The 55,832-nt window shown below is 65.1% G+C and carries 51 protein-coding genes (1 of these 51 running past the window's edge); 26 read left to right on the plus strand and 25 right to left on the minus strand.

The features are described 5' to 3' along the window. Window positions 1-165: 165 nt before the first annotated feature. From ACHWUQ_RS02395 to ACHWUQ_RS02420, 6 genes are all read right to left on the minus strand, one after another. Complete coding sequence (locus ACHWUQ_RS02395; protein ID WP_133855895.1) at window positions 166-969, minus strand: SDR family oxidoreductase; 804 nt, start codon at window positions 967-969, stop codon at window positions 166-168. Further along, window positions 966-2,690, minus strand: a complete 1,725-nt coding sequence (locus tag ACHWUQ_RS02400) for a long-chain-fatty-acid--CoA ligase (protein WP_394680253.1) — start codon at window positions 2,688-2,690, stop codon at window positions 966-968. The genes ACHWUQ_RS02395 and ACHWUQ_RS02400 overlap by 4 nt, the downstream gene beginning before the upstream one ends. Before the next feature lie 12 nt (window positions 2,691-2,702). Beyond that, entirely contained in the window at window positions 2,703-3,689 is a 987-nt protein-coding gene (locus tag ACHWUQ_RS02405; RefSeq protein ID WP_312836224.1) for a tripartite tricarboxylate transporter substrate binding protein, read from the minus strand. Window positions 3,690-3,760: 71 nt separating this feature from the next. Continuing rightward, entirely contained in the window at window positions 3,761-4,537 is a 777-nt protein-coding gene (locus ACHWUQ_RS02410; protein WP_312459685.1) for a crotonase/enoyl-CoA hydratase family protein, read from the minus strand. A gap of 36 nt (window positions 4,538-4,573) precedes the next feature. Next, entirely contained in the window at window positions 4,574-5,341 is a 768-nt protein-coding gene (locus ACHWUQ_RS02415) for an SDR family NAD(P)-dependent oxidoreductase (protein ID WP_230778498.1), read from the minus strand. A gap of 67 nt (window positions 5,342-5,408) precedes the next feature. Continuing rightward, entirely contained in the window at window positions 5,409-6,590 is a 1,182-nt protein-coding gene (locus ACHWUQ_RS02420) for a thiolase family protein (RefSeq protein WP_394680276.1), read from the minus strand. 210 nt (window positions 6,591-6,800) lie between these two features. Here ACHWUQ_RS02420 and ACHWUQ_RS02425 point away from each other — a divergent pair, with 210 nt between their 5' ends. From ACHWUQ_RS02425 to ACHWUQ_RS02440, 4 genes are all read left to right on the plus strand, one after another. After that, on the plus strand, window positions 6,801-8,378 hold the full coding sequence (locus ACHWUQ_RS02425) for an AMP-binding protein (protein ID WP_394680254.1): 1,578 nt from the start codon (window positions 6,801-6,803) through the stop codon (window positions 8,376-8,378). Between the two features lie 41 nt (window positions 8,379-8,419). Continuing rightward, window positions 8,420-9,562, plus strand: coding sequence for an acyl-CoA dehydrogenase family protein (locus ACHWUQ_RS02430; RefSeq protein ID WP_394680255.1), 1,143 nt, complete (start codon window positions 8,420-8,422; stop codon window positions 9,560-9,562). 67 nt (window positions 9,563-9,629) lie between these two features. Further along, on the plus strand, window positions 9,630-10,616 hold the full coding sequence (locus tag ACHWUQ_RS02435) for a Bug family tripartite tricarboxylate transporter substrate binding protein (protein ID WP_394680256.1): 987 nt from the start codon (window positions 9,630-9,632) through the stop codon (window positions 10,614-10,616). 77 nt (window positions 10,617-10,693) lie between these two features. Beyond that, entirely contained in the window at window positions 10,694-11,356 is a 663-nt protein-coding gene (locus tag ACHWUQ_RS02440; protein ID WP_312836220.1) for a response regulator transcription factor, read from the plus strand. On the opposite strand, the gene ACHWUQ_RS02445 is transcribed toward ACHWUQ_RS02440, so the two are convergent. Next, window positions 11,342-13,993: a PAS-domain containing protein gene (locus ACHWUQ_RS02445; RefSeq protein WP_394680257.1), complete on the minus strand. Its 2,652-nt coding sequence runs from the start codon at window positions 13,991-13,993 to the stop codon at window positions 11,342-11,344. The genes ACHWUQ_RS02440 and ACHWUQ_RS02445 overlap by 15 nt on opposite strands. Before the next feature lie 166 nt (window positions 13,994-14,159). Here ACHWUQ_RS02445 and ACHWUQ_RS02450 point away from each other — a divergent pair, with 166 nt between their 5' ends. Further along, window positions 14,160-15,503 carry a dicarboxylate/amino acid:cation symporter gene (locus tag ACHWUQ_RS02450; protein WP_312459663.1) on the plus strand — a complete coding sequence of 448 codons (1,344 nt, stop codon included), beginning with the start codon at window positions 14,160-14,162 and terminating at the stop codon, window positions 15,501-15,503. 74 nt (window positions 15,504-15,577) lie between these two features. Here ACHWUQ_RS02450 and ACHWUQ_RS02455 read toward each other — a convergent pair whose 3' ends face one another. Next, entirely contained in the window at window positions 15,578-16,444 is an 867-nt protein-coding gene (locus ACHWUQ_RS02455) for a hypothetical protein (RefSeq protein WP_394680258.1), read from the minus strand. Between the two features lie 69 nt (window positions 16,445-16,513). After that, window positions 16,514-18,235, minus strand: a complete 1,722-nt coding sequence (locus ACHWUQ_RS02460; RefSeq protein ID WP_394680259.1) for an FMN-binding glutamate synthase family protein — start codon at window positions 18,233-18,235, stop codon at window positions 16,514-16,516. A gap of 215 nt (window positions 18,236-18,450) precedes the next feature. Here ACHWUQ_RS02460 and ACHWUQ_RS02465 point away from each other — a divergent pair, with 215 nt between their 5' ends. From ACHWUQ_RS02465 to ACHWUQ_RS02475, 3 genes are all read left to right on the plus strand, one after another. Further along, window positions 18,451-19,260 (plus strand): UPF0149 family protein, encoded by an 810-nt coding sequence (locus ACHWUQ_RS02465; RefSeq protein WP_312528727.1) that lies wholly within the window; start codon window positions 18,451-18,453, stop codon window positions 19,258-19,260. Between the two features lie 138 nt (window positions 19,261-19,398). Further along, complete coding sequence (locus ACHWUQ_RS02470) at window positions 19,399-20,496, plus strand: SPFH and helix-turn-helix domain-containing protein (protein ID WP_230778516.1); 1,098 nt, start codon at window positions 19,399-19,401, stop codon at window positions 20,494-20,496. A 163-nt stretch (window positions 20,497-20,659) separates the two neighbouring features. Continuing rightward, a complete protein-coding gene (locus ACHWUQ_RS02475) occupies window positions 20,660-21,748 on the plus strand; it encodes a zinc ribbon domain-containing protein (RefSeq protein ID WP_394680277.1) in 1,089 nt (362 codons plus the stop codon). Window positions 21,749-21,800: 52 nt separating this feature from the next. On the opposite strand, the gene ACHWUQ_RS02480 is transcribed toward ACHWUQ_RS02475, so the two are convergent. The 6 genes from ACHWUQ_RS02480 to apaG form a co-directional block, all read right to left on the minus strand. Beyond that, the gene (locus ACHWUQ_RS02480) at window positions 21,801-22,037 is read right to left on the minus strand and encodes a glycine zipper domain-containing protein (RefSeq protein WP_027010612.1); all 237 of its coding nucleotides are present in this window, start codon (window positions 22,035-22,037) and stop codon (window positions 21,801-21,803) included. A 132-nt stretch (window positions 22,038-22,169) separates the two neighbouring features. After that, window positions 22,170-22,697 carry a CinA family protein gene (locus ACHWUQ_RS02485; RefSeq protein ID WP_312459643.1) on the minus strand — a complete coding sequence of 176 codons (528 nt, stop codon included), beginning with the start codon at window positions 22,695-22,697 and terminating at the stop codon, window positions 22,170-22,172. Beyond that, window positions 22,694-23,167, minus strand: coding sequence for a phosphatidylglycerophosphatase A (locus ACHWUQ_RS02490; protein WP_230778748.1), 474 nt, complete (start codon window positions 23,165-23,167; stop codon window positions 22,694-22,696). Before ACHWUQ_RS02490 ends, ACHWUQ_RS02485 begins: the two co-directional genes overlap by 4 nt. 138 nt (window positions 23,168-23,305) lie before the next feature. Then, the gene (thiL, locus tag ACHWUQ_RS02495; RefSeq protein ID WP_394680260.1) at window positions 23,306-24,289 is read right to left on the minus strand and encodes a thiamine-phosphate kinase; all 984 of its coding nucleotides are present in this window, start codon (window positions 24,287-24,289) and stop codon (window positions 23,306-23,308) included. A gap of 1 nt (window position 24,290) precedes the next feature. Further along, window positions 24,291-26,384: a site-specific recombinase gene (locus ACHWUQ_RS02500; RefSeq protein WP_394680261.1), complete on the minus strand. Its 2,094-nt coding sequence runs from the start codon at window positions 26,382-26,384 to the stop codon at window positions 24,291-24,293. Beyond that, entirely contained in the window at window positions 26,384-26,794 is a 411-nt protein-coding gene (gene apaG / locus ACHWUQ_RS02505; protein WP_239810481.1) for a Co2+/Mg2+ efflux protein ApaG, read from the minus strand. The genes ACHWUQ_RS02500 and apaG overlap by 1 nt, the downstream gene beginning before the upstream one ends. A 50-nt stretch (window positions 26,795-26,844) precedes the next feature. Between apaG and rpe the strand changes: the two genes are divergently transcribed. Further along, window positions 26,845-27,525 carry a ribulose-phosphate 3-epimerase gene (gene rpe / locus ACHWUQ_RS02510; RefSeq protein WP_312459629.1) on the plus strand — a complete coding sequence of 227 codons (681 nt, stop codon included), beginning with the start codon at window positions 26,845-26,847 and terminating at the stop codon, window positions 27,523-27,525. A gap of 93 nt (window positions 27,526-27,618) precedes the next feature. Here the strand turns inward: rpe and ACHWUQ_RS02515 are convergent, their stop codons facing one another. The 6 genes from ACHWUQ_RS02515 to ACHWUQ_RS02540 all read right to left on the minus strand — a co-directional run bounded on the left by ACHWUQ_RS02515 (window position 27,619) and on the right by ACHWUQ_RS02540 (window position 34,850). After that, a complete protein-coding gene (locus ACHWUQ_RS02515) occupies window positions 27,619-28,041 on the minus strand; it encodes a type IV pilin protein (protein WP_305852708.1) in 423 nt (140 codons plus the stop codon). Window positions 28,042-28,053: 12 nt separating this feature from the next. Next, entirely contained in the window at window positions 28,054-31,665 is a 3,612-nt protein-coding gene (locus ACHWUQ_RS02520) for a pilus assembly protein (RefSeq protein WP_394680262.1), read from the minus strand. Between the two features lie 98 nt (window positions 31,666-31,763). Next, window positions 31,764-32,561 carry a PilX N-terminal domain-containing pilus assembly protein gene (locus ACHWUQ_RS02525; RefSeq protein ID WP_239810484.1) on the minus strand — a complete coding sequence of 266 codons (798 nt, stop codon included), beginning with the start codon at window positions 32,559-32,561 and terminating at the stop codon, window positions 31,764-31,766. Between the two features lie 21 nt (window positions 32,562-32,582). Beyond that, the gene (locus ACHWUQ_RS02530; protein ID WP_394680263.1) at window positions 32,583-33,530 is read right to left on the minus strand and encodes a PilW family protein; all 948 of its coding nucleotides are present in this window, start codon (window positions 33,528-33,530) and stop codon (window positions 32,583-32,585) included. 31 nt (window positions 33,531-33,561) lie between these two features. After that, complete coding sequence (gene pilV / locus ACHWUQ_RS02535; RefSeq protein WP_312459605.1) at window positions 33,562-34,188, minus strand: type IV pilus modification protein PilV; 627 nt, start codon at window positions 34,186-34,188, stop codon at window positions 33,562-33,564. A 65-nt stretch (window positions 34,189-34,253) separates the two neighbouring features. Continuing rightward, a complete protein-coding gene (locus ACHWUQ_RS02540; RefSeq protein ID WP_369460920.1) occupies window positions 34,254-34,850 on the minus strand; it encodes a GspH/FimT family pseudopilin in 597 nt (198 codons plus the stop codon). A 137-nt stretch (window positions 34,851-34,987) separates the two neighbouring features. On the opposite strand from ACHWUQ_RS02540, the gene gph reads away from it, so the two are divergent. The 8 genes from gph to trpC all read left to right on the plus strand — a co-directional run bounded on the left by gph (window position 34,988) and on the right by trpC (window position 41,335). Further along, window positions 34,988-35,698, plus strand: a complete 711-nt coding sequence (gene gph, locus ACHWUQ_RS02545) for a phosphoglycolate phosphatase (protein WP_312528745.1) — start codon at window positions 34,988-34,990, stop codon at window positions 35,696-35,698. 11 nt (window positions 35,699-35,709) lie between these two features. After that, window positions 35,710-36,120 (plus strand): adenosylmethionine decarboxylase, encoded by a 411-nt coding sequence (gene speD / locus ACHWUQ_RS02550; RefSeq protein WP_239810488.1) that lies wholly within the window; start codon window positions 35,710-35,712, stop codon window positions 36,118-36,120. 273 nt (window positions 36,121-36,393) lie between these two features. Further along, window positions 36,394-37,893, plus strand: coding sequence for an anthranilate synthase component I (gene trpE, locus ACHWUQ_RS02555; RefSeq protein ID WP_239810489.1), 1,500 nt, complete (start codon window positions 36,394-36,396; stop codon window positions 37,891-37,893). Continuing rightward, window positions 37,890-38,219: a chorismate mutase gene (locus ACHWUQ_RS02560; protein WP_230778534.1), complete on the plus strand. Its 330-nt coding sequence runs from the start codon at window positions 37,890-37,892 to the stop codon at window positions 38,217-38,219. Before trpE ends, ACHWUQ_RS02560 begins: the two co-directional genes overlap by 4 nt. A 2-nt stretch (window positions 38,220-38,221) precedes the next feature. After that, the gene (locus tag ACHWUQ_RS02565; protein ID WP_312459581.1) at window positions 38,222-38,794 is read left to right on the plus strand and encodes an aminodeoxychorismate/anthranilate synthase component II; all 573 of its coding nucleotides are present in this window, start codon (window positions 38,222-38,224) and stop codon (window positions 38,792-38,794) included. Then, a complete protein-coding gene (locus tag ACHWUQ_RS02570) occupies window positions 38,794-39,453 on the plus strand; it encodes a LysE family translocator (RefSeq protein WP_394680264.1) in 660 nt (219 codons plus the stop codon). The genes ACHWUQ_RS02565 and ACHWUQ_RS02570 overlap by 1 nt, the downstream gene beginning before the upstream one ends. A gap of 23 nt (window positions 39,454-39,476) precedes the next feature. Next, entirely contained in the window at window positions 39,477-40,508 is a 1,032-nt protein-coding gene (trpD, locus tag ACHWUQ_RS02575; protein WP_239810493.1) for an anthranilate phosphoribosyltransferase, read from the plus strand. 26 nt (window positions 40,509-40,534) lie between these two features. Continuing rightward, on the plus strand, window positions 40,535-41,335 hold the full coding sequence (gene trpC / locus ACHWUQ_RS02580; protein WP_394680265.1) for an indole-3-glycerol phosphate synthase TrpC: 801 nt from the start codon (window positions 40,535-40,537) through the stop codon (window positions 41,333-41,335). Between the two features lie 40 nt (window positions 41,336-41,375). Here the strand turns inward: trpC and ACHWUQ_RS02585 are convergent, their stop codons facing one another. Beyond that, window positions 41,376-41,768 (minus strand): DUF5329 domain-containing protein, encoded by a 393-nt coding sequence (locus ACHWUQ_RS02585; protein ID WP_312835743.1) that lies wholly within the window; start codon window positions 41,766-41,768, stop codon window positions 41,376-41,378. Between the two features lie 176 nt (window positions 41,769-41,944). Between ACHWUQ_RS02585 and ACHWUQ_RS02590 the strand changes: the two genes are divergently transcribed. After that, window positions 41,945-43,726 (plus strand): enterochelin esterase domain-containing protein, encoded by a 1,782-nt coding sequence (locus ACHWUQ_RS02590; RefSeq protein WP_394680266.1) that lies wholly within the window; start codon window positions 41,945-41,947, stop codon window positions 43,724-43,726. 35 nt (window positions 43,727-43,761) lie between these two features. Beyond that, a complete protein-coding gene (locus ACHWUQ_RS02595; RefSeq protein ID WP_394680267.1) occupies window positions 43,762-44,454 on the plus strand; it encodes a uracil-DNA glycosylase in 693 nt (230 codons plus the stop codon). Window positions 44,455-44,462: 8 nt separating this feature from the next. Here the strand turns inward: ACHWUQ_RS02595 and ACHWUQ_RS02600 are convergent, their stop codons facing one another. Beyond that, window positions 44,463-45,392, minus strand: a complete 930-nt coding sequence (locus ACHWUQ_RS02600; RefSeq protein WP_394680268.1) for a LysR family transcriptional regulator — start codon at window positions 45,390-45,392, stop codon at window positions 44,463-44,465. Between the two features lie 238 nt (window positions 45,393-45,630). Between ACHWUQ_RS02600 and ACHWUQ_RS02605 the strand changes: the two genes are divergently transcribed. Both ACHWUQ_RS02605 and ACHWUQ_RS02610 read left to right on the plus strand, forming a co-directional pair. Continuing rightward, window positions 45,631-46,638 carry a Bug family tripartite tricarboxylate transporter substrate binding protein gene (locus ACHWUQ_RS02605; protein ID WP_394680269.1) on the plus strand — a complete coding sequence of 336 codons (1,008 nt, stop codon included), beginning with the start codon at window positions 45,631-45,633 and terminating at the stop codon, window positions 46,636-46,638. Between the two features lie 73 nt (window positions 46,639-46,711). After that, entirely contained in the window at window positions 46,712-48,313 is a 1,602-nt protein-coding gene (locus ACHWUQ_RS02610) for a gamma-glutamyltransferase family protein (protein ID WP_394680270.1), read from the plus strand. Between the two features lie 83 nt (window positions 48,314-48,396). On the opposite strand, the gene ACHWUQ_RS02615 is transcribed toward ACHWUQ_RS02610, so the two are convergent. Then, a complete protein-coding gene (locus ACHWUQ_RS02615) occupies window positions 48,397-49,302 on the minus strand; it encodes a DMT family transporter (protein ID WP_394680278.1) in 906 nt (301 codons plus the stop codon). A 508-nt stretch (window positions 49,303-49,810) separates the two neighbouring features. Between ACHWUQ_RS02615 and ACHWUQ_RS02620 the strand changes: the two genes are divergently transcribed. Genes ACHWUQ_RS02620 through ACHWUQ_RS02635 form a run of 4 tightly spaced genes read left to right on the plus strand, consistent with a single transcriptional unit; the run spans window position 49,811 to window position 53,609 of the window. Further along, window positions 49,811-50,761: a siderophore ABC transporter substrate-binding protein gene (locus ACHWUQ_RS02620; RefSeq protein WP_239810505.1), complete on the plus strand. Its 951-nt coding sequence runs from the start codon at window positions 49,811-49,813 to the stop codon at window positions 50,759-50,761. A gap of 45 nt (window positions 50,762-50,806) precedes the next feature. Further along, window positions 50,807-51,829, plus strand: a complete 1,023-nt coding sequence (locus ACHWUQ_RS02625) for an iron chelate uptake ABC transporter family permease subunit (protein WP_312459858.1) — start codon at window positions 50,807-50,809, stop codon at window positions 51,827-51,829. A 10-nt stretch (window positions 51,830-51,839) separates the two neighbouring features. After that, window positions 51,840-52,838: an iron chelate uptake ABC transporter family permease subunit gene (locus ACHWUQ_RS02630; protein WP_394680279.1), complete on the plus strand. Its 999-nt coding sequence runs from the start codon at window positions 51,840-51,842 to the stop codon at window positions 52,836-52,838. A 15-nt stretch (window positions 52,839-52,853) separates the two neighbouring features. Further along, a complete protein-coding gene (locus tag ACHWUQ_RS02635) occupies window positions 52,854-53,609 on the plus strand; it encodes an ABC transporter ATP-binding protein (protein WP_394680271.1) in 756 nt (251 codons plus the stop codon). Window positions 53,610-53,713: 104 nt separating this feature from the next. Here the strand turns inward: ACHWUQ_RS02635 and queA are convergent, their stop codons facing one another. Next, on the minus strand, window positions 53,714-54,859 hold the full coding sequence (queA, locus tag ACHWUQ_RS02640) for a tRNA preQ1(34) S-adenosylmethionine ribosyltransferase-isomerase QueA (RefSeq protein ID WP_312459519.1): 1,146 nt from the start codon (window positions 54,857-54,859) through the stop codon (window positions 53,714-53,716). Between the two features lie 158 nt (window positions 54,860-55,017). Between queA and ACHWUQ_RS02645 the strand changes: the two genes are divergently transcribed. Then, on the plus strand, window positions 55,018-55,832 hold the 5' portion of the coding sequence (locus tag ACHWUQ_RS02645) for a glycine betaine ABC transporter substrate-binding protein (RefSeq protein WP_312459514.1). Its footprint extends 742 nt past the window's final position; only the first 815 of its 1,557 coding nucleotides appear in the window; its start codon is at window positions 55,018-55,020; its stop codon lies off the right edge, out of view.

Consider the following 55,832-nt stretch of genomic DNA (forward strand, 5'->3'; position numbering starts at 1 on the left):
TGTCGCGCCCGCCGCGCAGTGCAGCGCCGCCATCGACCGGGATGATGGCCCCGGTCACATAGTTGGCCAGTTCGGACGACAGGAACAGGGCCATGTCGGGGCAGTGAAAGCGCAAGGTGGCCACGCCGTCCTGGCGCTCAAAAATAATGCGTTTGTAGCATTGGCTCATGCGGCGCTCCTGGGGACGTAGGACGCACGCATGTCGCGCCCGCCGCGCAGTGCAGCACCACCATCGACGGGGATGATGGCCCCGGTCACATAGCTGGCCAGTTCGGACGACAGGAACAGGGCCATGTGGGCGACATCGTCGGTGCTGCCCATGCGCAGCAGCGGCACGGTGGAGACGGCGCGCTCGAGCGCATCGGCCGTGGGCGCCAGGCGCCGCATGCCCTCGGTATCGCCGATGGGGCCGGGCGAGATGCTGTTGACGCGGATGCCGTCCTCGCCCCATTCCAGCGCCAGCACCTTGGTCATCATGTCGATGCCGGCCTTGGCCGCGCAGGCATGGACCTGGTACATCGTCGGGTTGACACCTTGCGGCGCCGAGATGTTGATGACGCTGGCGCCGGGCTTGCGCAGCATCGGGTAAGCCAGGCGCAGCACATGGAAGCTGCCATTGAGGTCGATGTCGACAACCGTCTTGAAGCCATTGGGCGACAGGTCCTTGGCCGGCGCAATGAAGTTGCCCGCAGCGCCCGAGACCAGCACATCGATGGGGCCAAAGCGGGCATGCGCCTGCTCCAGCGCGGCCTGCACGGCGGCGGGGTCGCGCACATCGGCGCTCAGGCCCAGGGCCTGGGCGCCCAGCGCCTCCAGCTCGGCGGCGGCCTGGGCCACCTTGTCGGCCGAGCGGCTCATGACCACGACATGGGCGCCGGCGCGGGCGAAGGCCTTGGCAATGCCCAGGTTGATGCCACTGCTGCCGCCTGCGACAAACACATGCTGGTGGCGAAAGGAAAAAGAGCTCATGGGTGTTCCGTATGCAGAGAAGGGGAGGAGGCAGCGGCTTGCTGCGCCGCCTCCTGCAATGCGCGCCACTGGATCTTGCCGGTGGCGGATTTGGGCAGTGCGGCGAGAAAGTCCACCGCGCGTGGCACCTTGTAGGCGGCCATCTGTTCACGGCTCCAGCCGATGATCTCGTCCTCCGACGCCTGCGCGCCAGGGCGCAGCACCACGAGGGCCTTGACCGATTCGCCGCGCTTGGCATCGGGCACGGCGATCACGCAGGCCTCCAGCACGGCCGGGTGGCTGTAGAGCATGTTTTCGACCTCGGCGGGCCAGACCTTGTAGCCGTTGGCATTGATCATGCGTTTCAAGCGGTCGCGCATGAAGTAGTAGCCGTCCTCGTCGACCGAGGCCAGGTCGCCGGTGCGAAAGTAGCGCCGGCCATGGCGTTCGAAAAAGGCCGCGCGGTTGGCCTCGTCATTGCGCCAGTAGCCCTGCATCACCTGTTCGCCGCTGGAGACCAGCTCGCCCACCTCGCCTGCGGGCAGCTCTTGCAGGGTCTCGGGGTCGACGATCATCGAATGCACGCCCTGGGTAGGCACGCCCAGGCACTGGCGCTTGGCGTGGCCCGGCGGGTTGGCATGCAAAAAGGCGGCGGTCTCGGTCAGGCCATAGCCTTCGCTGTAGTGCAGGCCATAGCGCTCGGCCAGCATCTGCGATACCGCCTCGGGCATGGCCGCGCCGCCACCGGCCAGCATGGCCAGGCTCGACAGGTCCAGCCCATGGGCAGTGGCCTGGCTGAACAGGTCGATCACCATGCTGGGCGGCGCCGTCCAGGCGGTGACCTGGTGGCGCTCGATCAGCCGCGCGGCCAGCAGCGCATCCCAGCGCGGCATCATCACCACGGTGCCGCCGACGGCAATGGGCATGTTCATGCCGTACTGCGTGCCCAGCATGTGGAACATCGGCGCGACCGACAGAAACACCAGGTCGTCATTGAAGCCGCGCCACAGCCTTGAGCCGGTGAGCGATGCCAGCACCGAGTGGTGGCTGTGCATGCAGCCCTTGGGATGGCCGGTGGTGCCCGAGGTATAGGGGATGGTGGCCAGCATGTCGGCCTGCGCCACACGCGGGCCGGGTGCCAGCTGCAGCGCCAATGCATCGGCAAAGCCATGGTAGGGGCCGGCGGGCAGCGGCTGGCGCGGCGTGGTCACCACCTCGGGCAGCGCATCGGGCGGCGGGGTGGTGGGCAGCGCATCGCTGTAGGCATGGACGAGCACCGCATCGAGCAGGCCCGCATCCACGCAGGGCCGGACGCTGGCCAGCAGCTCCTGGGCGGCGATGGCCAGGCGGGCGCCGCTGTTGTCGGCGTAGTAGCGCAGCTCGGTGGCGGTGGTCATTGCGCTCACCGGCACCACCACGCCACCGGCGCGGTAGATCGCATAGCAGGCGATGACGAACTGCGGGCAGTTCTGGCTTTGCAGCAGCACGCGCTGGCCCGGTGCCAGCTGCAGGCGCTGCTGCAAGAAGCCGGCCAGCGCCTCCACCTGGGCCAGCAGCTGGGCATAGCTGGTGCTGGCACCCGCGTAGATGATGGCGGGCTTGTCCGGGTAGCGCTGGGCCGAGGCGCTCAGGTTGTCATCCAGGCTGATGCGGGGCACGCGCAGATCGCGCGAGACCCCTTTGGGCCAGTAGAAAGGCAGCGCTGGGCGGGGAGAGGCGGTGGAGGTGGGCGTGTCAAACATCGGCAGGTCGCATCAGTCCAGCTGCAGCTGCTGGCTCTGGATCAGCGCGCCCCAGGTCTGCTGGTCATCGGCCACCAGCTTGGCAAAGTCTGCTTGGGGCATGCCGCCGGGGCGGCCGCCCAGCGCGCGGTAGCGGCGCATGATGTCGGGGTCATGCAGCACGGCCTGCAGGTTCTCGGCCAGTTTTTTCTGCACCTCGGGCGGGGTCTTGGCGGGCACGAAGAAGCCCATCCAACCGACCTGGTTGAAGTTGCGCATGCCCAGCTCGGTCATCGTCGGCACCTCGGGCAGATCGGGCTCGCGCTGGTCGCCAGTGACAGCCAGCGGGCGCAGCTTGCCGTCCTTGATATGGACCAGCGAGGCGGTCATGTTGTCGAACATGAACTGGGTCTCGCCGGTCACGATCGCCATCGTGCCGGGGGCCGAGCCCTTGTAGGGGATGTGGACCACATCGGTGCCGGTGCGCTCCTTGAACAGCTCGCCCATCAGGTGCGTGGTCTGGCCCACACCTGCGGACGAGAACGACAGCTTGCCCGGCTGCGCCTTGGCAGCGGCCACCAGCGCATCCAGGCTCTGGATGGGCGACTTGGCGGGCACGACCAGCACGTTGGCAAACGAGATCATGTCGGTCAGCGCGGCAAAGTCGCCGGGTTGGTAGCTGAGCTTTTTATAGGCCGTGTAGTTGATCGCATTGGAGCCGCTGTTGCCCACCAGCACCGTGTAGCCGTCGGGCTGGGCGCGGGCGACCAGGCTGGCCCCCAGGCTGCCGCCGGCGCCGGGTTTGTTGTCGACGATTACCGGCTGGCCCAGCCGCTGGCCCAGCTTTTGGGCCAGCAGGCGTGCGGGAATATCGGTCGACCCGCCGGCGGCGCCGGGCACCACCAAGGTGATGGTGCGCGTGGGCCAGCTGGCCTCGGCATGGGCGTGGAGCGCGCTGGCGAGCAGCGCCAGGGCCGCCAAGGCCCGCAGGGGCTGGCGAAGAGGCTGGGTACGTGGCATGGGTTTGTCTCCTGCTGCGCGCTTCTGTGGCGCGTCCAAGGGCTGTACAACGCAGAGTTGCGGGACGGGGTTCAGGCACCCTTCCAGACCGGTGCGCGTTTTTCCGCAAAGGCGGCCGCGCCTTCGCGCGCATCCTGCGAGCTGAACACCGGCGCGGTGATGGCGGACTGGCGCTCGAACATCTCCGCCAGCGGCCATTCGCCGGACTGGCTGGCCACCTGCTTGCTCGCGGCGACTGCCAGCGGGCCATTGGCGGCAATGGTCTGCGCCAGCGCCAGTGCGGCATCGAGTGCGCCGCCGGGCTCGGTCAGGCGGTTGACCAGGCCCAACTGGGCAAAGCGCTCGGCGCCAAACATGTCGCCGGTGAGGATGCATTCCAGCGCCACGTGGTAGGGCAGGCGTTTGGGCAGGCGCAGCAGGCCACCGGCCGATGCAGCCAGGCCCCGCTTGACTTCGGGCAGGCCAAATTGGGCATTGCGTGCGGCCACGATCAGGTCGCAGGCGAGGGCCACCTCAAAGCCGCCAGCCAGCGCATAGCCTTCCACCGCCGCGATCAGCGGCTTGGAAGGGGGCCGCATCGTCAACCCGCAAAAGCCGCGCCCCGGCAGGCTGGGGCGCTTGCCCTGCAAAAAGCCCTTGAGGTCCATGCCGGCGCAAAAGCTGCCGCCCGCGCCGGTGATGATGCCTACCCGGAGGTCCGGCCGGCTGTCCAGCGCGTCGAGCGCACTGGCCATCGCCTCTGCCATTTCCAAGGTGGCGGCATTGCGCGCCTGGGGGCGGTTGAGCTGCATGATGAGCACCGGGCCACGGGTTTCGACCAGGAGTTCGGTGGTGTCAGAGCCAGACATGGGAGCCTTTCAAAGGGTGCTGCAGGGCAGTGCGCCTCAGCGTGGTTGCATGCGGATGGCGCCGTCCAGGCGGATGGTTTCGCCGTTCAGCATCGGGTTCTCCAGAATGTGCAGCGCCGTCATCGCGTACTCGGGCGGGCGGCCCAGGCGTGCCGGGTTGGGGACCGACGCGGCGAGCGACTGGCGCACGTTCTCGGGCAGCTTGGCGAGGATGGGGGTGTCGAACAGGCCCGGTGCAATGGTGCAGACGCGGATCATCTTGGAGGCCAGATCGCGCGCGGCGACGATGGTCATGCCGATGACGGCGGCCTTCGACGAGGCATAGGGGATCTGGCCGATCTGGCCTTCATAGCCCGCGACCGAGGCGGTCAGCACGCAGGCGCCGCGCTCGCCTTCCAGCGGCTCGTTCTGCGCCATCGCGACGGCCGACAGGCGCAAGGTGTTGAAGGTACCGATCTGGTTGATACGGATGATGTTCGTGTATTTTTCCAGCGAGCCGGGGCTGCCGTCCTTCTCGATCAGGCGCACCGGGCCGCCGATGCCGGCGCAATGCACCAGCGCACGGAACTGGCCCCAGGCCTGCGCGGCAGACACGGCCTTTTGCATCTGCTCGGCATCGGCCACATCGGCCTTGATGAATTGAAGCTGGCCGGCGTACTGCTTTTCCATCGCGGCGCCGCGCTCTTCGTTCAGGTCCACCGCCACCACGTTCAGGCCGCGCTCCAGCAGCGCCACTGCGCTGGCTTCGCCCAGCCCCGATACGCCGCCGGTCACGAGGGCGGTCATTCCTTGGGTCAATTGCATCTCAAAAATCCTTGTCAGTTCAAACGTTCAATCCGATGGAGTCCTTGTGAAGGGCTCTCTGAGGCGCTTAGCGCAGCACCTCAATAATCGTGGCGTTGGCCATGCCACCGGCCTCGCACATCGACTGCAGGCCATAGCGCTTACCGCTGTCTTCCAGCGCATGCAGCATCGTGGTCATCAGCCGCAGGCCCGAGGCGCCCAGCGGGTGGCCCAGCGCAATGGCGCCGCCGCGCGGGTTCAGGCGCTCGCCATCGGCACCCAGCTCTTTCTGCCAGGCCAGTGGCACCGAGGCAAAGGCCTCGTTGATCTCGTAGTGCGCAATGTCGCCCAGCTGCATGCGCGCCTTGGCCAGCACGCGCTGGGTGGCGGGGATGGGGGCGGTCAGCATGTACAGCGGGTCGTCGCCCACGACATCAAAGGCCACAAAGCGGGCGCGTGGGCGCAGTCCCAATTGCAGCGCGCGCTCTTCGCTCATGATCAGCATGGCGCTGGCGCCATCGGTCATCTGCGAGGCATTGCCGGCCGTGGTGCTCCACTGGATCTGCGGAAAGCGGGCCGAGAGTTCTTCGCTCTCGAACACGGCCTTGAGGCCGGCGAGCTTCTCGGCCGTGGTGCTGGCGCGGATGGTCTCGTCAGCACTGACAAGGCCCAGCGGGCTGCGGATGGGCACGATCTCGCGCGCAAAGCCGCCGCTGCTTTGGGTGGCATGGGCGCGCTGGTGCGAGCGGGCGGCATAGGTATCCAGATCGCTGCGCGACAGGCCCCATTTGGCGGCCACCAGGTCAGCCGACACCCCCTGGCCCACGAGGCCCGGTGCATAGCGCTCGTCAAAGCGGGCGCCGGTCGTGTTCTTGCCCATGCGTGAGCTGCCCATCGGCACCCGGCTCATCGATTCGACACCGCAGGCGATGACGATGTCCTGCGTGCCGGACATGATGGCCTGGGCGGCAAAGTGCACCGCCTGCTGGCTGGAGCCGCATTTGCGGTCAATCGTGGTCGAGGGCACATGGGTGGGCAGGCCGGCGGCCAGCCAGGCCAGGCGCCCGGGCGTGCCTGCCTGCTCGCCCGCCTGGCTGACGCAGCCGCAGATCACGTCATCGACGGTCGCGGGGTCGAGCTGGTTGCGGGCCACCAGCTGCTCCAGCACCTGGGAGAGCAGGTCGACCGGGTGGACTTCGGCCAGCGCGCCATCGGGTTTGGCCCGGGCCATGGGGCTGCGGATGGCATCGACAATGACAGGTGTTTTCATCATTTAATGAGACTTGTGGATCATTAAATTAATGATAGGTTTCAAAAAACCGAATACCTACTGGTATTTACCCGCAGCAAATTTCGCAGCAAACGCCAGATACTGTCTGTGAAATCTCGAAATTCGAGACGATTGATTCAAAATTAAAGTAAAGATGTAACACAGGTGATTGCGTGCAGCGATCCCCTGTGCACCACGGAGACCGAGGAGATGCACAACTTCTTCAGCTGGGCCCAGGCCCAGCCCGAGCGGGTGGTTTTGACGCAGGCTGATACCGGCCGGTGCTACACCGCAGGCGAGATCGCGCAGGGCGCCGAGCAGATGGCGCAGTGGCTGGCGCAGCAGGGGCTGCAGGCCGAGGAGACGATTGCGGTGCTGCTGGAAAACCGCTATGAAATCATGCAGCTGGTACTGGCCGCGCGGCTGGCCGGCCTGTATGCCGCCGTCATCAGCACCCACCTGACCGCGGCCGAGGTGGCCTATATCGCCCAGGACAGCGGTGCCAAGGTGCTGCTGGTTTCCAGCAAGACCTGGCCCACCGCGCAGGAGGCGGTGCAGGGCCTGGCGCTGGCCTGCTATTCGGTCGATGGCGATACGCCGGGTGTGGCGCCCCTGGCCGATGCGCTGGCCGCCGTACCCCAGCGCGCGCCGATCGACCTGGCCATGCGCCCGCTGGGCCGCGATCTGCTCTATTCCAGCGGCACCACCGGCCGGCCCAAGGGCATCAAGAAGCCGCTGCTGGCCGCAGCCTACCGCACGCAGCGCGACCCCGAGGTAGCCGCATGGATGCGCAGCATGCGGTTTGATGAAGACGCCGTCTACCTCTCGCCCGCGCCGCTCTACCATGCGGCACCGCTGCGCTACAGCCTGCGCACCCTGGATGTCGGCGGCTCGGCCATCATCATGAGCCGCTTCGATCCGGAGCAGGCGCTGGCGCTGATCGAGCGCTACCACGTCACCCACAGCCAGTGGGTGCCGACGATGCTGGGGCGCCTGCTCAAGCTGCCCGACGAGGTCAAGCGCCGCTACCGGCTGGACAGCCACCGCGTGGCCATCCATGCGGCAGCGCCCTGCCCGGTGGCCGTCAAGCAGGGCATGCTGGACTGGTGGGGCGACATCCTGCTGGAGTACTACGCCGGCTCCGAAGGCTGCGGCACTACGTTGATCGATTCGGCCGAATGGCGTGCACGGCCAGGCTCGGTGGGCCGGGCCATCAGCGGCCAGCTGCATATCGTCGGCGACGAAGGGCAGGAGCTGGGCGTGGGCGAGGTCGGCCGGGTGTATTTCTCGGGCGGCGGTGCCTTCCAGTACCTCAATGACGAGCGCAAGACGCGCGAGGCCATCGATGCGCGCGGCTGGGCCACCTATGGCGACATCGGCCATGTCGATGCCGACGGCTTTCTGTTCCTGAGCGACCGCCGCGCCGACCTGATCCTGTCGGGCGGGGTCAATCTCTACCCGCAGGAGATCGAGAACGCGCTGGCCCAGCATGCCGCCGTGGAAGAGGTGGCCGTCGTCGGCGTGCCCGATGAGGACTTTGGCGAGCAGACCCTGGCCGTCGTGGTGCTCAAGCCCGGCTTTGCGCCCGACGAGGCCATGGCGCGCGCGATCGTTGACCACGCGGCCGCCAGCCTGTCCAAGGTCAAGCGGCCCCAGCGCCTGGTGTTCGAGCCCAGCCTGCCCCGGCTGGAGACCGGCAAGCTGCTGCGCCGTGTGCTCAAGGACCGGTTCAAGGCGTCGCCGCAGGCGGGCTTTGGCCTGCGCAGTACCAGCGGCGCCCAGGGCTGATGCCCCCCATTCATTCTTCCCTATCCCAGCCTTTGACCACCATGCAAGACCTGACCCAACGCAGCGTATACCGCGAAGACCATCTGCAGTTTCGTGATGCCGTCCGCCATTTCTTTGACAAGGAGATCGTGCCCTTCCACGCGCAGTGGGAGCGCGATGGCATCGTCCCCAAGGAGGTCTGGCGCAAGGCCGGCCGCGAGGGCCTGCTCAACACCATGCTGCCCGAGCCCTATGGCAGCGGGGGTGATTTTGGCCATGCCGCCGTGCTGATCGAAGAGATTGCCCGCACGGGCGCCAGCGGCCTGGGCTTTCCGCTGCATTCGGACATCGTCGCGCCCTATATCCATGCCTATGGCAGCACCGCGCAAAAAGACCGCTGGCTGCCCAAGATGGCGGCCGGCGAGATGATCGGCGCGATCGCGATGACCGAGCCCGGCGCGGGCAGCGACCTCAAATCGGTGCGCACCACCGCCAGGCGCGACGGCGACCACTATGTGATCAATGGCGCCAAGACCTTCATCACCAATGGCATCAATGCCGAGATCGTCGTGGTGGTCTGCAAGACGGCGCCCGAGCTGGGTGCCAAGGGCGTGTCGTTGATCGTGGTGGAAGACGGCACGCCCGGCTTTGCCAAGGGCCGCAAGCTCGAGAAGATCGGCCTGATGGCGCAGGACACCTCGGAGCTGTTTTTTGACAACGTGCGCGTGCCGGTGGACAACCTGCTGGGCGAAGAGAACCTGGGCTTCAAGTACCTGATGCACGAGCTGGCGCAAGAGCGCCTGGTGGTGGCGGTGCGTGCTGCCATGTCGATCGAGGCCTTTTTGCAGAAGACCGTGGACTACACCCGCGAGCGCAAGGCCTTTGGCCAGACGGTGTTCGAGTTCCAGAACACCCGCTTCAAGCTGGCCGAGGCCAAGGCCCAGGCGACGATGCTGCGCGTGTTCGTCGATGACTGCATGCGCCTGCACCTGACGCGCGATCTGACACCGGACCGTGCAGCCATGGTCAAGCTCAATGCAACGGCGCTGCAGAACAAGCTGCTCGACGAATTTTTGCAGCTGCACGGCGGCTACGGCTACATGACCGAGTACCAGGTCGGCCGGGCCTGGACCGATGCCCGCATTGGGCGCATCTACGGCGGCAGCGACGAGATCATGAAGGAAATCATTGCCCGAACGCTTTGACCATGACCAGCGCCCCGAGCACGCCACAGAGCGCGCCAGCGGCATAACCCGCAACAGGAGACAAACCATGCAAAACCGCCGCTCGGCCCTGGGCCGTGTACTCACCACTGCTGCCTGCGCTGCCCTGGTGCTTGCCACCGGCAGCGCCCTGGCCGCCGACCACTACCCCAGCAAGCCCATCCGCCTGGTGGTGCCCTACCCGGCAGGGGGCGGCACCGACATCATTGCCCGCTTGATGGGCACCCAGCTGTCGCAGCGCTGGGGCCAGCCGGTGATTGTGGACAACAAGCCCGGTGCCAGCGGCATGATGGGCAACGACCTGGTGGCCAAGGCGCCCGCCGATGGCTACACGGTGCTGCTGGGCATTACCGCGCTGGTGCAGATCCCCGCGCTGTACAAGAAGGTGCCTTACCAGTTGAGCGACCTGGCGCCGGTGTCGCAGGCGGTCAAGTCGGCCGACCTGGTGTTTGTGCCGCGCAGCTCGGGCATCACCAGCCTGCAGCAGTTTGTGGCCAAGGCCAAGGCCCAGCCGGGCAAGCTCAACTACGGCTCGTACGGTAATGCCACCTCGTCCCACCTGCATGGCGAGCAGCTCAAGCTCAAGGCCGGTATCGACATGGTCCACGTGCCTTACCAGGGCTCGGGCCCCGAGATGGCGGCTATGTTGGGTGGCCAGCTGGAGTCGGCCTTCATCGATGCGGCTGCCGCCTACCCGCATATCAAATCGGACAAGGTCAACATTTTGGCGGTGACCGGCGCGCAGCGCCACCCCGCGCTGCCCGATGTGCCGACGATGGCCGAGGCCGGCTACAGCGGCTTTGAGGCCAATGGCTGGTTTGGCTACTTTGTGCCGGCCAGCACCCCGCAGCCGATTGTGGACAAGCTGGGCAACGAACTGGCCGCCATCGTCAAGATGCCCGAGATCAGCAAGCGCCTGCTGGACATGGGCCTGATCCCCGTGGGCTCGACGCCGGCGGAGTTCAAGCCGCTGCTGGCCCGCGATGCGGCGCACTGGAAATCGATTGTCGATGCGGCGAAGATCTCGATGGATTGACGCGAAAACACAGCAGGTCAGCGGGACTTCAGGTGGGCGGCGCCGCACAGGTCCACGCAAATGGCAGACTATCGCCTATGTCCCCTCCCGCTCTGCTTGTTGCCGATGACCACCCCCTGTTTCGCGCTGCCGTGGTGCAGGTGATCCGGGGGCGTTTTGCTGCCTTCGAGGTGCTGGAAGCCTCCAGTGCCAGCTCGCTCAGCGCAGCCTTGGCGGCGCACCCCGGCATCGAGCTGGTGCTGCTTGACCTGACGATGCCCGGAACCCATGGTTTCTCGGCGCTGCTGCATGTGCGCGGCGCCTACCCGCAGCTGCCGGTGGTGGTCATCTCGTCCAACGACCACCCGCGCATCATCCGCCGCGCCCAGCAGTTCGGCGCCTCGGGCTTTATCTCCAAGGCGGCATCGGCCGATGCCATCACTGCAGCCATCGAGGCGGTGATGGAGGGGGACACCGTCTTCCCCTCGATGGCTGCCGAGCTGTCGCAGGAAGACGCCGAGCTGGCCGCCCGCCTGGCGCAGCTGACGCCCCACCAGTTCAAGACCCTGCTGTACCTGGCCGATGGCCTGCTCAACAAGCAGATTGCGCAGGAGATGGGCGTGACCGAGCACACCGTGAAGGTGCATGTGACGGCCATCCTGAAAAAGCTCGGCTGCCACAGCCGCACCCAGGTTGCTGTGCTGGTGCGCAACCTGGAGGCGGATGGCGGTATGCCCACCGACGACTCAGCGCTGGCGTAGCAGCAGCTGGCCGACCAGTGCGCGCAGAGCGGCAGGCCGCGCAGGCTGCGTCAGCACCCCCCAGCCCCACGCACGGGCCTGTTGGCTGGCGGCGTCCTGGTGGCCGGCATCGGTGCTGAGCCAGACGACGCCCGGCGTTTTGGGCCCGCAGGCCAGCAAGGCGCTTATGGTGGCCGGGCTGGCATGCGCCGCATCGACCACGACAAAGGCAGGCCACGGCGTTGGGCCGTTCCGGGCCTGCGCCAACGCCGCCTCGGCATCGGCATGCTGCGCCACCTGGCAGCCCCAGCGTTGCAGCAGCGGCGCGGTGCCTTGAATGGCGGCCTGTCCAATGCACCAGGCGCTGGCGCCTTGCAGCGGTGCGGCCTGGCCGCTCGCCGCGGTGGTTTCGGCGGCCTGGTGAGACAGCGCCTGCGGCAGTGCGGCCTGGCTCAGCGGCACTTCGACCCAGAAGACCGAGCCCCGGCCCAAGCTCGAGCGCAGGCCAATCGGGTGCTGCAGCAGGCGCCCCAGGCGGTCGACGATGGCCAGACCCAGGCCGGCACCGCGCTCATGCTGGCGGCCGGTCTCCAGCCGGCGGAATTCTTCAAAGATCTCGCGGTGCAGGCTCTCGGGGATGCCGGGGCCCTGGTCATGCACCTCGATGCGCAGATGCCGGCCGACGCGCCGGCAGCCCAGCACGATGCGGCCACGCCGCGTGTAGCGGATGGCGTTGGACAGAAAGTTCTGCACAATGCGGCGCAGCAGCGCCTCGTCGCTGTGCACCCTGGCGCGGCAGCGGATGACCTGCAGCTCCAGGCCATGGCCCTGGGCCAGCACGCCCAGGCTGCTGCTCAGCTGGGCCAGCATCGGCTGGATGTCAAAGTCACGGCGCTGGACCTCCAGCTGGCCCGATTCCATGCGTGCGATGTCGAGCAGGCTGTTGAGGATATCGTCCTGAGAGGCCAGCGCCCCTTCGACATCGCTGGCCAGCTGCAAGGCCTTGTCGCCCTGCACATGCTGGCGCAGCAGCGAGGCAAACACGCGCGCAGCGTTCAGCGGCTGCAGCAGGTCATGCACCGCGGCGGCCACGAACTTGGATTTGTAGCGGTTGGCTTGTTCGGCTTCGCGCTTGGCCTGGGCCAGGTCTTCGGTGCGGTCGGCAATGCGCTTTTCCAGCGCATCGGCCAGGGAGCGCAGCTCGCGCGCGGCGTTCTTGTAGCTGGTGATGTCGGCATAGCTGGTGACAAAGCCGCCATCGGGCAAGGGGTTGCCACGGATCTCCAGCACGGTGCCGTCGGCCTTTTCGCTCTCGCGCGCATGGGGCTTGCCGCTGCGCAGAAACTGCATGCGCCGCTCGATGGCCTCATCAATGTCGCCCGAGCCCAGCAGGCCCCGGCGCGCGTTGTAGCGGTACAGCTCCTCGACCGGCATGCCCACTTTCATTAGGCCGGCCGGCAGCCGGAACAGCTCCATGTAGCGGGAGTTCCAGGCCACCAGGTTCAGCGCGGCATCAATGACCACCACGCCCTGGGGCAGGTGCTCGAGGCTCTGGCTGTGGCCGGCATCGGCCTGGTGGGCGGCGGCCACGATGCCATCCTGCGCGGTGCGCAACTCTTGCGCATGCTGCTTGAGGAGTGCCTCGAGCTCTTCGCGGCTGCGCTGGCGCAGCGCAGACAGGCGCTGGCGCTGGCGTGCATACAGCAGCAGCAGCGACAGCGCCAGCCAGCCACCGCCGGCAGCCGCAGCAGCCCACCAGGCCGCTGCCTCGCTGATGTCCACATCGTGCAGGATGTGCAGCTGCCAGCCGGTTTCGGGCAAGGTCATGCTTTGCCAGAGCTTGCGGCCCACCGGGGGATCCTGCCACTGCACCAGCGCACCACCTTCGGCCAGCGGCGTGATCTGCGCGTGGCGCAGCGGCCGCAGCGGCTGGTTGCGGTACTGCTGGGTGCGGTCCATCTCCTGCTGCGCGCTGGCATCAATGGTCTTGAGCGTGCGGTAGCGCCAGTCGTCATTGCTGGCCAGAAACACGACCCCATTGGCATCGCTGGCCAGCACGATATCGGGGTTCTGGATCCACTCGCGCTCCAGCTCCAGCAGCACGATCTTGATCGCGATCAGCCCCAGCACCCGGTGCTGGCCGCCGGCATCGCTGGTGATGGCGCGCGAGAGGAAATAGCCGGCCTCGCCAGTGGTCATGCCGATGCCGTAGAAGCTGCCTTTGTCCTGGGCCAGCGCCAGCTGCACATAGGGGCGAAAGCTGTAGTCCTCCCCGACGTTGCTGGAGGGGCCGCGCCAGTTGCTGGCGGCCAGCGCCACGCCATGGGCATCGATCAAGGTGAGGGTGGAGGCCAGGCTGGCGCCATTGGCCTGCTCCAGCTTCTGGTTCAGACGCAGCACCTGCTCGGGGCTTTGCGGATGGGTCAGCGCCTCGCGCAGCTCGGCATCGAGCGCCAGCACATCGGGCAGCACCCGGTAGCGGTCCAGCCGCTGGCCCATCGCCTGGGCGTACAGGCCCAGCTGCCGGTGGGCCTGCATATTCTCTTCGGCCAGGCTGTGCTGCAGCATCCAGTGCCAGGCGCCCGCAGCAGCAGCAGCCGTGCTCAGCAGCACGGCGCAGAAGGTCCACAGGGATCGCAGGGAGCGGCGGGCAATCATAGAGGAGGTTGTAACAACTGGCTAGGTAGTTTCCCTTGGTTTGGGTTTTCCTTAGCTCTGGGAAGGCGGCGCCTAATACTAATGTCTAATGGGCAATCTGTAAGGGCTGGGATACAAACGCGCCTCAGTGCACCGACTTGGTGCTGCGTATCTTTGGAGCCCCACCATGCAGATCGATTCCAACGCCAGCCTGGCGCCCGTACAGGCACCGCCTTTTTACCGGACTTTGTACTTCCAGGTGATCGTGGCCATCATCATCGGCGTCTTGTTGGGGCATTTCGAGCCCCAGTATGGTGCGGCGATGAAGCCCTTTGGCGATGCCTTCATCAAGCTGATCAAGATGATCATCGCACCGGTGATTTTTCTGACCATCGTGACGGGCATTGCGAACATGACGCACCTGAGCGCGGTTGGCCGCGTGTTCGGCAAGGCGATGGTGTACTTTCTGACCTTCTCGACCCTGGCCCTGATCGTGGGCCTGATCGTGGCCAATGTGATGCAGCCGGGCGCCGGCATGCACATCAATGTGGCCGATCTGGACCAGAAGGAAGTCAGCACCTATGTGGCCAAGTCGCATGACATGACCCTGACCGGTTTTGTGATGGACATCATCCCCAAGACGCTGATCAGCCCCTTTGTCGGCGACAACATTCTGCAGGTGCTGCTGGTGGCGGTGCTGTTTGGCGTGTCGCTGGCGATGGTCGGCGACAGTGGCAAGCCGGTGCTCAACCTGCTCGAATCCCTGACCAAGCCCGTCTTCAAGCTGGTCAACATCGTGATGAAGCTCGCCCCCATCGGTGCCTTCGGTGCGATGGCCTTCACGATCGGCAAGTTCGGTCTGGGCTCGCTGCTGAACCTGGCCGAGCTGGTGCTGACCTTCTACATCACTTCGCTGCTGTTCGTGCTGGTGATTCTGGGTGCCGTGGCCCGTGCCTGCGGCTTCTCGGTGCTCAAGCTGATCCGTTACCTCAAGGATGAGCTGCTGCTGGTGCTGGGCACCTCGTCGTCCGAATCGGCGCTGCCTTCGCTGATGCACAAGATGGAAAAGGCCGGTTGCAGCAAGTCGGTGGTGGGCCTGGTGGTTCCTACCGGCTACTCGTTCAACCTCGACGGCACCAACATCTACATGACCCTGGCGGCGCTGTTCATCGCCCAGGCGACCGACACCCACCTGACCCTGGGTCACCAGATTGCGTTGCTGCTGGTGGCGATGCTGAGCTCCAAGGGCGCTGCCGGTGTGACCGGCGCGGGCTTCATCACCCTGGCTGCTACGCTGGCCGTGGTGCCGGAAGTGCCCGTGGCCGGCATGGCACTGATCCTCGGTGTGGACCGCTTCATGTCCGAATGCCGTTCGCTGACCAACTTCATCGGCAATGCCGTCGCCACCGTCGTGGTCTCGCGCTGGGAGAACGCGCTGGACTACACCAAGCTCAACGCCGTGCTCAACAATGAGCCGGTGCTGGAGAATGTGCCGGTACAGGTGCCCGTGGTGGAGACCGCCAAGGGCTGATCGCCACCCGCTCCAAAAACAATGGCCTGCAGATGCAGGCCATTTTTCGTATATGACATGCCTGGAGCAGGCTCTTAAGGCAGCGGGCGCAGCAGGCCGACCATCGCCCGCAGCCGCAAGGTATCGCGCCCCAGCTTGCGCTGGTTGGGCAGCTTGCCGACCCAGCGCATCTGCTGCACGGTGCGCTCGAGCGCTGTGCGCACGGCTGGCTCGGTCTGCGCGAGCCAGGCCTGCCAGTCAACACGGGCGGCCTCCAGGGTGCCGGCGTTGTCCAGGAACAGCGCGGTGGAATGCGCGTAGCACAGCGCATCCTTGACGATGCACAGCGCAGGAGGCAGGGTCGCCAGCGGGTCGTCCTCGAAATCGATATAGCCAATGACGCCATCGGGGCAGCGCACCATGTTGCGGGCAAAGGCCTGGCTCAGGCAGGTGCCGCTGGCATGCACGCGCTGCAAGGCCGCAAAGCCCTGCTGCCACAGCACCAGGGTGCTGGCGGGCGCTTGCCGGGCTGCTGCTTCGATCTCGTCGCTGAGCGATGGCGTATTGCCGCCAGGCAGGCCCAGGTGGCGCATCAGAAAGCCATCGGGTGCATCGGCCAGCACCATTGGCACGCGCAGGCCCCGCGCATGCAGGTCGCGCAGGCGCCGCACTTCGGTGGCAATGGCCGTGCGCCCGCCGGGGTTGACGACGGGCTGCAGCACCGGCACATCGAGAAGCCGCGAGAGCAGGCCCAAGGTCCGGTAGCGCCAGGCCGCAATCGCCGGCCCGGCCTTTTTGAGCCAGACGGATTCGCCGGGCAGCTCGTAGCGCACCACATTGAAGGTCTGGCTAGCCAGGTGCTGCTGCAAAAAGCCGGCATAGTCCGCGCGCCCGGCAGGCAGGGCGCCGGACGGGGCGCCAGCGGGGGCAGGAGGCTGTAAGGGGGGAGCGGTATCGGTCATGCGCAAGCGGGGCGCACGCCGCAGCGGCCACTCCAGCAACAGTGAAAACCTTGCATTATCGCTGCCCGTTCAGCGAGCACCTGCCGCCTGGGGCACCATGTCGTGGTGGTCGGCCGGTGCCGACGGTTTGACATGGGGCTGCGCCAGCGGCTGGAAGCTCTCGGCGCTGGCCAGCGGCCAGTAGGTGCGGAAGACGTCATGCTGGTGCGCCAGGTCGTCGAGCAGCGCGCCGGGCCGCACCTGCAAGAGCAGGTTGGACAGCAGGCGCACCTCGGTGTCGCTGATGCGGCGCACGATGTGGTGGGCATTGAGCTCGCAGGGGTGGCGCAGGCCGGCGGCCTGCACCAGCTCCTGCAGCGCATGCAAAGTGCTTTTGTGGAACTGTGCGACACGCGTGGCCTTGTCGGGCACGACGAGCGCCTGCTGGCGCACGGCATCCTGCGTGGTCACGCCGGTGGGGCAGTTGCCGGTGTGGCAGGTCTGGGCCTGGATGCAGCCCAGCGCCATCATGAAGCCCCGGCCGGCATTGCACCAGTCGGCGCCCAGCGCCATCATGCGGGTGATGTCAAAGGCGGTGATGACCTTGCCGGCAGCGCCCAGCTTGATACGGTCGCGCAGGTTCACACCGATCAAGGTGTTGTGCACCAGGAGCAGGCCTTCTTGCAGCGGCACGCCGACGTGGTCGGTGAACTCGACCGGCGCTGCGCCGGTGCCGCCTTCGGCACCGTCGACGACGATGAAGTCTGGCGTGATGCCGGTCTTGAGCATGGCCTTGACAATCGCAAACCATTCCCAGGGGTGGCCCAGGCAGAACTTGAAGCCGGTGGGCTTGCCGCCCGACAGCTGGCGCAGCCGGGCGATGAAATGCATCATCTCCTCGGGCGTGGAGAAGGCGCTGTGCCGGGCCGGCGAGATGCAGTCGATGCCGACCGGTATGCCGCGTGCCGCCGCGATCTCGGGGGTGACCTTGGCGCCGGGCAGCACACCGCCATGGCCGGGCTTGGCGCCCTGGCTGAGCTTGAGCTCGATCATCTTGACCTGGGGCTGGGTGGCGTTGGCGATGTAGCGCTCTTCGCTGAAGCTGCCGTCATCGTTGCGGCAGCCGAAATAGCCTGAGGCCACTTCCCAGATCAGATCGCCACCATGCACGCGGTGGTGCTGGCTGATCGAGCCTTCGCCGGTGTCATGGGCAAAGCCGCCAATCTGCGCGCCCTTGTTCAGCGCCAGGATGGCATTGGCCGACAGCGCGCCAAAGCTCATCGCCGAGATGTTGAACACGCTGGCATGGTAGGGCTGGGTGCAGGGCGCCACCGACTGCGAGGGCGCATCGGGCGAGCCGCCAATCCAGACGCGGAAATCATGGCCGTCCAGCCGTGTGGGTGCCATCGAGTGGTTGACCCATTCATAGCCGCGTGCGCCCACATCCATCAAGGTGCCGAAAGGGCGGTTGTCCGGGTCTCCCTTGGCACGCTGGTAGACCAGCGAGCGCTGGGCGCGCGAGAAGGGCAGCGCTTCGGTGTCGCTTTCGATGAAGTACTGGCGCATTTCCGGGCGGATGAATTCCAGGAAAAAGCGCATATGGCCGATGACCGGGTAGTTGCGCAGGATGGCGTGGCGCGTCTGGCGGCGGTCGCGCAGACCCAGCAAGGTGAGTGCGGCGCCGGCCAGCACGGCCAGCCACCACCAGGGGCTGCCCTGCAGTGCCAGCGCAATGATGCCGGCCAGCAGCAACAGCATGCACAGCACCATGACGGTGTAGCGGACGGGAAAAATCTTGTGGAGCTGGTTCATCGGGAGTCGGTGCAGGTCAGGCCGGCCGGGCTGGCGCGCAAATCCCGGGCTGCAGCACAGGCGCCGTGGTGGCGCTACACTGCAGGCCCTGCCTGGCGCAGCGGCCGTCTGCCATTGCAATGTTGTTACAAAACCAGCCCCATCATAGGGCGCACCGGTGGCATTGCAAGCACGCAGGGCTTTGAGCTGCGCGGCCCCCTATTGAGAGAGCTCCGATGACCCAGCCCCAGATCCCCGATGGATTGAATGACGACCAGTTGACCGAGATCGACCAGATCCTGGAAGACATGCGCACACGCGCCGAAGAGATTCCGCAGTGGGAGTTTGCGGATGGCGCACTCACCGCGCTGGTCTGCACGCGCCGCGCGGTGCCGGTCGAAGAGTACCTGCCGATGCTGGTGGGTGATGGCGAGCTGATCGAGCGCGATGCTGACGGCCAGCTGCCGCAGCTGCCGGCCTTCAAGGACCGGGCCCAGCAAGACCGCTTTCTGGAGCTGTGGCAGATCCGCTGGAACGAGGTGAGCGCCCAGCTCGACGCCGATGTGAAGAGCCTGGAGGATGACGACACCTTCCAGCCCGATGCGATGGACATGCGCGGCGCGATTGCCAGCCTGCCCGAGCAAGAGCGCCAGGAACTGGACGGCCAGGAGATTCCATCCTTTGGCCAGGTCTGGGCGCTGGGCTTCATGTTCGTCGTCGAAAACTGGGCCGACGAGTGGGCCGCACCACGCGACAAGGAAGCCGCCCGCTGGCTGAACGATGCGCTGGAATCGGTGGTGGCGCTGACCGAGGACGACACCGGCACGCCCACCGTCTGCATGTATGACGAAAACGGCCCCGCCAGCACCAGCCAGGAGCGCGTGGAGACCTTTGGGGAGGCGATCTGGGCGGTGTATGACCTGCGCCAGATCTGGAAGAGCATGGGCCCGCGCCAGGCCACCATCGTCAAGGGCGAAGTGCCCGGCCGCAACGACCCCTGCTCCTGCGGCAGCGGCAAGAAGTACAAGAAGTGCTGCGGTGCCTGACCGCCAGATGTAAAACAAGTCTCTGACAACAGCCGCTTTTGCGGCTGTTTTGCCATCCGGCCGCAGATCGTCATCGCTCCACGCGGGCAGTGGCTCTAGAATGGCCTGGTTTTCATCTCTTTTGGCCAAGGATCACCGATGAACCTCATGAACATCATCACCAAGCAACTGATCGAGATCATCGAGTGGACCGATGACTCGCGCGATACCTTGTCGTACCGCTGGCCCGATGAGGACAAGGAAATCAAGAACGGCGCCCAGCTGATCGTGCGCGAATCGCAGCAGGTGCAGTTTGTCTCGGAAGGCCAGTTCGCCGACCTGTTCGGCCCCGGCCGCCACCAGCTGACGACGCAGAACATCCCGATTCTGTCGACCCTGCGCGGCTGGAAATACGGCTTCAACTCGCCGTTCAAGTGTGATGTGTACTACATCAACACGCGCCTGTTTACCGGCAACAAGTGGGGCACCTCCAACCCGGTGATGATGCGTGACAAGGACTTTGGCGTCGTGCGCCTGCGCGCCTTCGGCACTTATGACTTCCGCATCGTGCAGCCGGCCAAGTTCCTCAAGGAAGTGGCGGGCACGGACCAGAACTTCCGCCTCGACGAGTTTGCCGACACCATGCGCTCGCGCATTGTCAGCATCTTCAGCGAAGCGCTGGCCAAGGCCCAGGTGCCCGTGCTCGATGTGGCCCAGCGCTACACCGAGATGGGCGATGCGCTGCTGCAGCTGATCAACCCGGCCGTGACTGAAAAGTACGGCCTGGAGATCACCAGCTTCCTGCTGGAAAACGTCTCGGTGCCGCCGGAGGTGGAGCAAGCGATCGACAAGCGCTCGTCGATGAGTGCGATCGGCAACCTCAACGACTATGTGAAGTACCAGATGGGCCAGGCGATGGCCAATGGCGGCGAAGGTGCGGCAGCGGCCACGATCCCGGCGACGATGGCGATGGGCTTTGGCATGGCGCAGGAGATGATGAAGGGCATGCAGCAGCCGTCGGGTGCAGCTGCAGCCGACCCGTTCTCGCCAGCGGCAGCACAGGCGGCGCAAGCCGCGCCGGCGGCCCCGGCTGCAGGCGGCGTGCAGGTGCTGACCCCCGAGCAGGCCGCGCAGGCGCTGGGCGTGACGGTGCAGGACGTCGTGGCTGAGCTGGAATCGGGCGCGCTCAAGGGCCGCAAGATCGGCAGCGCCTGGCGCATCTCGCAGGAATCGCTGAACGAATTCCTGCGCGGATAAATCTGCGCTGCTCGCGCATGCCCCGCCGCCTTGGCCGGTGCATGCGCGTATGTGTGTCCCCATTTTGAGAACCGTGGCGCAGACCTGCTGTGCGCCAACGCTGAGTTGGACCGTGAATTCACCGACGCCTGCCCCTGATCCCTTTGCGCCACCGCCGACCTCGATGGTGGCCAAGCATGTCTGCCCCGAATGCGGCGGTAATCTGGAATGGAATGCCAAGGCCCAGTCGCTCAAATGCCCGTACTGCGGCACGGTGGTGCCCTGGACGGACGACCAGCAAAAACAGCTGGATGGCGAAATCGTCGAGCAGGACCTGGCTGCAGCACTGGCCCATCCCGCCAGCGGGCGCGGCTGGGGCGAGGCGCGGCGCGAGTACCAGTGCCAGAACTGCCGGGCGATTTCGGTATTTGTCGATGGGCGGGTGGCATCACGCTGCGACTTTTGCGGCTCCCCTGCGATCCAGGCGCATGAAGAGCGCAATGATGCGATCACGCCGCAGAGCCTGCTGCCGTTCAAGATCAGCGACGGGCAGGTGCGCGACCTGATCCGCAAATGGTATGGCAGCCGCTGGTTTGCGCCCAACAAGTTCAAGAACGCGGCGCTGACCGATACGCTCAAAGGCATCTACCTGCCGTACTGGACCTTTGATGCCCATGTGCAGGCCCAGTGGCGGGCCGATGCCGGTTTTTACTACTACACGACCGAGCAGTACCGCGATGCCAATGGCAACATCAGCACGCGCCAGGTACGCCATGTGCGCTGGGAGCCGGCATCGGGCAGCCTGCAGCATTTCTTTGACGATGAGCTGGTGACAGGCACGGTCGGGGTGCACCAGGGGCTGCTGCAGAAGGTCGAACCTTTTCCGACCCGGACCGACCTGAAACCCTATTCGCCCGAGTTTGTGCGCGGCTGGACGGTGGAGCGCTACCAGGTCGATCTGAACCGGGCTGCGACGATCAACGAGGGGGATATGGACCAGCAGGTGCAGGCGCTGTGCGCGCGCCAGGTACCGGGTGACACCTACCGCAATCTGCAGGTGCAGCGCCAGTACCAGGGGCGCAGCTTCAAGCATGTGCTGGTGCCCGTCTGGCTGGTGGGCTATACCTATGGCAGCAAGAGCTACCAGATTCTGGCCAACGGCTACACCGGCCAGTTGGCCGGTGAGCAACCCTATAGCTGGGTAAAAATCATGCTGGCCGCAATAGCTGCCATCGTGGTGCTGGCCTTGTTGCTGTCGCTTTCGCAGTCATAAAGCCAGCGATGACTGCAGGGCGGGGCCGGGCTTGGCCCAGCCCGGTGCACGCTTAACGGCGGCGGCGGTTGCCGTCCATGTTGTCGCCCACCTGGTTACCAAAATAGGCACCGGCTGCTGCACCGCCGATGGTGCCCAACGTAGAGCCGAACACGGCATCACCCAACACACCACCGGCTACGGCGCCGACGCCGGTACCGATCTGGGCATTGGTAGGGTTGCTGGAGCAGGCGGTCAGGCCGCTCAGCGCCAGAACGATGGAAGCAGTGGTGATGGCAAGTCGTTTCATCTGAGTTCTCCTCTTGTTCGCATCGGCTGTCAGTCAGAAGAGTGCTGCAAACCGGATTGCTGTGCTTGCAGTGTCGCGCACAGCGGCCGTCCACCCCATCGGCGAAGTCAAAGTTTGGGTGTCGGACGGCGCTTACTGCGCCGGCGCGGCCTGCACCAGCGCCAGCAGGCGGCGCAGCGCATGCTGCACGGTGGCCTGGCGGATCGCGTGGCGGTCGCCATCAAAACGCTGCACTTCGCTGTGCAGCTGGCCAGCGACCTGCCAACCAAACCAGACGGTGCCCACGGGTTTGCTGGCGCTGCCGCCATCGGGGCCTGCCACGCCCGTAACGGCCACACTGACTTGCGCTTGTGACTGGGCAATCGCGCCCTGGGCCATGGCGCGGGCTACCGGTTCGCTGACCGCCCCGTGGGCGGCAATCAGCGCAGCGGGCACATCCAGCATCGCCGATTTGGCACGGTTGGAGTAGGTGACAAAGCCGCAGTCCAGCCATTGGCTGGAGCCGGGCCGCTCGGTGCAGGCACCGGCAATCAGGCCGCCGGTGCAGCTTTCGGCAGTGGCCATCATCCAGCTCCGTTGGACCAGGTGCTGGGCCAGCTGGGTGACGGCTTCGGGGATGGGCAGCCCATCCCTGGTCAGCAAGGCGGCGGTGGCGTTCATAGCAGATGTCTCCCTATCGCGATGACAAGCAAGGTGCAGAAGGCGGCGACCAGATCGTCCCAGATGATGCCCCATCCGCCGCCCCAGCCAAAGCCTTTGAAGCAGCGGTCCGCCCAGCGCACCGGCTGGGGTTTGACGGCATCGAAGAAACGGAACAGCACAAAGGCCGTCAACTGGCCCCAAAAGCCTGTGGGCATGACCAGCCACAGAATGAGCCAGAAGGCGATGATCTCGTCCCAGACGATGGCGCCCGGATCGGCCACGCCCAGGTTGCGCGCGGTGGCCGTGCAGGCCCACCAGCCCAGCACCAGGGAGGCCGCAATCACCCAGCCAATGGCCGCTGGTGTCAGCCACAGCTGCAGCACCAGGTAGGCGACCCAGGCCCAGAGGGTGCCCACCGTGCCCGGTGCAATGGGGCTCAGGCCGGAGCCAAAGCCCAGCGCCATCCAGTGCAGCGGGTTGCGCAGCATGAAAGCCCAGTGGGCGCGTCGCGGTGCCGCATTGCGGTCGGTGGCGCCGGGCGCGGAAGGGGAAAAGGGCGTATCGCTCATGCCCGCCATCATAAGCCTGCAGGCCGCTGCTGTGCAGGGGCGGCCGAGCTGGCTGGCTCAGGGGGCGAAGTGGTCAAACGAGGCCCAGCGCTGCGCCATGGCCTGGCCCTGCGCATCGTGCACGCGCAGGCCTGGTTCGGCGGTGATGCGGCCGATGCGCTGCACCGGTGTGTTCGCTGCCAGGCTGGCCTGCTGTACGGCGCTGCGCCGGTCTGCGGCGGCGGTAAAGCACAGCTCGTAGTCATCGCCACCCGCCAGGCAGCACTGCAGTTGAAGATCGGCGGGGAGCTTGAGGGCGCTGCCCTGCACGCCCGCAATCGCCGCCATGCGCGCCAGAACCCGGTCTGCCTGCAGCTCCGCACCCACACCACTGGCTTGCAGGATATGGCCCAGGTCGCCGACCAGGCCATCGCTCAGGTCCAGCGCGCTGCTGGCGATACCGCGCAGCGCGATGCCCAGGCCGACGCGCGGGCTGGGGCTCTCCAGCCGCTGGCGGGCAGCGGCCAAGGCGGCGGGCGGCAGTTGCACGTGGCCCAGCAAGGCTTCGAGCGCCAGGCGGGCATCGCCCAGGTGGCCGCTGACGTAGATGTCATCGCCGGGCTGGGCGCCGCTGCGCAGCAGCGCCTGGCCGGCCGGCACCTCGCCAAACACGGTGATGCAGATGTTCAGCGGGCCCTGGGTGGTGTCGCCGCCGACCAGCTCGCAGCCATGGGCATCGGCCAGGGCGAACATGCCTTCCGAGAAGTCTTGCAGCCAGGGCGCATCGACAGCGGGCAGGGCCAACGCCAACGTAAAAGCCAGTGGCTGCGCGCCACTGGCGGCCAGGTCGCTGAGGTTGACGGCCAGCGCCTTGTGGCCCAGCGTGCGCGGGTCCACATCGGCAAAGAAGTGGCGGCCCTGCACCAGCATGTCGCTGGAGATGGCCAGCTGCATGCCCGGCTGCGGCGCGAGCAGCGCGCAGTCGTCGCCGACGCCAAGCACGGCCCGCTGCACCGGGCGTTGGAAGTACTGCGCAATCAACGCGAACTCGCCCTGGGCCATGTCAGTGCTCTCCGGGTGGGGTGTGGCGGCTCAGGCGCAGCGGCAGCAAAAAGCTCAGCGGCCGCGTCAGCACCCGCTTGATCAGCGCCTTGTAGATGTGCGAGCGCTCGACATTGCTGACGTTTTGCGCGCGCAAGGCCAGGCGGAATGCGAGGTAGAAGCTGACCAGGATGTTGAAGCCGCCCAGCAGCGGCAGCGCCGCCACGCAAAGCCAGAAGCCGTGGAAATGCAGCACGCCCAGGCCCATGCTGGTGGCGGCTGCGGCGATCTGGCCGGCGGCCAGGGTCACATGGCGGATATCGAGCGGCAGGCCAAAGAACTGGGCCACCACGGGGATCAGGCCCAGCATGAACCCCAGCGAAATGTTCGAGGCAAAGCCGGAGATATTGCGCCGCATGAAAGCCGCCCAGCGCGCGGCCCGCGCCTTGCCCAGAAAGCGCGTGATGCGCGGGTTGTAGCGGATCGCCGAGTCCATGTGGTGCAGCACGAACCAGTTCTCGGTCCAGCCGGCGATGATGCTGGAGGAGAACAGCAGCACCCCGGTGAAGGCCGCATAGAACACCGAAGGCCCCCAGAGGCTGAGCGACTTCAAGGTCTGCTCGGCCTCATGCTGGTCGATAAAGGGCGCGCCGGTGGTGCGGGCCCAGCCCCAGGTCAGCAGCAGCACCATCGGGAAGACGGTGAACACATTGCCCAGCACGGCGGCCACCTGGGAGCGCACCAGGTAGCTGACCTCGTCGACAAACGACGCAATGCCTGCCTCGGTATCGCCCGATTCCTTGAGCTTGGCGGCCATCGCCGGCGCGGTCATCGCTGGCTGCTTGGTGGCGACGGTGAAGTGCAGCAGCTGGATCAGCACAAAGCTGATCGCGTAGTTGATGCCTGCCAGGAATCCCGCCCAGAACGCGGAAATGGCAATCGCGTGCAACGAGAACTTGATCAAGGTGGTGAAAGCCATCACCAGGCCGCCTCCGGCTGCCTTGCGTGCCATCTGCGCGTATTCGCGCTTGTCGCGGGTGATGTAGTGCTCGCCGGTCTCGGCGCTGCGCTCGGCCACCTTGGAGGCCAGCAAGGACGAGTTGGACGAGATCAGCGCGCGGATGCTCTGGCGCTCCAGGCCGACGGCCACCAGGTGGGCCAGCAGCTTGGCGGTGATGACCTTGGGGTTGGCCGACAGCAGGCAGTCGAGCAGCTCGCGCACGCGCAGGATGCGCATGCGCAGCTGGCGCAGCCGGAACACGACGCCCACGGACACGCCATTGTCCTCAAAATGCTCGTAGATCGAGGCGACGGCTGCGCGGCACTCATCCAGGCTGCGGCGCACGGTTTCTTCGGCTTCGAGCACCTGCGCCGCCTTGGGGCTGGGGTGCAGCATCGCGCGGCGCAGCTCTTCCACACCGCTGATGAGGCTGTAGAAGGGCTGCGTGTTCTTGGCACTGCCGCTCATGCGCAGGCGCAGCTCCGGCGCAAAGCCGGCCGCCAGAATCTGACCGGCGCAATAGGTGATCGCATTGAGCACCAGGTGCTGCCACGGCGAGAGCCGGTTGCCGTAATGCTCCAGGCCGGCAATGCTGCCGGCATCCACATCGCTTTGGGCGATCTGGGTGGGGACGACCATCACCTCCAGCGACACAAAGCCCGGCGAGAGCAGCTGGGCGATGCGCTCCAGCAAGGGCTTGTCCATGGCCTTGAGCCACTGCGCATCGAAAGGCGTGTGCAGCGCCATCGAAAACAGCACGGTCGCATCAATCGTCTCCGGCGTGGAGGGCAGCAGCTTCCAGCGCAGGCGCTCGGCCATCTCATTGAAGAACGCGGTGCGGGGTGCAAAACCAAAGTCGGCCAGCAGCGCGGTCAGGTCGATGGTCTGCAGCTGCACGGCCCACCAGCGCTGTACTTTCTCTCGCAGTGCGGCATTGCCATCGATCGCGTCCAGCAACTGGCTGACGCGGGCAAGGGCTGCATCGACCGAGTTCTGCTGGCCGCGGATCCAGGCGAAGATCTCGATGATCCAGAGGTTGCGCTCGGCCAGTGGCGCATCGGGGTTGAGACCCGTCAGCAGCTGTGGCAGCGGGTCTTGCTTTTTCTTGCGAAACATCAGTGCAGCACTCGTCCTTGCGCCAGGTCGTCATCTTGGGCGGGGTACTGGGTGGCATCGAGCGTGAAGCGCGGGATCGGGCAGTCAAAAGTGTGTGCCTCGTCGCTGATGCACAGATAGCTGCCTTCCATGCTGCCCTGGGGTGTGGCCAGGCGGCACTGGCTTTGGTACTCAAAGGATTCGCCGGGTGCGAGTAGCGGCTGGTGGCCCACCACGCCCAGGCCCTTGACCTCCTGGACCAGTCCAGTCGCATCCTTGATGATCCAGTGCCGTGCAATCAGCTGCGCAGGCACATCACCACTGTTTCTGATGATGATGCTATAGATAAAGTGAAACACGCCGGCCTCGGGCATGGACTGCTCAGGCAGGTACTGCGGTGTCACCGACACCTCAAACTGGAACTTTGGCATGTGAAACTGGATTGAAGTCAGGTAGAAATACTAACTGCGACAATAGAGGGATGAGCTCCACCTACCGAATTGCCCCCTCGATCCTGTCTGCAGACTTTGCCCGCCTGGGCGATGAAGTGCGCAACGTACTGGCCGCTGGCGCGGACTGGATACATTTTGACGTCATGGACAACCACTATGTCCCCAATCTGACCTTCGGCCCCATGGTCTGCGCCGCCTTGAAGCCCCACGCGATCCGGGCTGACGGCACGCCGGCGCCGATCGACGTGCACCTGATGGTGCAGCCGGTGGACGAGCTGGCCGCCGCCTTTGCGCAGGCAGGCGCCGACTATATCAGCTTCCACCCCGATGCTTCGGCCCACGTGCACCGCAGCATCCAGGCGATCAAGTCACAGGGCTGCAAGGCCGGTCTGGTCTTCAATCCCGCGATGCCGCTGGACGTGCTGGACTGGGTGATCGAGGACATCGACCTGGTCCTGCTGATGAGCGTCAACCCCGGTTTTGGCGGCCAGAGCTTCATCGACTCGACCCTGCGCAAGATCGAAGCCACCCGCAAGCGTATCGACGCCAGCGGCAAGGACATCCGCCTGGAAGTCGACGGCGGCATCAAGGAAACCAATATCCGCCGCGTGGCGGATGCAGGGGCCGATACCTTTGTGGCCGGCAGCGCGATTTTTGGCAAGCCCGACTACAAGGCAGTGATCGACCAGATGCGGGTGGCACTGGGGTGATGGTTTTGCCCTGAGGATGGGCGATAAAAAGGCTCCGGCAATGGGTTGCCGGAGCCTTTTCTGTTGCGGAGCTCGCCGAAGTCTCGCGCGCGCTTATTTGCTCCAGCAGCTGCTGTCGTAACCCGATGCACCTTCGGTTTTACCGTTGGCGCCCTGCAGACCGGTGTTCGTCAACGTGTAGTTGCCGCACTTGTCGTTCGCTTGCGCGTTTTGAGCGGTCGCCGTCAATGTGAAGGTTGAGCCATTGGAGTTCAGGCTGATTGCATAGCGTCCCGAAGGCATGGTGCTCATGCTGGTAGGCAAACTCGTTGGGTAGGTACCGTTGGCAGTTGCCGCACGCTCCATCCACTGCGCCGCCTGCAGCAGCGTGGCACGCGCGTCGGCGCGGTGACCACGCCGGATGTACTCGTTATAGCTGGGCAGCGCGATCGCCGTCAGGATGCCCACCACGGCGACCACGATCATCAACTCGATCAGTGTGAAGCCGCGTTGCTTCGTCACGGTTCTTGGATTCATTGCTGTTCCTTCTTACTGCAGCTGGCGCCAGGTGGGGCGCAAGGTTTGTTCAGGCATGCGCAGCAGTGCCTCCATATTGTTGATGCAGCGGTCACCGGTACAGGTACTGATATCGAGCATCTGCGTCTCCGATGCGGCGACCTGCGAGTGCGAGCCCTTGTCCACCTGCGCACGGGACGCATTGCCGTTGTCCGAGGCACTGAACGAGGTATTGCTGCCCAGGTTGATCAGCTGGATGCTGGGCTTTTTGCCATCCATGATGTTGACCATCGTACGGTACTGGCGCTCACTATCGACCGACGTGGAGTCACAGCTCTCCCGGTTGACATCGACATCCTGTCCCTTCGCAGGGACCTGGGTATAGGCAAGCAGGATATTGGTGTTGTCATAGAGCTCCAGGTTCTTCAGCGCGCGCTCGCCCACTGCCGGAAGGTCCATGTACCAGCCGTTGTAGGTGGTGCCCCAGGTGGTCTTGTCGAGCGTGTCCACTTCGTCCACGCGGCCGCCCACGCCTCCGGCGATGTTGAGCTCGGCGATTGACCGTTTGGCCAGCCCTGCAGTGGTCACGCCCGTACCCAAGGCAGCGGGTGCCGGCACTGCCAGACATTCCGCAGGCGCAGAGGACGTGCAGGGCTTGCCGGGATGCACTTCCAGCCATTGGCTGGATCCTTCCGTTTTTCTTACCCGGTAGCGCGTGTTGTCCAGCACCGAATAGATGCTTTGTACCAGCACATCGCTGGGGTCATTGCGGCTGACATTGCGGCCGGTGCCAAAGGCGACCATCATGCCGCCCACAGGTACGGTTTTCTTTGTGCCATCGGTCTGGGTCACCTCCTTGACCCGGTCATTGGCGCGCGCCGTGGGTGCCACCGTGATCGGCTGGACATTGGTGCGGGCGGAGGAACTGAGGGCCGAGGGACCACGCGCGGTGAACAGCGGAGAGCCGCTGAAGGCCACGTTCCATTCGCTGGCAACATCGCTGGTCAGGTCGAATTTCCAGATATTGCCAAGGTTGTCGCCCGCATAGGCGATGTCGATGCGTCCATCGCCGTTCAGGTCGATCAAGCGCGGGGCTGACAGGCCGTTGTCATTGGCATTGCCGGTGCCGGCGGTGGCGGTTGTCACTGGAATGCGAACCAGCTCCTGGCCCTTGTCCAGGTACTGGATCAGCAGCACCGGGCGCTGGTTGGTGCTGTTGTAGCCATTGCCCATTACCGCTGCCCAGCGGCCGTTGTTCATGCGGGTGATTTGTGTGGTGCGCAGGAAGTCCGTTTCATCCATCACTGGCTTGGCCGTGATGTGGCCAATGTCGCGGTCCTCTTCTGCGGTGGCAATGCAGGCAGTGCGTTGCGCTCCGGTCAGCGCGGTGCAATCCAGAGGGTCAGCCACGCCACGGGTACGGTCCAGGCGTACCAGGGTGTTGGCATTGGCTGCCGTAAAGCTGGGAGCGCTGGAGGTGCTGCCGGCTGCGGGATTGGTCACATCCAGCACAAAGTAGCCTTTGCCGCCGGCCCCCATCGTGCCCACCAGCAGGGTGCGCCAGTCTGCAATGTAAGCCTGGTTGCCGGGCGTGGTTTCCCTGACGCCTCCGAGCTCCACATCACCCGTCATCGGTGAGCCATCGACAAAATACTGGTGGGTATAGCCCGAGCTCGCCAGGTTCTTGAGCGATGTCAAAGCGCCATTGGGGATGTACGCCAGCTTCTCCGAGCCATCGGTCGCGGAGAAGCCATGCAGCATGCCATCATTGCCGCCGACATACACCATGGGGACGCGGTCTTTCTGCGCTTGCACAAAGCTGCTGTAGCCTTGCAGCGCATAGGTGCCTGAGGGGGCGCCGGTGTACCAGACGCCGGAGTTGATGATATCGCCTTGGCGGCTCTTGCGCTCGCGGAATGGCTTGGCGGTGGTGTAGCCGGTGGTGTCCGAGCCTTCCAAGGTGCGATCACCTCGGATGAAGTTCACAATGCTCTCACCGCTGGTGGCGATGGGCGTGGCACTGGCCAGCCCGATCTTGGCTTTCTGTGCGGTGCTCAGGTAGGTCTGGTCGCTGGCCCACTTGAACTGGACACCGCCCTTGTCACCCGATGTCGTGCTGGTCTTGGTGACCCACTGGTCACTCCACCCCAGAATCAAGCGGTTCGTCACGCCGGTCAACGCATCGAGCAGGTCGGCGGTCGTTTTGTTTTCCCAGGCTGGTGTGCTGGTGCCGCTCTTACTCACCGTTCGGGCCGCCACATAGCCCTTCCAGCTGGAATCGGGCTGGTAGCCTGCTGTGAAGGTGGCCACGTCGTAGCGCGCCGCGTTTGAGCCGCTGCTGACAGACGAGGTCAGATCGGCATCGGTCTGCGTGTTGATCTGGCCAAAGATTTCGCGGAAGGCCTTCTCCAGGTCTTCACCTTTTTGCACCGCGTAGAAGCGGCCCCGGCCGTTGATGGCCGAGTGCCACAGATCCAGTGCGCGGACTTCTTCCCCGCCGCTATTCATATCGGGCCAGGTCTTGGTGCCATTGACCAGGTCGGGGAAGCTGCCGTCATAGCCAAAAGGCACCATGCTGGACGAAGCGCTGATGTTGTACTTGGCCTCGTTGTAGGTCTGCTTCCAGGTGTAGGACAGCGCACTGAAGCCAATCGTGTAGGTCACCATGTGCGGCCAGGTGGCAGGGTTGTAGCGGGGGTTCCAATAACGGTCCAAGGTGGCGGTGGTGCTGCCATTGGTGAACGTCTCGGTGGCGGGCGCTTTGCGGTAGTCGGAAGTGGGCTGCATGGTGCCCGTCCAGCCCGTGGTATGCGGTGGCACTGCCCAGCTGTAGAAGGCCCAGTCCGCCAGCGTATAGTCAAATGCATCACGGTACAAAGCACTCTTGGCGCGGTCGGCGGCTGTGGTGCCGCCGTAGACCGTGCCGTCCGGCAAGGTCAGGTTGGTCGTGTTGTCCGTTTGGGCAGGTTTGGTGGCGGTACTGTTCCAGCGTCCGTCCGTCATGATGATGTGGTAGCTGCGGCGGCAGGCCAGGTAAGGCGATCCCGTCGTGCCAGGCACCGACGCCCAGGGGCTGTTGGTCGATAGAGGTCGCCGCATGTAGCCATCGGCCTGCGAGAACATCTTGTGCGATGGCGTGCCGTTGACGGCGCTCAGTCCATTGATAAAGCTGATCAGGTTGTCGCGGTGGCTGGTGTTCAGCACGCGCATCGAATTGGTCTTCATCGTGGTGCTGTCGACACTGTCGGCGCCAGATGCATTGCCGTTGTTCCACATGGCCTGCCAGGACATGCGCACCTTGCCGTCAGGCAGCAGGGACGTATCGCGCAACACGCCACCGCTGCCGCCGTTACCGATGAGTGCGTACTTCAGCACATTGATACGCCGTGCAGACACGGGCCAGGAGCCATCGGCATTGGGCACCTGCGTATTGCTGGCTCCCGTTTGGTTTTCCCGATCCAGCCGGTACTGCATACTGCCCGAATCATCGATAGAGATGATGATATTGGGAGCCACATAAGGCTCCTTGGTGCCAGGCGGCCCGCTGGCCAGCTCCAGGGCCCAGCTGCTGTGTGGTGCCAGTGCAGCGCATGCGGCCAAGGCCAGCAGATGTTTGCGGAATTGGGGGGTGTTGTTGTAAGCCACAGCGCCTCCTGTCGGTAGTGCGAATAGTTGGTTTCAGCCAGCATGGCCATCAGGCCAGCGTCCTGCTGTCAAAGCGTTGAAGATCCAGAGTGGTGAGCTCAGTCCTTGAGCCGCTGGCGTGCATAGGTCTGCTGCAGGACCACCTGCGTATTGGGCTTTCGCCCATAAGCCAGGCTGGTGATGCGATAGACGACATTCGGGATCATATTGAGCGCCAAAAAGTTATTGGCCACCATGCTGTTGCCGGCACTGTCTTCGGCGACGATCAAATTCGAGTTCTTGCTGCTCTCGTCATAAGGCAGCACCTCGATCCAGTACCAGCCACCGCGGTTGGCAGCACTGCGGTCTGCGAGGATGGGATTGGCCGGGTTGCTGGCATTGCCCAGCTTGGCGCCGGTGTATTGGCCATAGCGCGCACCAATGGGTGCGCCGCCCGTGGGGGTGCTGGTCATCTGTGCCAGGGTGACGCCACGGCTTGCATCCGTGTTGTTCCAAAAATCCTGGTTGCCTTGGCGTTTGGTGCACAGGCCATTGCGGCATTTGTAGGCTTGGCTGTCCAGCGTGGCCAGCAGCTTGCCCACCGACGGCGCCTCCAATGGAATCTGGTCTGCGGTGCTTTGGCGGCAGACATCACCCGTACCACTGCACACGGAGCCGTCGGCATTTTCATTGCGGATGTCCAGCTCCGCGTCCTGCAGCAGCGCTTGTCCGGCCTCGAAGGCGCGCTGGTAATCCGCATCATTGCTGACCATCATTTCTCCAAACAGGGAGGTGCGCGCCGACCACAGGGCCAGCAGCATCGACAGCATGACAAAGATGATGACGACGAACAGGGCCACGCCGCGTTGCTGGCGGAGCGGTGGGCGTTGGTCGCGAATGAAGAATCTGCCTTGCATGGTTAGGGCTCTTGGTTCGGGTTACAGCACATTGCCAATCAGCCCCTGGCTGCGCAATTGGTAGACACTGCGAAACACCATGTGCATGCGTTGGGCACGGGCCGCTCCAATGGCGCTGCCGCTCATGTCGGTGGAGGAGGCGCTGGTGTAGTCCACCGAGGTGGTTCCATCACAGTCGGTATAGGTGGCGCTGTCGTTTCCCGAGGGCAGGTTCATGGGTTCGTTGCCATACAGAACAAGACAGACCTCCACCCCGGTGACCTGCCCCCAGTTGGTGCCTACGGCGGCAGCATTGACATACTGGATCTTGGGGGCGCCGCTGGCGGTATCGGTCATTCGCAAATACCGAACACGGAAGTTGGCCACATTGCCAATCACTGGTTGGGTCGTACCGGTGGTGCCGGTGCAGACCAGATTGTTGGCGTTGAGTGCAAACGCGCTGGAAATGCGCATGAAGCTGTTGTTGTCCGCGGTGTCCGAGTCTTGCGGACCGCCTTGGCAATCGCGTGACAGCGACTGCGTAGCGGGGGACGTGTCGTTGACGGGGTAGACCGGCTCCTTGTAACGCCGGTACCCCAGGTTGAGCGTGGTGTTTGTACCGCTGATGGTGTCGGTCGCCGGGGAAAAAGCCCTTCCTGGAGTGGAAGAAGTGGCCTTGGCCTCGAAAGCCACTGGCAACGCATACCGGTCAATGTCCGTGCTGGTATTTTTGGAGGCATTGAGGTTGAGATACAGCGAGCCCGATTGCCGCAGCTGCTGACCGATCACGCGAAAGGCGTAGCCAGCCTGCTGCTGCAGCGCACTGGCGTCGCTGACCGTGCCCGAAGTGCCACGAGACACCATCAGCGCGCCCCCTGCTACCGCCACGACCATCAGCCCAATGGCTACGCCCACCATCAGCTCCACCAGTGTGAGGCCGCTTTGTCTGCTGCGCGTTGCGATGTAAGAGGCGCTGGCTGCAGGCGTCATCTGCAAACCATGAGGTGTTTTGTGAGGCATATCAGGTACCTGGGCAGAAATAACGAGCTGTGCTGGTGCCCTTATAGGGGGCGCAGCGGGCGCTGACGGGGATGTACTGCAGATGGCAGGTATAGCCTTCTGCGCAGGTCACAGTAGCTCCACTATCGGCAGCGGCGTTGATGGCCGAGCGGTAGTCGCTGTCGGCGCCTTTTCTCTCGTTTTCGCGCCAGCGGATCATCACGCCTAACTGACGCCGGTTGGCGGCGACGTCTTCGCCAGCGGCAACAAACAGGTTCGCATCTCCCTTCATTCGCTCCTGGAGAAATGCTTTCCACTGCGATACATCGTAGGCAGCGAGCTCTGCTCCTGTGCAGACGACATTGCTGCAAATCTTGCTGGGCGTAGAGGTGTCGTCCCATCCACTGATATAACTGCTCATGTTGGCCATCGCATTGGGATTGACCTTCATACGCTCACTCAGGTCCTCAATGAGCCGGATCGCCTGCTCTCGGCGCACGCTGGTCTGCGTGTCGCTGAGGGTGCGCAACTGCACGCCCACGATGCCCAGAATGCCCAGCGCGGCAACCACGAGGGCAATCAGCGATTCCAGCAAGCTGATGCCGCGTTGGCGGCGGGGTGCGGCAGAGATTCTCGTCAACCGGCGCATAGGACTTCTTTCTGTGTCTGAGCTCGCAAGCGCTGCATGCGCTGAGCGAGGTTGGAAAAGCAGGGTCAGGAGCAGCTTGCAGTCCCTGAGTTCAACCGCCTGATCAAGCCACCGGCCTGGATGCATAGGGTCTGGGCTGCGGAATTGCTGCTGCTCGAACCTTGCGGCCAAGCGCGAAAAGTGAGCGCAGAGGCGCCGTTATTGCTGAAACTCCCCCACCGATCCACACGGATCTTGCCGGTCATCGTGGTGCCCGCAGCACTCACTTCAATCTCCGTGCGGGGAGATGCATTGGTCTGCCGGAGCGTCGTTTCGGCATCACCGCTTTGTGAGCCGTCGCGATTGACATCCGGAAATACCAGCCAGCCGCAGCCCCATTGCGCATCAGCGCTCGCAGCCGTGCAGTCACTGCCATTGGCCTTTTTGACGATGACGACATCCCCTGCACGCCGAATGGCTTCAGAGCGTGCGAAGTAGAGCGTGGATTGCAGATCTTCCACAGCGCTGCGTACCCGCCAGCGCTCCATCAAACCCTTGAAGCTGGGTGCTGCCAGCGACGCGAGAACCGCCACGATGGCAATGACCACCAAAAGCTCTATCGCGGTAAAGCCAGATGCCCGCCGCTGCAGTGACGAATGCCCATAATTCATGAAATGAATCATAAGTAATACTTTGCAAATAAGGGGTGCTGGACGACAAGTGGCTATCCGCGTGCGACAAGCGGCGGACCGCATTCAATGCGGCATCAGCTGATCGGGATCTGCGGCACAATCGCCGGCTGGGCCCGAAAGAATGTGTCATGACTGATGTAAACAAAACCCTGCAGCGCTGCGAAGCCGTCATCGTCGACCTGGACGGCACCATGGTCGACACCATGGGGGACTTTGCCGAGGCGCTCAACCGCATGCTGGCGGATCTGCAGCTGCCGGCGATCGATGTGCAGACCATCGAGCCGATGGTGGGCAAGGGGTCGGAGCATCTGCTGCGCGCGGTGCTGAACCATGTGCTGGCCCAGGTGCACCAAGCGAGCGGCCAGCCAGTGCCGGCCACCGAGATCGACAACCGCTATGCCCAGGCCTGGGAGCGCTACCAGCACCACTACCTGGCGATCAATGGCCGCTTCTCCCGCGTGTATGACGGGGTGGAGAAGGGGCTGGCGCAATGGCGCTCCAAGGGGCTGAAGATGGCCTGCCTGACCAACAAGCCGCTGTCGTTTGCCGAGCCGCTGCTGCGCGCCAAGGGGCTGCGCGGCTATTTTGACCATGTGTTTGGCGGTGACTCGTTCGAGCGCAAGAAGCCCGATCCGCTGCCGCTGCTCAAGACCTGCGAGGCGCTGGGCAGCAAGCCGGCCCAGACCTTGATGGTGGGCGACAGCAGCAACGATGCCGAGGCAGCGCACAACGCCGGCTGCCCGGTGGTGCTGGTCAGCTATGGCTACAACCACGGCCAGCCGATCCGCCAGGTGGCAGCGGCCGGCTATGTCGATGCGCTCAGCGAACTGCAGGCCTGAGGCCGCTTTCTGTGGACGGACTGCACCTGACCGCCGACCTGTATGACTGCCAGTGCCCAGCGGCCTGGCTGGTCGATGCGCAGGCGCTCGCTGCGCTGTGCAACCAGGCGGTGGCCGATGCGGGGCTGACGCGCATGCATGACAGCTGGGTGCCGTTTCCCGGCCATAACGGCCAGCCCGGTGGTGTGACCGGCGTGGTTTTGCTGGCCGAGTCGCATGTGGCGATCCACACCTGGCCGGAGCTGGGCCATGTCACGCTCGATGTCTACGTCTGCAACTTCTCGGGCGACAACTCGGCCAAGGCGCAGCAGGTCGTCGATACCTTGGTGGGCGCTTTGCAGCCCAGGCGCTGCCAGCACCAGCGGCTGCAGCGGGGCAGTCTGCAGACCGGGCAGGGGACGGCGGCGGGCTTGCCGCGCTGAAATCCCCGGTTTTCTGGTTTTTACACCGTCGTTTGTGGTTTCGTTTGCTACACTAGGCGCCATGTTCATCCATCACGCAGTCATTACAGGTCGTTCCGACCGGGGAGCTTGGCCCTGGCGTAAGCCTGTATCTATGCCTGTTTGATTGCCGCTGGGTAACACGCCCCAGCGTGCGCCCGAGGGCTGGTTGCAAGGCCAGCCCACCAAAGATGAACTGCAGCGCACGATACGCACACATCCAGCGTGCGCTGCTCAAGCTGGGGATGGTTCTTCGTGATCACCGAACTCGAATTCAAAAGTCTGGCCAACCAAGGCTACAACCGCATTCCTCTGGTCGCAGAAGCGTTTGCGGATCTGGAAACCCCTCTCTCCCTGTACCTCAAGCTCTGCCACACGCATGACGACGGCAAGCACAGCTTTCTGCTCGAATCCGTGGTCGGAGGCGAACGTTTTGGCCGTTACAGCTTTATCGGCCTGCCTGCCCGCAGCCTGCTGCGCGCCAGCGGTTTTGGCGCCGATGCCCGCACCGAGGTGGTGACCGATGGCCAGGTGGTCGAGACCCATGCAGGCAATCCGCTGGATTTCATTGCCGACTACCAAAAGCGCTTCAAGGTCGCGCTGTCGCCCGGTCTGCCGCGCTTTTGCGGTGGTCTGGCGGGGTATTTCGGGTATGACGCGGTGCGCTACATCGAGAAAAAGCTCGAGAACAGCTGCCCGCCCGACACCCTGGGCACGCCCGACATCCTGCTGCTGCAGTGCGAAGAGGTCGCCGTCATCGACAACCTCTCGGGCAAGCTCTACCTGATCGTCTATGCCAACCCGGCCGAGGCCGAGGCCTATTCCAAGGCCAAGAAGCGCGTGCGCCAGCTCAAGGAGCAGTTGCGCTACTCGGTCAGCGTGCCGCAAATCAAGGCCGGTGACAGCTACCCCTCCGAGCGCAGCTTTGCCAAGGCCGATTACCTCCAGGCTGTGCTGGAGGCCAAGGAGATGATTGCCGCCGGCGACTTCATGCAGGTGCAGGTGGGCCAGCGCATCCAGAAGCGCTACACCGAGAACCCGCTGTCGCTGTACCGCGCGCTGCGCTCGCTCAACCCCAGCCCCTATATGTACTACTACCACTTTGGTGATTTCCAGGTGGTAGGGGCCAGCCCCGAGATTCTGGTGCGCCAGGAGCAGGTCGAGGAAGGGCAGAAGATCACCATCCGCCCGCTGGCCGGCACGCGGCCGCGCGCTGCAACGCCGGAAAAGGACAAGGCCACCGAGCAGGAGCTGGTGAACGACCCCAAGGAGCGCGCCGAGCACGTGATGCTGATCGACCTGGCGCGCAACGACATCGGCCGCATTGCCAAGACCGGCTCCGTCAAGGTGACCGAGGCCTTCGCGGTGGAGCGCTACAGCCATGTGATGCACATCGTCAGCAATGTCGAGGGCATTCTGAAGGACGGCATGACCAGCATGGACGTGCTCAAGGCCACGTTTCCGGCCGGCACCCTGTCGGGTGCGCCCAAGGTGCATGCGATGGAAGTCATCGACCAGCTCGAGCCGGTCAAGCGCGGGATCTATGGTGGTGCCTGCGGCTACCTGAGCTTTGCCGGCGACATGGACCTGGCCATTGCGATCCGCACCGGCGTCATCAAGGACGGCATGCTCTATGTGCAGGCGGCGGCTGGCGTGGTCGCCGACTCGGTGCCCGAGCTGGAATGGAAAGAGACCGAACACAAGGCCCGCGCACTGCTGCGCGCGGCCGAACTCGTTGAGGAAGGACTGGAATGACCCGCGCTATCGACAAAGTAGAAGACTGCAACACCATGGCCGACGTGCGCCGCAATGTGAATGCGCTCGACGACATCCTGGTGCCCCTGCTGGTGGAGCGCGGCGGCTACATGACCCAGGCTGCCAAGGTCAAGAACAACCCCGAGCTGGTGCGTGATGAAGAGCGCATCGAGACCATCGTCAGCCGCGTGCGCGAACGCGCGGCGCTCGAAGGCGGCCAACCCGATGTGATCGAGGCTATCTACCGCGCGATGATGGAAGCCTACATCGCCTACGAACACCGCGAACTGGCCCGCTTGCAAGCGGGCGGCAAACCCCGGGAGTGACGATGAAAAAACTGTTGATGGTCGATAACTACGATAGCTTCACCTACAACATCGTGCAGTACTTCGGTGAGTTGGGGGTCGAGGTCGTGGTGGTGCGCAATGACGAAACCTCGCTCGAGGCCATCGCTGCCCACCAGCCCGATTGGCTGGTCATCTCGCCCGGCCCCTGCTCGCCGGCCGAAGCCGGTATCTCCATCGCGGCAATCCAGCACTTTGCCGGCAAGCTGCCTATTTTGGGCGTATGCCTGGGCCACCAGGCCATTGGCGCGGCCTTTGGCGGCAAGGTGGTGCGTGCCGTGCAGCAAATGCATGGCAAGACCAGCGTGATCACGACCACGCAAGAAGGCGTGTTTGCCGGTCTGCCGGCGCAATTCACCGTCAACCGCTACCACTCGCTGGTGATCGAGCGCAGCAGCTGCCCCGATTGCCTGGAAGTGACCGCCACCAGTGAAGATGGCGAAATCCAGGGCGTGCGCCACAAGAGCCTGCCGATCCAGGGCGTGCAGTTCCACCCTGAGAGCATCCTGACCGAGCATGGCCATGCGATGCTGAAGAACTTTCTGGAGCAGCGCTGATGATCGAGCTGCACCAGTTGCTGATGTTCATCGCAGCTGGCTGGCTGCTCAACCTCACCCCGGGCCCGGACGTGTTCTACATGCTCAGCCATGCAGCGCGCCAGGGCTGGCGTGCCGGCCTGGTGGCCAGCGCCGGTATCACCGCTGGCTGCATGGTGCATGTGACGGCTGCTGCGCTGGGTGTTGGCGCATTGCTGGCCGCCTCGGCCACTGCCTTTGGCGTGCTCAAGTGGCTGGGCGCGGCCTACCTGCTGTGGATGGGTGTGCAGATGCTGCGCAGCAAAAACAACAGCAAGCCGCTGTCGCCTGCCGGTAACGCAACGGCTCTGGCAGAGCCGGGCACCCGTCTGGCGCGCATCTTCTGGGGCGGCTTCTGGACCAACGTGCTCAACCCCAAGGTCGCCATCTTCTTTCTGGCCTTTATTCCGCAGTTCATCGCCGCGGACTACGCCCACAAGAGCCTGGCCTTTGCCGCGCTGGGCCTGCTCTTCAACCTGAACGCCATTCCCGTCAATATGCTCTGGGTGGGGATGGGTGCCGGAATGGCCCGGCGCGCGGGCGGCTTGCGCCAGCGCCTGCATTGGCTGGACCGCACGGCCGGCGCCATGTTCATTGGCTTTGGCCTCAAGCTGGCGCTGACCGACAAGCCCGGCGCCTGACCCCTGATACAGCGAGAAACTCCATGTCGATTACTCCCCAAGAAGCGCTGCAGCGCACCATCGAGCACCGCGAAATCTTCCACGACGAGATGCTGCACCTGATGCGCATGATCATGCAGGGCGAGCTCTCCCCGGTGATGACTGCCGCCATCCTGACCGGCCTGCGCGTGAAGAAGGAAACCATTGGCGAGATCAGCGCTGCCGCCCAGGTGATGCGCGAGTTCTCCAACAAGGTCCATGTGGCCGATCGCCAGCATCTGGTCGATATCGTCGGCACCGGTGGCGATGGTGCCAACACCTTCAACATCTCGACCTGCTCGGTGTTTGTCATTGCCGCTGCCGGTGGCAAGGTCAGCAAGCATGGCGGGCGCAGCGTCTCCAGCAAATCGGGCAGTGCCGATGCGATGGAAGCGCTGGGTGTCAACATCCAGCTGAGCCCCGAGCAGATCGCCCAGAGCATTGCCGAGGTGGGCATTGGCTTCATGTTTGCGCCCAACCACCACCCGGCGATGAAGAACGTGGCCCCAGTCCGCAAGGAGCTGGGCGTGCGCACCATCTTCAACATCCTGGGCCCGCTCACCAACCCGGCCAGTGCGCCCAATATCCTGATGGGCGTCTTCCACGAGGACCTGGTCGGTATCCAGGTGCGCGCGCTGCAGCGCCTGGGCGCCGAGCATGCGATCGTCGTCTATGGCCGTGATGGCCTCGACGAGATCAGCCTGGGCGCCAGCACCCTGGTGGGCGAGCTCAAGGACGGCGTGGTGCGCGAGTACCAGATCCATCCGGAAGACTTCGGTATCCAAATGGTGGGCACGCGCGCGTTCCGCGTCGACAATGCCGAACAGTCCAAGGCGATGCTGATGGGCATCCTGCAAGGCGAGCAAGGCCCCGCACGCGATATCGTCTGCCTCAACGCCGGTGCGGCACTCTATGCGGCCAATGTGGCCAGCTCGATCGAAGACGGCCTGCAGCGCGCCCGCGCTGCGATCGACAGCGGCGCGGCCTTGCAAAAGCTGCAGGACCTGGTGGCCCTGACGCGCCGGCTTGCCGCCTGAGCCGGCCTCCCAACCAAGGAAAACACATGTCCGATATTCTGAAAAAAATCTGTGAGGCCAAGCGCATCGAAGTGGCCGAGGCCAAGAAGCGCAGCCCCTTCGAGGTGATGCGCCGCGACGCCGAAAGCCGTGTGCTGACCCGTGACTTTGTCGGCGCGCTGCGCGCCAAGATCGCCCAAGGCCAGGCCGCGGTGATCGCCGAGGTGAAAAAGGCCAGTCCCAGCAAGGGCGTGATCCGTGCCGATTTTGACCCGGCCGACATTGCCCAGAGCTATATGGTGGGCGATGGCAAGACCAGCGCCGCCTGCCTGTCGGTGCTGACCGACCGCCAGTTCTTCCAGGGCGAGCCGGATTTTCTGAAGCAGGCCCGCGCCAGCACCTTGCTGCCGGTGCTGCGAAAGGATTTCATGGTCGATCCCTACCAGATCTATGAATCCCGCGCGATGGGCGCTGACTGCGTGCTGCTGATCGCCGCCTGCCTGGACGACGCCCAGATGGCCGAGATGGAACAGATTGCACGCAGCCTGGACATGGCTGTGCTCGTCGAGGTGCATGACGGCGCCGAGCTGGCGCGTGCGCTCAAGCTCAAGACGCCGCTGATTGGCATCAACAACCGCGATCTGCGCACGTTTGAAGTCAGCATCCAGACCACCTTGGATCTGCAAAAGCAGGTGCCTGCCGACCGCCTGCTGGTGACCGAGTCGGGCATTGCCAGCCCGGACGATGTCAAGACCTTGCGCGATGCCGGCATCCACGCCTTCCTGGTGGGCGAGGCCTTTATGCGCGCCGATGAACCGGGCGAAGCACTGGCCAAGCTGTTCGTTTAAGCAAAGCAGCTAAGAAAAAACGAGTAGCGGCGCAATGCCGCTACTGCGCCGTGCGTGCCTGGGCCAGCTGGGCCTCAAACCATTGCTGGCTGCGCACTTCCGGCTGGCCCGGGCAGCGCACCAGATAGGGCTTGCCCGACATGCTGCTTTGGCTGGCCGCGCGCGCAATAAAGGCCTCGGCCGTGGGCGCCAAATCTCTTTTTTGCAGGTAGCTGTACTTGCGCTGCAAATGCGCGCTGGCCTCGCTGGCGCTGTACCACTGGCCATTGCGGGAAAATTCACAGCCCGACTGCTGCAAGGCCTTGAACAGCGATTGAATCTCGCGCTCGGTGGTGCTGGTTTCGCTGCTGGCGGTCTGCGCGCCGGCGGCCAGGCTGCACAGCAAGCAGGCCGCGGCGAGGGCCGGGGTCCAGGGGTATCGTCGGTAGGGCATGGCTCGTCAAGCAAGTTGGTGGGTCTGGCAGCGCAGGCGCTGTGCTAGTATCAATTGCGAATAATTCCCATTTCTACATTTTAGGAGTGGGTTTTTTCTTCGCCTCTTTCCCTTCTTCCCCGGCCAGCGGCCCCATGCCCAGCAAGGGCCGCCGGCCTGTTTGCCGTTGTTTGTCCATGAGTATCCATGATCGCCATGCTCCCCAAGCGCCCAGCGCCTTTGTCCTACCACCATCGCGTCTGCGCGGGCTCGCTGCCAGTACAGCGCTGGGGCTGACCGTGCTGGGCGGCTGCGCCAGCGCACCCGAGCGCCCAGCGCCTGCGCAGCTGCTGCGCATCGGGCAGACGGTGCAAGGCCAGTTGGCCCCTGGCGCAGAGCAGCGCTGGCAGCTCGACGCGCTGCAGGTGCCCGCCGGCAGCGTGGTGCGCGCGGAGGTCGATGGCCGTGGTGTGCAGCTGGATCTGCAAGATGCGGCAGGCCGGCATCTGCGCCGCCTGCTGCGCAGTGATGGCGTGGGCGAGGGCATCACCTGGCAGGCCCAGGCGGGCGAGCAGTTGCTGTTGCACTGGAATGCGCAGCCGGCGGTGGCCTATGCCAGCAGCAGCGCGGAGGCCGGCCAGTTGCCTGCGCAGGCGGCCGCAGGCCACTACCGCCTAGAGATCCAACGCGCCTGGGCCCCACGTGCCGGCCCGCCGGTGGCCTTGCCCAGCAAGCCGCTGCAAAGCCCGCGCCTGCAGGCCTTGGCGCACGATCTGGAGCGTGGCGGCGCCACTGATGCGTTCTGGCAGGAGATGGCCCAGCGCGGAACGCCGCTGGTGGAGCCCTGGAGCGGCCAGGAGCGGCTGGTGACTTTTCTGTGGCGCGGCGCGCAGCACAGCGTGCGCCTGTTCGGCAGCCCCTCGGGCAACCATGAATCGCTGCAGCGCCTGGGCCGCTCGGATGTGTGGTGGAGCAGCTTTGTGATGCCCAGCGATGCGCGCCTGAGCTATGGCATGGCGCCCGATGTCCCCGGCATCGACGGCACGGCGACCGAGCAGCGCCGCAGCATTCTGGCGACCTTGCAGCGCGACCCGTTGAACCCGCGCAGCTGGGCCGCGTCGGAAGATGGCGCTGCAGCGGTGGACCCATACCAGGGCCGCTCGGTGCTGCAGCTGCCCGATGCGCCGGCGCAGCCCTGGTCGCAGCCGGCCAACGGGCCGTTGCCGGGCGATCTGCAGCGCCACTGGCTGCATTCGGCGGCCTTGGGCCATGGCCGCGATGTCTGGATCTACCGCCCTGCGGGCTGGGCCCAGACCCCGCAGGACCAGCGCGCCTTGCTGGTGCTGTTCGATGCCCATGCCTATCTGCGCCAGGTGCCCACGCCGCAGATCGTTGAGCGGCTGCAGGCGCAGGGCTTGATCCCGGCCACGGCCGTGGTGCTGGTGGCCAATGCCAGCAGCGAACTGCGCAATACCGAGCTGCCGCCCAACCCGGCATTTGCCGATTTCATGGGGCTGCAGCTGATGCCCTGGTTGGCCACGCAGGGGCTGGATGTGCCCGCCGCACGCACGGTGATTGCCGGCTCCAGCTATGGCGGCCTGGCATCGAGCTATATGGCGCTGCGCCATCCGGAACGCTTTGGCAATGTGCTGAGCCTGTCCGGTTCCTACTGGTGGGCGCCGGAGGCCGAAGCGCCCAATGCGATGGCGCGCTGGTGGGCGGCAGCGCCCCGCCAGAACGTTCGCTTCTACCTGGATGCGGGCCGCTATGAAAGCGCACGCGGCGGGCAGGCAGGCATTCTGGAGACCAGCCGTGAACTGGGCGATGTGCTGCGGACCCAAGGCTACCCGGTGACCCAGCGGGAGCACAGCACGGGGCATGACTATGTGCACTGGCAGGGCGCCCTCGCCTGTGGGCTGGTGGCGCTGCTCAACCCGGCAGCGCTGTCTACGCTGCAAGCCGAATGCAAAGGGCGATAGCCCAGCGGCGCCCGCGCAGCGTGCACAATGCGGGCATGCAACTGACATCTGAAGCGCTCCATGACCACCAGGTTGCTGCCGGCTGGCAAGCCACGGTGGACCAATTCTTTGACAGCCTCAAGGGCCAGCAGCTGTCGCAGTACCTGCAGCAGCGCCTGGACGCCGGGGCGGTGATCTTCCCGCCCGAGCCTTTGCGCGCCTTGCGCCTGACCCCGCCCGAGAGCGTGCGCGTGGTCATCCTCGGGCAAGACCCCTACCACGGGCGCGGGCAGGCCGAGGGCCTGGCTTTTTCCGTCGCCCCGGGGGTGCGCCTGCCCCCGTCGCTGCAGAACATCTTCAAGGAGATGCAGCGCGACCTGGGCGTGCCGTTCCCGCCTTTCCCCGATCCAGGTGGCAGCCTGGTCAAATGGGCCACGCATGGCGTATTGCTGCTCAACACCTGCCTGACGGTGGAAGAGGGCCAGGCCGCCAGCCACAGCGGCAAGGGCTGGGAGCTGCTCACCGATGCGATCATCCGCCAGGTGGCCGAGGGGGACAAGCCGGTGGTCTTCATGCTCTGGGGCAGCCATGCGCAAAGCAAGCGTGCGCTGATCCCGCTGGACCGGGGCCATCTGGTGCTGACCAGCAACCACCCCTCGCCGCTGTCAGCGCTGCGCCCGCCGGTGCCGTTCATCGGCAATGGGCATTTCAGCCAGGCGCAGGCGTTCCGCAAGCAGCTGGGTCTGTAAGACAGCGCTCAGCGCGGGCCCGGCATCGCCTGCAGCTCCTGCACCAGCAGCGCCAAAAAGGCCTGGGCCGCGGCGGGCAGCTGGCGGCCCGCCAGGGTTTGCACCTCGATGTCGCGCAGGTCCAGGCCGGCATCGGTCAAGGGGCGGGCGACCAGGCTGCCCGCTGCCAGCATATGGCGCACCCCCACTTCGCTGGAGACGGTGACACCGCCGCCATGCACCGCAAAATGGAGCAAGGTCTTGGCATGGTTGGTGGTCAGCACCGGGTCCAGCTGCAGGCCCTGGCGGCTGCAGGCCAGGTCGATCATCTGGCGGATCGCCGTCTCGGCCGGTGGCAGGGCCAGCGGATGCCGGGCCAGCTCGGCCAACGTGAGCGATGCCTGGCGCGCCAGCACATGGCCGGGCGGCAACACGGCCAGCACCGGTGCGCTTTGGCGGTGCACCACGGCAATGTTCTTGAGCGGGGACATGCTGAAGCGCAGGCCAATATCGGCCTCGCCGGCCAGCAGCTTGGCCGAGACCTGCAAGGTCGGCACCATGCTCACCTCAAAGCGCAGGCCCGGGTGCCGGCGCTGGAAGGCCACGCAGGCCTGGGGCAGCAGCTCATTGGCAAAGGCATCGGAGGTGGCGATGCGCACCAGGCCGGCGCGCAGGCTGTCGAGCGCATGGATGGCATCGATGGCCTGCTCGGCATCGAGGCTGATGCGGCGCGCCAGCTCGGCCAGGATCTGCCCGGCCGCCGTGGGCTGCATGCCCCGCGCATGGCGCTCGAACAGTGCCGTGCCCAGCTGGGCCTCCAGCCCGCTGATCTGGCGGCTGACGGCCGAGCTGGCCACATGCAGGCGCAGCGATGCGGCGCTGACCGAGCCGCACTGCACCACCTCATGGAAGTAGCGCAGCGCGGTGTCCTGTAGATGGGTGGGAGGGCGGTGGGGCATGGTGGTATTGCGCAAATGAATGGTCTAAGCATAAACCCATTGCCGTATCGGCAAACCTACCTTGCCAAATCGGTGGTGGCGCCTGCTGTCACAGGCTTTTAATATGCAAGGCTTCACGCAGGCGCCTTTGCCCCCGCGCGCATGGCACACCCGCTGTGGGCGCACAAGAACCGGTTTGTTCTGGCCCGCGCCACAAGCGCAGAGTGCTTCGCAGATGTTATGCAACTCGCTCACCACCATGCCAACTACCCCTTCTCTTCTTTCTCGCATGCCAGGCCGCCGGCCGTTGCTCGCCGGCCTGGTGGCCGGCACGGCGCTGGCCATGCTGTCCCCGTTTGCCGCAGCCCAAGGCGGCCAATGGCCTGAGCGCGCGATCCGTGTCATCGTGCCCTTCCCGCCCAGCGGCGCGACCGACCTGGTGGCCCGTGTCGTGGCGCAAAAGGTGTCGCAGGAGCTGGGCCAGTCGCTGGTGATCGACAACCGCCCGGGCGCGGGCGGCACCATCGGCACCGCCGAGGCCGCGAAGGCTGGGGCCGATGGCTATACCCTGCTGTTCACCACCAGCAGCACCCACGCGATCTCGCCGCACCTGATGCCCAAGCTGGCCTACCGTGCGGACAAGGACTTCACGCCGATCGCCCATGTAGCCGATGCCGCCAGCGTGCTGCTGGTCACGAACGCGCTGCCGGTCAAGACCGTGCAGGAGCTGATCAGCTATGCCAAGGCCAACCCCGGCAAGCTGAACTACGCCACCAGCGGCAATGGCACCATCGTGCACCTGAACACCGCGGCCTTTGCGGCCCAGGCGGGCATCACCCTGACCCATGTGCCCTACAAGGGCACGGCGCAGTCGATCAGTGATCTGGCCACCGGCCAGGTGCATATGCTGTTTGACTCCATCCCCACCGGCATGCCCCATGTGGCCAGCGGCCGCCTGCGTGCGCTGGCCGTCACCAGCGCCGAGCGCACCCAGTTGCCCACGGTGGCCGAATCCGGCCTGCCCGGCTACGCATCGGTGACCTGGTTTGGCGTCTACGCGCCTGCGGGCCTCAAGCCCGAGCTGACCGCCAGGATCAATGCCGCCTTCAACAAGGCCGTGCAAAATCCCGAGGTGGTGGCCAGCCTGGCCAAGCTGGGCGCCGATGTGGCCAAGCCCGGCACGCCGGCGCAGTTTGCGGACCTGGTGAAGGCCGACAGCGCCCGCTGGGCCAAGGTGATCCAGGACAACCACATCACGCTCGAATAAGCGTTGCCACCAGCAGACCGGGGCGGTCGTGCCGCCCCGGCTGCCCTCTCGATTGCATTCAGAAAGACAAGACATGACTACCGTGAAAGACTGGGCCCAGCCCTATGCCTCGCAGCGCTCGCCGGTACTGGGCCGCAATGTGGTGAGCACCTCGCAACCACTGGCCGCGCAGGCGGGCCTGCGCATGCTGCAAGCGGGCGGCAATGCGGTGGATGCGGCGCTGGCCGCGGCGATGACCTTGACGGTGGTGGAGCCCACCGGCTGCGGCATTGGCAGCGATGCCTTCGCGATTGTCTGGGACGGTCAGGAGTTGCATGGCCTGAACGCCTCGGGCCGCGCCCCGGCCGGCTGGACGCCGGAGTACTTCGACAAGCTCGGCGGCATCCCGGAAAAAGGCTGGAATGCGGTCACCGTGCCCGGTGCGGTCTCGGGCTGGGTGGAGCTGTCCAAGCGCTTTGGCAAGCTGCCTTTTGCGCAAGTGGCGCAACCGGCGATCGACTATGCGCGCCATGGCTTTGCGGTATCGCCGACGATTGCCAAGCTCTGGGCGCTGGGCCTGGCCAAGCTGGGCGACCAGCCCGGCTTCAAGGAATGCTTTGCCCCCGAGGGCCAGGCGCCGCAGGCGGGCAGCTGGTTCCAAAGCGAGGCGCATGCCCGCACCCTGGAAGAGATTGCCGAGACCCTGGGCGAATCCTTTTACCGGGGCGCACTGGCGCAAAAGATGGCGGCCCACAGCCAGGCCAACGGCGGCGTGATGACGACCGAGGACCTGGCCGCCCACCGCTGCGACTGGGTGGGCACGGTGGCCCAGCCCTTTGGCGACTCGGTGGTGCATGAGATTCCGCCCAATGGCCAGGGCATTGCCGCGCTGATCGCGCTGGGCCTGCTCGATGCCATCGGCATCGGCGACCAGCCGCTCGACAGTGCCGAGACCGTGCACCTGCAGATCGAGGCGATGAAGCTGGCGCTGGCCGACCTGGCCCAGTACAACGCCGATATCGAGCACATGCGCGTCCACCCCCAGCAAGACCTGCTGAACCCCGCCTACCTGGCCGAGCGTGCCCAGCTGATCGACCGCAGCAAGGCCCAGGTTGCCCGCTACGGCGCGCCCAAGCCGGGCGGCACGGTCTACCTGGCGGCCTGCGACGAGAGCGGCATGATGGTGTCCTTCATCCAGTCCAACTACATGGGTTTTGGCTCGGGCGTGGTCGTGCCGGGTACCGGCATCAGTCTGCAGAACCGGGGCGCCGGCTTTACCACCGAGGCGGGCCACGCCAACCAGGTGGCGCCGGGCAAGCGCCCTTCGCACACCATCATCCCCGCGTTTGCGATGCATGCCGATGGCACGCCGCAGATGGCCTTTGGCGTGATGGGCGGCCCGATGCAAAGCCAGGGCCATCTGCAGATGGCCGTGCGCGTGCTGCGCTATGGCCAGAACCCGCAAGCCGCTGCAGACGCGCCGCGCTGGCGCGTGACGGGTGGCAACCAGGTCTCCGTCGAGCTGGGTTTTGACCCGCAGGTGATTGCCGCCTTGCGCGCGCTGGGCCATGAGGTGACCATTGAAGAAGGCCATGGCGTGTTTGCGTTCGGCGGTGCGCAGCTGATTTTGCGTGAAGGCGGGCACTATGTGGCCGGCTCCGATCCGCGCAAGGATGGCCAGGCGGCCGCCTACTGACGCACCGGTCGACCCAACACACCCAGGGCGCCACCGGACTTGTGCCGGTGGCGCTTTTTTTTGCCTGTATGCGAGCGGCCCGATCAGCGCGATTCGCGCACCGACAGCCAGGCGCTCAGCGCACCACCCACCGCAATCGAGACCATGCCGAGCACGGCCCAGTGGTCGGGGATATGGCCATAGAGCAGCCAGCCCGAGAACACGGCAAAGGGGATCTGGCTGTAGAGAAACGGCGATATCGTGGCGGGCTTGGCATGCTCATAGGCCTTGAGCAGCATCAGGTGGCCAATGGTGCTGCCCACGCCCATCGCCAGCGCCGCCAGCCACAGGGCCATGGTGCTGGGCATTTGCCAGAACCAGGGCAGGCTGGCACTGGTCAGCACCAGCGCCAGCAGGCTGGTGTAGATCTGCGTGGTCACTGGCCGCTCCTTGCCGGCCATCTGGCTGCTGACGATCTGGTAGGCGGTGTTGGCCGCCAGCTGCAGCAGCGGCCAGACCAGCGCGCCACCGCTGAAATTGGCGCCGCCCGGGCGGATGATGACCACGGTGCCCAGAAAGCCCATGGCCACCAGCACCCAGCGCAGCGGGCTGACCGGCTGCTTGAGCCAGAGCGCCGCCACCAGGGTCATCGCCAGCGGCGTCATCGCGACGACGGCGGTGAACTCGGCCAGCGGCAGGTAGCGCAGGCTCATCATCGCGCAGGCATTGCTGCTGCAAAACAGCGCGGCGCGTGCCATCTGAAACCGCGGATGCGTGGTGCGGAACACGCCTGCGCCGTACTGGTAGACGCCCCAGCCGACGGTGAACACCGACTGCAGCATGTAGCGCAGCCACAGCGCCATCAGCAGTGGCAACAGCGCACCAGCGTACTTGGAGCCGGTATCGAGCAGGCAGAAACAGGCGCAGGCCAACACTGTCAGCACGATGCCGGTGAGGGCCGAGCCTTCACCAGGACGGCGGGGAGGCGGGGTGTGGCGGGTCTCGGGCAGGCGGGTAGCGCTGTCCGCGGCAAGGGCTGGGGGGCTGACCAGGCCGGTTGCGGGCAGGGCAGAGGCGGAGGCAGGGGCTATCGGGGGAGTCACGCGGGCAAGGGCACCATGCGGCGGCCGGTCTCCTGCGGAGTCGAAGGGCTGGCTGGGTGTGGCTCCATTGTAGAAAGCTGGGCTGTGCTGGGGGCTTGTGCGTGGCGCTGGGGCAGCAGTTTTGCGGGCCGGCTGTCCGATCAGGGACAGTCGGGCCACTGCTGGATGCTCCTCAGGGTTTGTACCCGCCTCAAACCGAGGGGAACAAAACAGCGTGTTACCATTCAAATGAGAACGATTCGCAAATGTGTCAGCTCTGTAAAGCCTTCGGGTGCTGCAGCCTGGCATCCATCAGGCGATGTTTCCATTCCATCAACCGCTGGGGCTTCCGCTGCGGGCGCAAGAAAAAAGTAGCGATACGGTCTTGGGTCGGGTGCATGCAGGGGCTGCCAGCTTTCCGACCAAAGGATGTTCCATGTCGCGCTCCGCTCGCTCCACCGTCAACCGCCGCCAGTCGCTGCTGCAACTGGGTGCCTTGGTGACCTTGCCCTGGGCGGCAGGCTCCGCATTGGCGCAGCAGACCCTGGCGGTGCAGCAAGCGGGCGGCACGGTGCAGATCCCCGTCAAGCCCAAGACCATCCTGGTGTTCGATCTGGCCGCACTCGACTGCCTGCGCGCGCTGGGCGCCGAGGTCAAGGGCGTGCCCGAAGTGGTGAAGTTCCCACCGGTGCTGGAGCAGTACGCCAGCAAGGACTACACCCGCATCGGCAGCCTGTTCGAGCCCAACTACGAGGTGGTGAAGGGCCTCAAGCCCGATGTGATCGTCGCCGGTGGCCGCTCGGCGGCCAAGGTGGCCGAACTGGCCAAGATTGCGCCCACCTTGGACTTGACGGTGGACAACACCCAGCCGGTGGCCAGCGCCTTCAAGCATTTGAAGATCCTGGGCGAGATGGTCGGCAACGAAGCCCAGGCCCAGACCCTGATGGCCGCGATGCAGGCCGATATCGACAAGCTCAAGGGCCTGACGGCCAACAAGGGCACCGGCCTGATGGTGATGACCAATGGCGGCAAGCTCAGCGCCTATGGCCCGGGCTCGCGCTTTGGCATGCTGCACGATGTCTATGGCATCCCGGCCGCGAACAAAGACATCAAGGTGGCCGGCCATGGCCAGGCGATCTCGTTCGAGTTCATCCTCAAGACCAACCCGGACTGGCTGTTTGTGCTGGACCGCGATGCCGCCATTGGCCGCGAAGGCGCGTCCGCCGCCAAGCTGCTGGACAACCCGCTGGTCAACGCCACCAAGGCGGCGAAGAAAAAGCAGATCGTCTACCTGAACTCGGCCAACTGGTACCTGCTGGGCAATGCCAGCCCCGGCTCGCTGCATGACGATGTGACGCAGCTGATCAACGCCTTCTCCAAAGCTTAATGAGCTGCTGAGCCAGCCCCTGTTGCGAGCCACAGCATGACGACCATGATTGAGAAAGTGCCAGGCGGCAGGCGCGGCCTTGCGCTGCGCCCGCTGGCTTTTGTGCTGCCGGCCATCGCCTTGCTGGCGCTGCTGGCCTTTGTCAGCCTGTTGGTGGGCGTCAGCGATGTGTCGGTGACGACCTTGCTGCGCCTTTTCTCCCACAACGACGATGACCTGGCCACCCAGGTGCTGGTGGCCAGCCGCGTGCCGCGCACCCTGGCGCTGCTGCTGGCCGGCAGTGCGATGGCGGTGGCCGGCCTGCTGATGCAGATGCTGGCGCGCAACCACTATGTCGAGCCCACGACGATGGGCACGGCCGAATCGGCGGGCATGGGCATGCTGATCGGCATCCTGTGGTGGCCCGATATGCCGGTGTTCGGCAAGATGGGCCTGGCAGCAGTGTTTGCATTGGCGGGCACGGCCTTGTTTTTGGCGGTGCTCCGCCGCATACGGCTGCGCTCGGCGCTGATCGTGCCCCTGGTCGGCCTGGTGCTGTCGGGCGTGATCGAATCGGCCACCACGTTCATCGCCTACCGCTTTGACCTGATGCAGGCGGCGCGCTCCTGGATGACGGCCGATTTCTCGGCCATCGTGCAGGGCCGCTATGAAATGCTCTGGCTGTCGCTGGGCATCACGCTGCTGGCGATGCTGGCGGCCGACCGCTTCACGGTGGCCGGCATGGGGCAGGAATTTGCCACCAACCTGGGGCTCAACTACAAGCGCCTGGTGGCGCAGGGCGTGCTGGTGGTGGCGGTCGTCACCGCCTCGGTGATCGTCACCGTCGGCATCATTCCCTTCGTCGGCCTGATCGTGCCCAACCTGGTGCGGCTGGTGGTGGGCGACAACGTGCGCAAATCGGTGCTGTGGGTGGCCTGGGCGGGGGCCTTGATGGCGCTGGCCTGCGACCTGATCGGGCGCGTGGTGATCGCCCCGTACGAGATACCGATCGGCACCGTGATGGGGGTGCTGGGCAGTGCGATGTTCCTGGCACTGCTGCTGTCGCGCCGCAAGCGCATGGGGGGCTGAGATGAACACTTTGTCGACCTCGCCTGCGGTGGCGGCGCCCCCACCTGCATCGGCATCCTGGCTGGGCACACCGGCGCGGCGCCTGTGGCTGCTGCTGGCGCTGGCGCTGCTGGCCAGCCTCTACTTCATGACCAGCCAGGTGCAGGCCGAGTGGAGCTTTGTGCTGCCGTTGCGCGGCAAGAAGCTGGCAACGATGTGGACGGTGGCCTTTGCGATCGGCGTGTCCACCGTGCTGTTCCAGACGGTGACCAACAACCGCATCCTGACGCCGGCGGTGATGGGCTTTGACGCGCTGTTCCAGCTGATCCAGTCGGTGCTGGCCTTTACGTTGGGGGTGGCGGCGATGCAGATCCCTGAGCTGTCGCGCTTTGGCATGAATGTGGGGCTGATGGTGCTGCTGTCCACCAGCCTGTTTGTCTGGTTGTTCCGGGGCCAGGCCAGCAACCTGCATCTGTTGCTGCTGGTAGGCATTGTCGCAGGCATCTTTTTTCGCAGCCTCAACAACTTTGTCTGGCGCGTGATGGACCCCAACGAGTTCACCGTGCTGCAGGACCGCTTGTTCGCGAACTTCAACACCGTCTCGCTGCCGCTGCTGCTGCTGTCACTGCCTGCTATTGCGCTGGTGGGCGTCTGGGTCTGGCGCCAGCGCCATCTGCTCGATGTGCTGGCGCTGGGCCGCGAGGTGGCCATCAACCTGGGGGTGAACTACCAGCGCTCGGTGATGGGCGTGCTGGTGGTGGTGGCCATTCTGGTGTCCATCTCGACCGCGCTGGTCGGGCCGGTGACCTTTTTTGGCCTGCTGGTGAGCAACATGGCCTACCAGCTGATGCACAGCCACCAGCACCGCTACACCCTGGCCGGCTCGGTGCTGCTGGGGGGCTTGCTGCTGGTGGGCGGCCAGATGGTGCTGGAGCGCCTGTTCGGCTTCAACACCTCGCTGTCCATCGTCGTGGAGTTCCTGGGCGGATTGACCTTTATCTATCTTCTAGTGCGCAAGGCCAAGAGCTGAGCGCGGTGACCAGCCATGATTGAAACCGACAAGCTGCGCAAGACCCATGGCACCACGACGGTGCTGCATGACGTGAGCCTGCGCATTCCCCAGGGCCGGCTGACCGCCATCATCGGCCCCAACGGCGCGGGCAAATCGACGGCGCTGTCCCTGATCAGCCGGCTGATGCCGATGACCTCCGGCACCGTGCGCATCGAGGGCCAGGACATCACCACCACGGCCAGCGATGCGCTGGCGCGCGTGATGGCGATCCTGCGCCAGGACAACCAAAGTGCGCTGCGCATGACGGTGCGCGACCTGGTGGCCTTTGGACGCTTCCCGCATTCCAAGGGCAGGCTGACCGAAGAGGACCGTGTGCAGGTGGATGCGGCGCTGAACTACTTGAAGCTCCAGCCGCTCAGCGAGCGCTTTCTCGACGAACTGTCTGGCGGCCAGCGCCAGCGCGCCTATATCGCCATGGTGCTGTGCCAGAACACGCGCTACATCCTGTTTGACGAGCCGCTCAACAACCTCGACATGGCCCATGCCGTGGGCATGATGAAGCTGTTGCGCCAGGCAGTGCGCGATGCCGGCAAGACCGTGGTGGTGGTGCTGCACGACATCAACTTTGCCGCCAGCTATGCCGACCACATCATCGCGATGAAGGCCGGCGCGCTGTACTGCGAAGGCCCGCCCGAGGTGGTGGTGCGCGATGAGGTCCTCAGCGACCTGTATGAAATTCCCGTACAGGTGCACGAGGTGGGCGGCCGGCGCTTTTGCGACTATTTCTGATCGCTGGTTGGTTGGCTGAGGCGGGCGGCCGCCTGCCGCCTGCCGCCTGCCTGTGCGCTGCCATTGCCCCGAGCAACTATGCAGTGCCGGCACCGGCGAAAGCCTCAGGACGCGGCCATTGGCTGGTCGGCCGCCGCATCGGCTGCGGCCGGCTCCTTCAGGCGCTGCAGCAGCATCGAATCTCCATAGCTGAAGAAGCGGTAGCCCTGCGCGATGGCATGCTGGTACAGACCCATGATGTGCTCATAACCGGCGAAGGCGCTGACCAGCATCATCAGGCTGCTTTTGGGCAGGTGGAAATTGGTCACCAGCATGTCCACCACGCGGAACGGGAAGCCGGGGGTGATGAAGATGTTCGTGTCGTCCGAGAGCTGGCCGGTGCGGGCCCAGGATTCCAACGTGCGCACGGTCGTGGTACCCACCGCAATGACCCGGCCGCCGCGCAGGCGGCAGCGCTCCAGCGCGGCCAGGGTGGGCAGCGGGATGTTGTACCACTCGCTGTGCATCTGGTGGTCTTTGAGGTTCTCGGTCTTGACAGGCTGAAACGTGCCTGCACCCACATGCAAGGTCACGCTGGCGCGCTCCACGCCCTTGGCCTCCAGCGCCGCCAGCACCTTCTCGTCAAAATGCAGCGCGGCGGTCGGCGCCGCAACGGCGCCGGGGTTCTTGGCAAACACGGTCTGGTAGCGCTGCTCGTCTTCTGCCTGGTTGGGGTCCTGGCCGGTCTGCTGCTCGCGCTCAATATAGGGGGGCAGGGGGATGTGGCCGTGCTGCTGCATCAGCTCCCACGGTGACTCCCCCTGGGGGCCTGTCAGGCGCAGGCGAAACAGCGCGCCCATCTCATTGGGCCAGCGGCCCAGCAAGGTGGCATCAAAGCCACCGGCCTTCCTGCCGCCTGCCATGTGCAGCACGCCGCCCACGGCCGGCTTCTTGCTGACCTTCATATGGGCGACGACTTCGTTGTCCTGCAGCACGCGCTCGATCAGCAGCTCGATCTTGCCGCCGCTCGATTTTTCGCCGAAGACGCGTGCCTTGATCACCTGGGTGTCGTTGAAGACCAACAGGTCGCCTGCTTGCAGCAGATCGGGGAGCTCGTGGAAGCGGCGGTCTGCCAGATGTGGCTCCCGCGCATCCAGCAGGCGCGAGCCACTGCGCTCGGCAGCCGGGTGTTGGGCAATCAGTGCTTCGGGCAGTTCGAAATCGAAATCGCTCAGTTGAAAAGTACGGCGGGCACCGGAGAAGGCAGTCATCGTTGGCTCATGCAGGCGGAACACACCTGCAGCTCACAGGGATCAAAACAAGGGGGCGATTGTGCCACTGTGGCAGAGGCGCAGCAGGCCGCGCGGGCTTGGCGCGGTTGGGGGCCGCCTCCTACGTGCCTGGGAAGCGCAGTTGCTATAGTGGCCCGATGCTACGTCTTCACCACTTGATGCGCTTCGCGTTGGTCTGGGTTCTGGGCCTCTTGGCCGCCTCTGCTGCCGGGGCCGCGCAGGAGGAAACCCTGCGCGTGGGCTCCAAGCGTTTCACCGAATCCTATGTGCTGGCCGAGATCATGGCGCAGCAAGCACAGGCCGCCGGGGTCAAGACCCAGGTGCGCCAGGGCCTGGGCAACACGGCCATCGTCTATGAAGCGTTGCGATCCGGCCAGATCGATGTCTATGCCGAATACAGTGGCACCATTGCGCTGGAGATTGCCAAACATGCCCAGGGCAGCGATCTGGCATCGCTGAATGCGGCGCTGGCGCCATTGGGCCTGGCCGTCGGTGTGCCCTTGGGCTTCAACGACGGCTATGCGCTGGCGATGCGCCGCCAGCAGGCCGAGGCGCTGGGCATTCGCAGCCTCAGCGACCTGGCGCGCCACAGCGAACTGCGCTTTGGCCTGTCGAACGAATTCATCGGCCGGGGTGATGGCTGGCCCGGCCTGGCCAAGCGCTACAACCTGCAGGCCAAGCCCCAGGGGCTGGACCATGGGCTGGCCTATGAGGCCATCACCCAGCAGCACATCGATGTGATGGACATCTACACCACCGATGCCAAGATCGACCACCTGGGGCTGTGGGTGCTCGAGGATGACCAGGCCTATTTTCCGCGCTATGACGCGCTGCTGCTCTACCGGCAGGACCTGCCCACACAGAAACCGGTGGCCTGGGCCGCGTTGCAACAGCTGCAGGGCCGCATCAGCGAAGCGGCAATGATTGGCATGAATGCCCAGGCCGAGCTGCA

Source organism: uncultured Comamonas sp., assembly GCF_964277875.1.
Taxonomy (GTDB): domain Bacteria; phylum Pseudomonadota; class Gammaproteobacteria; order Burkholderiales; family Burkholderiaceae_C; genus Comamonas; species Comamonas sediminis.

What these genes read in the sequence shown, in the direction of transcription:
- ACHWUQ_RS02395 (WP_133855895.1), bottom strand. Translation starts at nt 969, where the DNA reads ATGAGCTCTTTTTCCTTTCGCCACCAGCATGTGTTTGTCGCAGGCGGC.
- ACHWUQ_RS02400 (WP_394680253.1), bottom strand. Translation starts at nt 2,690, where the DNA reads ATGTTTGACACGCCCACCTCCACCGCCTCTCCCCGCCCAGCGCTGCCT.
- ACHWUQ_RS02405 (WP_312836224.1), bottom strand. Translation starts at nt 3,689, where the DNA reads ATGCCACGTACCCAGCCTCTTCGCCAGCCCCTGCGGGCCTTGGCGGCC.
- ACHWUQ_RS02410 (WP_312459685.1), bottom strand. Translation starts at nt 4,537, where the DNA reads ATGTCTGGCTCTGACACCACCGAACTCCTGGTCGAAACCCGTGGCCCG.
- ACHWUQ_RS02415 (WP_230778498.1), bottom strand. Translation starts at nt 5,341, where the DNA reads ATGCAATTGACCCAAGGAATGACCGCCCTCGTGACCGGCGGCGTATCG.
- ACHWUQ_RS02420 (WP_394680276.1), bottom strand. Translation starts at nt 6,590, where the DNA reads ATGAAAACACCTGTCATTGTCGATGCCATCCGCAGCCCCATGGCCCGG.
- ACHWUQ_RS02425 (WP_394680254.1), top strand. Translation starts at nt 6,801, where the DNA reads ATGCACAACTTCTTCAGCTGGGCCCAGGCCCAGCCCGAGCGGGTGGTT.
- ACHWUQ_RS02430 (WP_394680255.1), top strand. Translation starts at nt 8,420, where the DNA reads ATGCAAGACCTGACCCAACGCAGCGTATACCGCGAAGACCATCTGCAG.
- ACHWUQ_RS02435 (WP_394680256.1), top strand. Translation starts at nt 9,630, where the DNA reads ATGCAAAACCGCCGCTCGGCCCTGGGCCGTGTACTCACCACTGCTGCC.
- ACHWUQ_RS02440 (WP_312836220.1), top strand. Translation starts at nt 10,694, where the DNA reads ATGTCCCCTCCCGCTCTGCTTGTTGCCGATGACCACCCCCTGTTTCGC.
- ACHWUQ_RS02445 (WP_394680257.1), bottom strand. Translation starts at nt 13,993, where the DNA reads ATGATTGCCCGCCGCTCCCTGCGATCCCTGTGGACCTTCTGCGCCGTG.
- ACHWUQ_RS02450 (WP_312459663.1), top strand. Translation starts at nt 14,160, where the DNA reads ATGCAGATCGATTCCAACGCCAGCCTGGCGCCCGTACAGGCACCGCCT.
- ACHWUQ_RS02455 (WP_394680258.1), bottom strand. Translation starts at nt 16,444, where the DNA reads ATGACCGATACCGCTCCCCCCTTACAGCCTCCTGCCCCCGCTGGCGCC.
- ACHWUQ_RS02460 (WP_394680259.1), bottom strand. Translation starts at nt 18,235, where the DNA reads ATGAACCAGCTCCACAAGATTTTTCCCGTCCGCTACACCGTCATGGTG.
- ACHWUQ_RS02465 (WP_312528727.1), top strand. Translation starts at nt 18,451, where the DNA reads ATGACCCAGCCCCAGATCCCCGATGGATTGAATGACGACCAGTTGACC.
- ACHWUQ_RS02470 (WP_230778516.1), top strand. Translation starts at nt 19,399, where the DNA reads ATGAACCTCATGAACATCATCACCAAGCAACTGATCGAGATCATCGAG.
- ACHWUQ_RS02475 (WP_394680277.1), top strand. Translation starts at nt 20,660, where the DNA reads ATGGTGGCCAAGCATGTCTGCCCCGAATGCGGCGGTAATCTGGAATGG.
- ACHWUQ_RS02480 (WP_027010612.1), bottom strand. Translation starts at nt 22,037, where the DNA reads ATGAAACGACTTGCCATCACCACTGCTTCCATCGTTCTGGCGCTGAGC.
- ACHWUQ_RS02485 (WP_312459643.1), bottom strand. Translation starts at nt 22,697, where the DNA reads ATGAACGCCACCGCCGCCTTGCTGACCAGGGATGGGCTGCCCATCCCC.
- ACHWUQ_RS02490 (WP_230778748.1), bottom strand. Translation starts at nt 23,167, where the DNA reads ATGCTGCGCAACCCGCTGCACTGGATGGCGCTGGGCTTTGGCTCCGGC.
- thiL (WP_394680260.1), bottom strand. Translation starts at nt 24,289, where the DNA reads ATGGCCCAGGGCGAGTTCGCGTTGATTGCGCAGTACTTCCAACGCCCG.
- ACHWUQ_RS02500 (WP_394680261.1), bottom strand. Translation starts at nt 26,384, where the DNA reads ATGTTTCGCAAGAAAAAGCAAGACCCGCTGCCACAGCTGCTGACGGGT.
- apaG (WP_239810481.1), bottom strand. Translation starts at nt 26,794, where the DNA reads ATGCCAAAGTTCCAGTTTGAGGTGTCGGTGACACCGCAGTACCTGCCT.
- rpe (WP_312459629.1), top strand. Translation starts at nt 26,845, where the DNA reads ATGAGCTCCACCTACCGAATTGCCCCCTCGATCCTGTCTGCAGACTTT.
- ACHWUQ_RS02515 (WP_305852708.1), bottom strand. Translation starts at nt 28,041, where the DNA reads ATGAATCCAAGAACCGTGACGAAGCAACGCGGCTTCACACTGATCGAG.
- ACHWUQ_RS02525 (WP_239810484.1), bottom strand. Translation starts at nt 32,561, where the DNA reads ATGCAAGGCAGATTCTTCATTCGCGACCAACGCCCACCGCTCCGCCAG.
- ACHWUQ_RS02530 (WP_394680263.1), bottom strand. Translation starts at nt 33,530, where the DNA reads ATGACGCCTGCAGCCAGCGCCTCTTACATCGCAACGCGCAGCAGACAA.
- pilV (WP_312459605.1), bottom strand. Translation starts at nt 34,188, where the DNA reads ATGCGCCGGTTGACGAGAATCTCTGCCGCACCCCGCCGCCAACGCGGC.
- ACHWUQ_RS02540 (WP_369460920.1), bottom strand. Translation starts at nt 34,850, where the DNA reads ATGATTCATTTCATGAATTATGGGCATTCGTCACTGCAGCGGCGGGCA.
- gph (WP_312528745.1), top strand. Translation starts at nt 34,988, where the DNA reads ATGACTGATGTAAACAAAACCCTGCAGCGCTGCGAAGCCGTCATCGTC.
- ACHWUQ_RS02560 (WP_230778534.1), top strand. Translation starts at nt 37,890, where the DNA reads ATGACCCGCGCTATCGACAAAGTAGAAGACTGCAACACCATGGCCGAC.
- ACHWUQ_RS02565 (WP_312459581.1), top strand. Translation starts at nt 38,222, where the DNA reads ATGAAAAAACTGTTGATGGTCGATAACTACGATAGCTTCACCTACAAC.
- ACHWUQ_RS02570 (WP_394680264.1), top strand. Translation starts at nt 38,794, where the DNA reads ATGATCGAGCTGCACCAGTTGCTGATGTTCATCGCAGCTGGCTGGCTG.
- trpD (WP_239810493.1), top strand. Translation starts at nt 39,477, where the DNA reads ATGTCGATTACTCCCCAAGAAGCGCTGCAGCGCACCATCGAGCACCGC.
- trpC (WP_394680265.1), top strand. Translation starts at nt 40,535, where the DNA reads ATGTCCGATATTCTGAAAAAAATCTGTGAGGCCAAGCGCATCGAAGTG.
- ACHWUQ_RS02585 (WP_312835743.1), bottom strand. Translation starts at nt 41,768, where the DNA reads ATGCCCTACCGACGATACCCCTGGACCCCGGCCCTCGCCGCGGCCTGC.
- ACHWUQ_RS02590 (WP_394680266.1), top strand. Translation starts at nt 41,945, where the DNA reads ATGAGTATCCATGATCGCCATGCTCCCCAAGCGCCCAGCGCCTTTGTC.
- ACHWUQ_RS02595 (WP_394680267.1), top strand. Translation starts at nt 43,762, where the DNA reads ATGCAACTGACATCTGAAGCGCTCCATGACCACCAGGTTGCTGCCGGC.
- ACHWUQ_RS02600 (WP_394680268.1), bottom strand. Translation starts at nt 45,392, where the DNA reads ATGCCCCACCGCCCTCCCACCCATCTACAGGACACCGCGCTGCGCTAC.
- ACHWUQ_RS02605 (WP_394680269.1), top strand. Translation starts at nt 45,631, where the DNA reads ATGCCAACTACCCCTTCTCTTCTTTCTCGCATGCCAGGCCGCCGGCCG.
- ACHWUQ_RS02610 (WP_394680270.1), top strand. Translation starts at nt 46,712, where the DNA reads ATGACTACCGTGAAAGACTGGGCCCAGCCCTATGCCTCGCAGCGCTCG.
- ACHWUQ_RS02620 (WP_239810505.1), top strand. Translation starts at nt 49,811, where the DNA reads ATGTCGCGCTCCGCTCGCTCCACCGTCAACCGCCGCCAGTCGCTGCTG.
- ACHWUQ_RS02625 (WP_312459858.1), top strand. Translation starts at nt 50,807, where the DNA reads ATGATTGAGAAAGTGCCAGGCGGCAGGCGCGGCCTTGCGCTGCGCCCG.
- ACHWUQ_RS02635 (WP_394680271.1), top strand. Translation starts at nt 52,854, where the DNA reads ATGATTGAAACCGACAAGCTGCGCAAGACCCATGGCACCACGACGGTG.
- queA (WP_312459519.1), bottom strand. Translation starts at nt 54,859, where the DNA reads ATGACTGCCTTCTCCGGTGCCCGCCGTACTTTTCAACTGAGCGATTTC.